The sequence below is a fragment of the Arthrobacter sp. 10N43 genome, from assembly GCF_056394525.1.
Window position 1 is genome coordinate 1 of the sequence record NZ_JBFTIA010000022.1, and the last position, 56,122, is coordinate 56,122.

General features: G+C 68.0%; 51 protein-coding genes, 1 tRNA gene and 2 pseudogenes (1 of these 54 cut by a window edge). 28 read left to right on the forward strand and 26 right to left on the reverse strand.

Annotated elements, in window-relative coordinates:
• The 3 genes from AC1DDO_RS22250 to AC1DDO_RS22260 all read left to right on the forward strand — a co-directional run.
• The coding region (locus AC1DDO_RS22250; protein WP_476972798.1) for an AMP-binding enzyme at positions 1–198 on the forward strand (198 nt) is incomplete at its 5' end.
• 193 nt (positions 199–391) lie between these two features.
• Positions 392–868: a type II 3-dehydroquinate dehydratase gene (aroQ, locus tag AC1DDO_RS22255; RefSeq protein ID WP_476869241.1), complete on the forward strand. Its 477-nt coding sequence runs from the start codon at positions 392–394 to the stop codon at positions 866–868.
• 2 nt (positions 869–870) lie between these two features.
• The gene (locus AC1DDO_RS22260; RefSeq protein WP_476972799.1) at positions 871–2,004 is read left to right on the forward strand and encodes a DUF2332 domain-containing protein; all 1,134 of its coding nucleotides are present in this window, start codon (positions 871–873) and stop codon (positions 2,002–2,004) included.
• 85 nt (positions 2,005–2,089) lie between these two features.
• Here the strand turns inward: AC1DDO_RS22260 and AC1DDO_RS22265 are convergent, their stop codons facing one another.
• Positions 2,090–3,274 carry a MarP family serine protease gene (locus AC1DDO_RS22265; protein WP_476972800.1) on the reverse strand — a complete coding sequence of 395 codons (1,185 nt, stop codon included), beginning with the start codon at positions 3,272–3,274 and terminating at the stop codon, positions 2,090–2,092.
• Positions 3,275–3,490: 216 nt separating this feature from the next.
• Between AC1DDO_RS22265 and AC1DDO_RS22270 the strand changes: the two genes are divergently transcribed.
• Entirely contained in the window at positions 3,491–4,168 is a 678-nt protein-coding gene (locus tag AC1DDO_RS22270; RefSeq protein WP_011693220.1) for a Crp/Fnr family transcriptional regulator, read from the forward strand.
• A 475-nt stretch (positions 4,169–4,643) separates the two neighbouring features.
• Here AC1DDO_RS22270 and AC1DDO_RS22275 read toward each other — a convergent pair whose 3' ends face one another.
• From AC1DDO_RS22275 to AC1DDO_RS22285, 3 genes are read right to left on the reverse strand one after another with little or no spacing between them, the layout of a single operon-like run.
• A complete protein-coding gene (locus AC1DDO_RS22275; RefSeq protein WP_476869238.1) occupies positions 4,644–5,555 on the reverse strand; it encodes an NUDIX hydrolase in 912 nt (303 codons plus the stop codon).
• A 16-nt stretch (positions 5,556–5,571) separates the two neighbouring features.
• Complete coding sequence (locus AC1DDO_RS22280) at positions 5,572–6,162, reverse strand: RidA family protein (RefSeq protein WP_476869237.1); 591 nt, start codon at positions 6,160–6,162, stop codon at positions 5,572–5,574.
• A gap of 2 nt (positions 6,163–6,164) precedes the next feature.
• A complete protein-coding gene (locus AC1DDO_RS22285; RefSeq protein WP_009359196.1) occupies positions 6,165–6,320 on the reverse strand; it encodes a DUF4177 domain-containing protein in 156 nt (51 codons plus the stop codon).
• Positions 6,321–6,357: 37 nt separating this feature from the next.
• On the opposite strand from AC1DDO_RS22285, the gene AC1DDO_RS22290 reads away from it, so the two are divergent.
• The 5 genes from AC1DDO_RS22290 to AC1DDO_RS22310 all read left to right on the forward strand — a co-directional run bounded on the left by AC1DDO_RS22290 (position 6,358) and on the right by AC1DDO_RS22310 (position 13,855).
• Entirely contained in the window at positions 6,358–8,634 is a 2,277-nt protein-coding gene (locus AC1DDO_RS22290; RefSeq protein ID WP_476869236.1) for a transglycosylase domain-containing protein, read from the forward strand.
• A gap of 3 nt (positions 8,635–8,637) precedes the next feature.
• Complete coding sequence (locus AC1DDO_RS22295; protein ID WP_476972801.1) at positions 8,638–9,585, forward strand: metallophosphoesterase; 948 nt, start codon at positions 8,638–8,640, stop codon at positions 9,583–9,585.
• Positions 9,586–9,955: 370 nt separating this feature from the next.
• Complete coding sequence (locus AC1DDO_RS22300) at positions 9,956–11,809, forward strand: ABC transporter ATP-binding protein (protein ID WP_476869234.1); 1,854 nt, start codon at positions 9,956–9,958, stop codon at positions 11,807–11,809.
• A complete protein-coding gene (locus tag AC1DDO_RS22305; RefSeq protein ID WP_476972802.1) occupies positions 11,806–13,671 on the forward strand; it encodes an ABC transporter ATP-binding protein in 1,866 nt (621 codons plus the stop codon). The genes AC1DDO_RS22300 and AC1DDO_RS22305 overlap by 4 nt, the downstream gene beginning before the upstream one ends.
• 107 nt (positions 13,672–13,778) lie before the next feature.
• Positions 13,779–13,855 (forward strand) — tRNA-Pro (locus AC1DDO_RS22310).
• Positions 13,856–14,043: 188 nt separating this feature from the next.
• Here the strand turns inward: AC1DDO_RS22310 and AC1DDO_RS22315 are convergent.
• Entirely contained in the window at positions 14,044–14,262 is a 219-nt protein-coding gene (locus AC1DDO_RS22315) for a hypothetical protein (protein WP_441411279.1), read from the reverse strand.
• A 130-nt stretch (positions 14,263–14,392) separates the two neighbouring features.
• Between AC1DDO_RS22315 and AC1DDO_RS22320 the strand changes: the two genes are divergently transcribed.
• Complete coding sequence (locus AC1DDO_RS22320; protein ID WP_441411278.1) at positions 14,393–15,658, forward strand: helix-turn-helix domain-containing protein; 1,266 nt, start codon at positions 14,393–14,395, stop codon at positions 15,656–15,658.
• Between the two features lie 83 nt (positions 15,659–15,741).
• On the opposite strand, the gene AC1DDO_RS22325 is transcribed toward AC1DDO_RS22320, so the two are convergent.
• Complete coding sequence (locus AC1DDO_RS22325; protein ID WP_476869232.1) at positions 15,742–16,701, reverse strand: phosphoribosylaminoimidazolesuccinocarboxamide synthase; 960 nt, start codon at positions 16,699–16,701, stop codon at positions 15,742–15,744.
• A gap of 2 nt (positions 16,702–16,703) precedes the next feature.
• Positions 16,704–18,014: a phosphoribosylamine--glycine ligase gene (purD, locus tag AC1DDO_RS22330; RefSeq protein WP_476869231.1), complete on the reverse strand. Its 1,311-nt coding sequence runs from the start codon at positions 18,012–18,014 to the stop codon at positions 16,704–16,706.
• Positions 18,015–18,424: 410 nt separating this feature from the next.
• Here purD and AC1DDO_RS22335 point away from each other — a divergent pair, with 410 nt between their 5' ends.
• From AC1DDO_RS22335 to AC1DDO_RS22345, 3 genes are read left to right on the forward strand one after another with little or no spacing between them, the layout of a single operon-like run.
• Entirely contained in the window at positions 18,425–20,017 is a 1,593-nt protein-coding gene (locus tag AC1DDO_RS22335) for a molybdopterin-dependent oxidoreductase (RefSeq protein WP_476972803.1), read from the forward strand.
• A 36-nt stretch (positions 20,018–20,053) separates the two neighbouring features.
• The gene (locus AC1DDO_RS22340) at positions 20,054–21,070 is read left to right on the forward strand and encodes an asparaginase (RefSeq protein ID WP_476869229.1); all 1,017 of its coding nucleotides are present in this window, start codon (positions 20,054–20,056) and stop codon (positions 21,068–21,070) included.
• Between the two features lie 17 nt (positions 21,071–21,087).
• On the forward strand, positions 21,088–21,483 hold the full coding sequence (locus AC1DDO_RS22345; protein WP_476869228.1) for a sterol carrier family protein: 396 nt from the start codon (positions 21,088–21,090) through the stop codon (positions 21,481–21,483).
• Between the two features lie 76 nt (positions 21,484–21,559).
• Here AC1DDO_RS22345 and AC1DDO_RS22350 read toward each other — a convergent pair whose 3' ends face one another.
• The 4 genes from AC1DDO_RS22350 to AC1DDO_RS22365 form a co-directional block, all read right to left on the reverse strand.
• Positions 21,560–22,321 carry an SDR family oxidoreductase gene (locus AC1DDO_RS22350; protein WP_476869227.1) on the reverse strand — a complete coding sequence of 254 codons (762 nt, stop codon included), beginning with the start codon at positions 22,319–22,321 and terminating at the stop codon, positions 21,560–21,562.
• A 160-nt stretch (positions 22,322–22,481) separates the two neighbouring features.
• The gene (locus AC1DDO_RS22355; RefSeq protein ID WP_476869226.1) at positions 22,482–22,799 is read right to left on the reverse strand and encodes a hypothetical protein; all 318 of its coding nucleotides are present in this window, start codon (positions 22,797–22,799) and stop codon (positions 22,482–22,484) included.
• A gap of 136 nt (positions 22,800–22,935) precedes the next feature.
• Positions 22,936–23,241, reverse strand: a complete 306-nt coding sequence (locus AC1DDO_RS22360) for a YegP family protein (RefSeq protein ID WP_476869225.1) — start codon at positions 23,239–23,241, stop codon at positions 22,936–22,938.
• Positions 23,242–23,374: 133 nt separating this feature from the next.
• Positions 23,375–25,168: a glycoside hydrolase family 15 protein gene (locus AC1DDO_RS22365; RefSeq protein ID WP_476869224.1), complete on the reverse strand. Its 1,794-nt coding sequence runs from the start codon at positions 25,166–25,168 to the stop codon at positions 23,375–23,377.
• Between the two features lie 216 nt (positions 25,169–25,384).
• Between AC1DDO_RS22365 and AC1DDO_RS22370 the strand changes: the two genes are divergently transcribed.
• Positions 25,385–26,452 (forward strand): App1 family protein, encoded by a 1,068-nt coding sequence (locus AC1DDO_RS22370; protein ID WP_476869223.1) that lies wholly within the window; start codon positions 25,385–25,387, stop codon positions 26,450–26,452.
• 7 nt (positions 26,453–26,459) lie between these two features.
• On the opposite strand, the gene AC1DDO_RS22375 is transcribed toward AC1DDO_RS22370, so the two are convergent.
• Positions 26,460–27,983 (reverse strand): GH1 family beta-glucosidase, encoded by a 1,524-nt coding sequence (locus AC1DDO_RS22375; protein WP_476869222.1) that lies wholly within the window; start codon positions 27,981–27,983, stop codon positions 26,460–26,462.
• Between the two features lie 115 nt (positions 27,984–28,098).
• On the opposite strand from AC1DDO_RS22375, the gene AC1DDO_RS22380 reads away from it, so the two are divergent.
• The gene (locus tag AC1DDO_RS22380; protein ID WP_476869221.1) at positions 28,099–28,656 is read left to right on the forward strand and encodes a TspO/MBR family protein; all 558 of its coding nucleotides are present in this window, start codon (positions 28,099–28,101) and stop codon (positions 28,654–28,656) included.
• A 37-nt stretch (positions 28,657–28,693) separates the two neighbouring features.
• On the opposite strand, the gene AC1DDO_RS22385 is transcribed toward AC1DDO_RS22380, so the two are convergent.
• Positions 28,694–29,476, reverse strand: a complete 783-nt coding sequence (locus AC1DDO_RS22385; RefSeq protein ID WP_476869220.1) for a phosphatase PAP2 family protein — start codon at positions 29,474–29,476, stop codon at positions 28,694–28,696.
• Positions 29,477–29,584: 108 nt separating this feature from the next.
• Between AC1DDO_RS22385 and AC1DDO_RS22390 the strand changes: the two genes are divergently transcribed.
• Positions 29,585–29,776: a hypothetical protein gene (locus AC1DDO_RS22390; protein WP_476972804.1), complete on the forward strand. Its 192-nt coding sequence runs from the start codon at positions 29,585–29,587 to the stop codon at positions 29,774–29,776.
• A 172-nt stretch (positions 29,777–29,948) separates the two neighbouring features.
• Positions 29,949–30,158 (forward strand): hypothetical protein, encoded by a 210-nt coding sequence (locus AC1DDO_RS22395; RefSeq protein WP_441411262.1) that lies wholly within the window; start codon positions 29,949–29,951, stop codon positions 30,156–30,158.
• 184 nt (positions 30,159–30,342) lie between these two features.
• Here AC1DDO_RS22395 and AC1DDO_RS22400 read toward each other — a convergent pair whose 3' ends face one another.
• On the reverse strand, positions 30,343–31,374 hold the full coding sequence (locus AC1DDO_RS22400) for an aldo/keto reductase (RefSeq protein ID WP_476869219.1): 1,032 nt from the start codon (positions 31,372–31,374) through the stop codon (positions 30,343–30,345).
• A 19-nt stretch (positions 31,375–31,393) separates the two neighbouring features.
• Entirely contained in the window at positions 31,394–32,266 is an 873-nt protein-coding gene (locus AC1DDO_RS22405) for an NAD-dependent epimerase/dehydratase family protein (RefSeq protein WP_476869218.1), read from the reverse strand.
• Between the two features lie 336 nt (positions 32,267–32,602).
• Here AC1DDO_RS22405 and AC1DDO_RS22410 point away from each other — a divergent pair, with 336 nt between their 5' ends.
• Positions 32,603–33,319: an SRPBCC family protein gene (locus AC1DDO_RS22410; protein ID WP_476869217.1), complete on the forward strand. Its 717-nt coding sequence runs from the start codon at positions 32,603–32,605 to the stop codon at positions 33,317–33,319.
• A 71-nt stretch (positions 33,320–33,390) separates the two neighbouring features.
• Here AC1DDO_RS22410 and AC1DDO_RS22415 read toward each other — a convergent pair whose 3' ends face one another.
• Both AC1DDO_RS22415 and mgtA read right to left on the reverse strand, forming a co-directional pair.
• Positions 33,391–34,755 carry a phosphoribosyltransferase family protein gene (locus AC1DDO_RS22415; RefSeq protein ID WP_476869216.1) on the reverse strand — a complete coding sequence of 455 codons (1,365 nt, stop codon included), beginning with the start codon at positions 34,753–34,755 and terminating at the stop codon, positions 33,391–33,393.
• A gap of 147 nt (positions 34,756–34,902) precedes the next feature.
• A complete protein-coding gene (gene mgtA, locus AC1DDO_RS22420; RefSeq protein ID WP_476972805.1) occupies positions 34,903–37,638 on the reverse strand; it encodes a magnesium-translocating P-type ATPase in 2,736 nt (911 codons plus the stop codon).
• Positions 37,639–37,882: 244 nt separating this feature from the next.
• Here mgtA and AC1DDO_RS22425 point away from each other — a divergent pair, with 244 nt between their 5' ends.
• Positions 37,883–38,617, forward strand: a complete 735-nt coding sequence (locus AC1DDO_RS22425; protein WP_476869214.1) for a GAF and ANTAR domain-containing protein — start codon at positions 37,883–37,885, stop codon at positions 38,615–38,617.
• 90 nt (positions 38,618–38,707) lie between these two features.
• On the opposite strand, the gene AC1DDO_RS22430 is transcribed toward AC1DDO_RS22425, so the two are convergent.
• The 3 genes and pseudogenes from AC1DDO_RS22430 to AC1DDO_RS22440 all read right to left on the reverse strand — a co-directional run.
• Entirely contained in the window at positions 38,708–38,917 is a 210-nt protein-coding gene (locus AC1DDO_RS22430) for a hypothetical protein (RefSeq protein WP_476869213.1), read from the reverse strand.
• Positions 38,918–39,022: 105 nt separating this feature from the next.
• Positions 39,023–39,436 carry a VOC family protein gene (locus AC1DDO_RS22435; protein WP_476869212.1) on the reverse strand — a complete coding sequence of 138 codons (414 nt, stop codon included), beginning with the start codon at positions 39,434–39,436 and terminating at the stop codon, positions 39,023–39,025.
• 206 nt (positions 39,437–39,642) lie between these two features.
• Positions 39,643–39,789, reverse strand: a pseudogene (locus tag AC1DDO_RS22440) (DJ-1/PfpI family protein); the annotation flags it as partial.
• Positions 39,790–39,830: 41 nt separating this feature from the next.
• Here AC1DDO_RS22440 and AC1DDO_RS22445 point away from each other — a divergent pair.
• The 8 genes and pseudogenes from AC1DDO_RS22445 to AC1DDO_RS22480 all read left to right on the forward strand — a co-directional run.
• On the forward strand, positions 39,831–41,705 hold the full coding sequence (locus tag AC1DDO_RS22445; protein ID WP_476972806.1) for a Na+/H+ antiporter: 1,875 nt from the start codon (positions 39,831–39,833) through the stop codon (positions 41,703–41,705).
• A 133-nt stretch (positions 41,706–41,838) separates the two neighbouring features.
• On the forward strand, positions 41,839–42,081 hold the full coding sequence (locus AC1DDO_RS22450; protein ID WP_476869210.1) for a DUF2630 family protein: 243 nt from the start codon (positions 41,839–41,841) through the stop codon (positions 42,079–42,081).
• 31 nt (positions 42,082–42,112) lie between these two features.
• Entirely contained in the window at positions 42,113–43,147 is a 1,035-nt protein-coding gene (locus AC1DDO_RS22455; protein ID WP_476869209.1) for a CapA family protein, read from the forward strand.
• Between the two features lie 396 nt (positions 43,148–43,543).
• Positions 43,544–44,890, forward strand: coding sequence for an ammonium transporter (locus tag AC1DDO_RS22460; RefSeq protein WP_476869243.1), 1,347 nt, complete (start codon positions 43,544–43,546; stop codon positions 44,888–44,890).
• Between the two features lie 408 nt (positions 44,891–45,298).
• The gene (locus AC1DDO_RS22465) at positions 45,299–46,582 is read left to right on the forward strand and encodes a S8 family serine peptidase (RefSeq protein WP_476869208.1); all 1,284 of its coding nucleotides are present in this window, start codon (positions 45,299–45,301) and stop codon (positions 46,580–46,582) included.
• Between the two features lie 103 nt (positions 46,583–46,685).
• Positions 46,686–48,101 carry an LssY C-terminal domain-containing protein gene (locus AC1DDO_RS22470; RefSeq protein ID WP_476869207.1) on the forward strand — a complete coding sequence of 472 codons (1,416 nt, stop codon included), beginning with the start codon at positions 46,686–46,688 and terminating at the stop codon, positions 48,099–48,101.
• Between the two features lie 100 nt (positions 48,102–48,201).
• Positions 48,202–48,351 (forward strand): hypothetical protein, encoded by a 150-nt coding sequence (locus tag AC1DDO_RS22475; protein ID WP_441411460.1) that lies wholly within the window; start codon positions 48,202–48,204, stop codon positions 48,349–48,351.
• A 118-nt stretch (positions 48,352–48,469) separates the two neighbouring features.
• Positions 48,470–49,144, forward strand: a pseudogene (locus tag AC1DDO_RS22480) (NADPH-dependent F420 reductase); the annotation flags it as partial.
• Positions 49,145–49,281: 137 nt separating this feature from the next.
• Here AC1DDO_RS22480 and AC1DDO_RS22485 read toward each other — a convergent pair.
• The 6 genes from AC1DDO_RS22485 to AC1DDO_RS22510 form a co-directional block, all read right to left on the reverse strand.
• Positions 49,282–50,145 carry a phosphogluconate dehydrogenase C-terminal domain-containing protein gene (locus AC1DDO_RS22485; protein WP_476869800.1) on the reverse strand — a complete coding sequence of 288 codons (864 nt, stop codon included), beginning with the start codon at positions 50,143–50,145 and terminating at the stop codon, positions 49,282–49,284.
• 1 nt (position 50,146) lies between these two features.
• Positions 50,147–50,965, reverse strand: coding sequence for a sugar phosphate isomerase/epimerase family protein (locus AC1DDO_RS22490; RefSeq protein WP_476869799.1), 819 nt, complete (start codon positions 50,963–50,965; stop codon positions 50,147–50,149).
• A complete protein-coding gene (locus AC1DDO_RS22495) occupies positions 50,962–51,846 on the reverse strand; it encodes a triose-phosphate isomerase family protein (protein WP_476869798.1) in 885 nt (294 codons plus the stop codon). Before AC1DDO_RS22495 ends, AC1DDO_RS22490 begins: the two co-directional genes overlap by 4 nt.
• The gene (locus AC1DDO_RS22500; protein ID WP_441411317.1) at positions 51,830–52,300 is read right to left on the reverse strand and encodes a ribose-5-phosphate isomerase; all 471 of its coding nucleotides are present in this window, start codon (positions 52,298–52,300) and stop codon (positions 51,830–51,832) included. Before AC1DDO_RS22500 ends, AC1DDO_RS22495 begins: the two co-directional genes overlap by 17 nt.
• Positions 52,297–54,054 (reverse strand): dihydroxyacetone kinase family protein, encoded by a 1,758-nt coding sequence (locus AC1DDO_RS22505; protein ID WP_476869797.1) that lies wholly within the window; start codon positions 54,052–54,054, stop codon positions 52,297–52,299. Before AC1DDO_RS22505 ends, AC1DDO_RS22500 begins: the two co-directional genes overlap by 4 nt.
• A 99-nt stretch (positions 54,055–54,153) precedes the next feature.
• A complete protein-coding gene (locus AC1DDO_RS22510; protein ID WP_476869796.1) occupies positions 54,154–55,527 on the reverse strand; it encodes an MFS transporter in 1,374 nt (457 codons plus the stop codon).
• 213 nt (positions 55,528–55,740) lie between these two features.
• Between AC1DDO_RS22510 and AC1DDO_RS22515 the strand changes: the two genes are divergently transcribed.
• Positions 55,741–56,122: the 5' portion of a FadR/GntR family transcriptional regulator gene (locus AC1DDO_RS22515; protein ID WP_476869795.1), read on the forward strand. Its footprint extends 374 nt past the window's final position; 382 of the gene's 756 nt are visible here — the first part of the coding sequence; its start codon is at positions 55,741–55,743; the stop codon falls past the right edge of the window.

Below are 56,122 nucleotides of genomic sequence, written 5' to 3' on the forward strand. Positions count from 1 at the left end.
AACCACGTCGGCAAGGAAATCGGCCCGATCGCCAAACCCAAAACCATCCTCATCGTCCCCGAACTGCCCAAAACCCGGTCCGGAAAAATCATGCGCCGCCTCCTCAAAGACGTCGCCGAAGGCCGCGACCCAGGCGACGCGACCACCCTCGCCGACACCACCGTCATGACCCAGATCGCCCAATCACTGAAAAAATAGCCAGCGCCCCCTTCGACACGGGTTGCCGACAGCGTTCGCCCGACGGCGGCGCCGCCCACCCTGGTGGGCCGCGCCGCCGCCGTCGTTGATCCTGCCGGCTGAAAGCCGCAGCAGCGGTCAACATCCCCGGGAACGGACAGTGGGCTGGTAACGAACAGCGGGCGCGGGCCCTCGGCGCGATAGATTTGCAGACATGACTGAAGCCACCCCCGCCAGCGGCGCAGGCCGCGGCACCATTCTGGTACTCAACGGACCCAATTTGAATCTGCTCGGCACCCGCGAGCCGGAGAAATACGGGACGGCGACGCTGGCCGACGTCGAACAGCTCGCCAAAGACGCCGGTGCGACACACGGACTGGACGTCGAGTGCTTCCAGTCCAACCACGAGGGTGCCCTGGTGGACGCCATTCACGCCGCCCGCGGGAAGGCGGTGGGAATCGTGATCAACGCCGGCGCCTACACGCACACGTCCGTGGCCATCCGGGACGCGATTTCCGCTGTTGCCCTGCCGACGGTCGAGGTGCACATCACCAATGTTCACGCCCGCGAGGCCTTCCGGCATCATTCCTACCTTTCGGATGTCAGCAAGGCAGTGATCGCCGGCGCCGGGATTCTGGGCTACCGCTTTGCGGTCGAATACCTCGCCGGGCTGCACGCGGACAAAGACTGAGCATGTCCCCCGCGGAGCCGGCAGCGGCGTCTGGGGAATCGGCCACGGGGTCAGACACAGGGTCGGCCACGGAGTCAGACACAGCACAGTGGTACCGGCACTTCGGCACGGTCGATGCGCCCGGTTCCTCCCCGTGCTATGCGGCGTGGACCGTGGGGATCGCCGGAGACGCCGAGCTGATCCGGCGGATCGACCGGTGGCCGCATAACAAGCGCCAGCCGCTGCTGATCCTGGCCGCGGCGAGATTCCTCGGCGCGCAGGTCAGCCCCTACCGCGACTTCCGGATTTTCCTGGAAGAGCACTGGGCCCAGGTCTCGGACATCGTCCTTTCGCGGGCCACCCAGACGAACGAGGCCGGACGCTGCGCCACCTTGTTGCCGTCGCTGGCGCAGATTTCGGCCGTGGAGGACCGGCCCTTGGCCCTCATCGAGGTGGGCGCCTCCGCCGGCCTGGCCCTGTTCCCTGACCGTTATGGATACGAGTTTGTCCGAGCGGGGGACGACGGCGACGCTGCGGAAGCAGGCACCGACCCGGCGGCGGCCGCAGAGGCGCGGACGACGCGGCTGCTTCCGGCCGGCGCCGCGCCCGGCACGTACCCCGTCCTGCGCTGCGTCACCTCGGGTCCGGTGCCGCTACCGGCGGAAGTCCCCCGCGTGGTGTGGCGCGCAGGGATCGATCTCAACCCGCTGGACGTGCGCAACCCGGACGACGTCGCCTGGCTCGAAGCGCTCGTCTGGCCGGAGCAGGAGTTCCGGCTCGAGCGGCTGCGCCAGGCGATCGCCATCGCCCAGGAACGGCCGCCCCTGCTGGTGGCCGGCGATCTCAACGAACAGCTCGTGGACCTGGCGGGGCGCGCCCCGGCGGATGCCGCCCTGGTGGTATTCCACAGCGCCGTCATGGCCTATCTCGATGCCGCGGGCCGCTCCCGGTTCCGGCTGACCATGGCCGATCTCGCGGCGGAGCGTGGTTGCCGCTGGCTCTCGAACGAAGGCCATACAGTTCTGGCCCAGGCGGACGGCTCCAACGTGGTCCCGGAAATGGATGACGCCCGGCTCCGCGGCCGGTTCCTGTTGCTGCAGGACGGCGAGCCGGCTGCCATCACCGGCCCGCACGGGCAGAGCCTGGAGTGGCTCTAACCGGAGGGCGTTTCTAAACCGACCGCGACCGTAACCGGAGGGCGGCAGTCCCGCTGTTTTTTGCCGATCCGTGCTTGCTGCAGCGTTATTTCTTAATGCACTGTCCGGACGAGACGGCACTGCCCAAACCGGGCGCCTGGGCCGCGACGGGGCCGAGGTCATTCATGGTGATCGCAAATCCGAGCGAGGACTCAGTGGTCGCCTTGGCAAAGACCACCCCGGCCACCTGCCCGTCCATTGTCAGGAGCGGGCCTCCGGAGTTGCCCGGCTGCACGTCGCCGGCGAGCCGGTAAACGTCCTCGGGCAAGGCATTTTTGCCGTAGATGTCCGGGACCAGGACGGTGGTGATGTCCTGCACCGTGGCAGGTTTGGACTGGAAGGGGCCACCATGCGGATAGCCGGCGAAGGCTGCGGCGCTGCCGGACGGCAGGTCAGCGGCCAGCGCCAGGGGTTCCGTGCGCAGGCCATCCACTGCCACGACGGCGAGGTCGTGCTGGGAGTCGAAGTACACAACGCGCCCAGGCAGCGCGCGGCCGCCGGGGGTCTCCACCACGGGCTCGTCGACGCCGGCGACCACATGGGCGTTGGTCACCACGCGGCCGGGGGCGACCACGAAGCCGGTTCCGGTCTGGTTCTGGCCGCACTGGTACGCGGTGCCGGCGATCTTGAGTACTGACGCGGCTGCCTTGTTCAGCGCCGGCGTGTCCGTGCTCGTGTCCGGGATGGCAACGGGCTGGCTCTGGCCGAAGCCGTCCAGCAGGGTGGGAATGCCCTCGCCGATCACCGCTGAGCGCAACTGGGCCATCGATGCCTTGACCGGCGTCGGCGTCACGCCGTCGATGAACCTGATGACTTTTGACTCCGCGAGCTGCTGGGACACGAACGGCACGCCCAGGGCCCCGATGCTGAACGCCAGCATCGACATCACGAGGGCGGACACCACCACGTTCACGCCTCCGCCGACGAGGCGGTCTGCGGCCCGCAGCGGGCTGAACGGGACCACGCTGCGGATGCGCCGTCCGATCATGGTGCCCAGGCCGTTTCCTACGATCATCAGCAGGACGGCGGTGGCAACGATTGCCGTCAGGCGCCAGCCGCTGTCCTCCACGAGCCCGCTCACTATGGGCACGGACACGAACGCGGCCACCGCGCCCGCCGCGAATCCGGCGATGCCTCCGAGCGTTACAAGGAAGCCGTTGCGAAGACCGTGGATCAGGTAGGACAAGAGCGCCACAATCAACGCCAGGTCCAAAATGGTCAAGCCAAACACCGGGGGCTCCTCACAGACAGTTCAGCGACGATTGTACCGGTGTAAGCTGAACGTTTGCCGACCGGCCGCCGGCCTGCACAGGGAACTGCGCGGACATCCCGGGCCGTGCGCTTTCGGCCCCTTCGGGCGTTTTGGTGCCAACTACGTCACAGAAGCGCCAAAATTCTGAAAGAATGGCTGAAGCGCCCCAGCCGACACAGCTAGTCAGGAGATTTCATGGATATCGAGGTATTGCGCCGCGCACCCCTTTTCGCCACGCTCGACGACGAGGCGTTCCGTCTGCTGACGGACGAACTTACCGAGGTGGACCTTTCACGCGGTGCCTCGGTATTCCGGGAAGGCGATCAGGGTGACCAGCTCTACTTCATCGTCTCCGGCAAGGTCAAGCTTGGCCGCACGTCCCCGGACGGCCGCGAATCACTGCTGGCCATCCTCGGCCCGGGCGAACTTTTCGGCGAAATGGCGCTGTTTGACCCCAGCCCGCGCACGGCCACGGCAACCGCCGTCTCCGAGACGCGTCTCGCCGGCCTGAAGAACGAGAGCCTCAACGCGCTGCTGCGCACCCGCCCCGAGGTTTCGGCCCAGCTGCTGCAGGCCCTGGCCCGCCGCCTGCGCCGCACCAACGACTCACTCTCCGACCTCGTTTTCTCCGACGTGCCGGGCCGTGTGGCCAAGGCGCTGCTGGACCTGGCCGACCGCTTCGGCCGGCCGGCGACCGACGGCGTGCTGGTCGCGCACGAACTGACCCAGGAAGAGCTGGCCCAGCTGGTCGGCGCCTCCCGCGAAACGGTCAACAAGGCTCTCGCTGAATTCGTGCAGCGCGGCTGGCTCCGCCTGGAAGCCCGCGCCGTCGTCATTCTCGACATGCAGCGCCTGCGCCAGCGTTCCCGGTAGGGATCCACAGCAACCACGAAGGCCGGCCCCGGAAACGGGACCGGCCTTCTGTTGTTAAACCCCGGCCTCGTCCGGGTGATTGTCCGCGGGACATGCCCAGCCTTGGTTGCGGGGACTGGACATAATGCCACTATGTCCACCGGCCAGAGCCACCCGTGGGCATGTCCCGGGCTCAGGCGGGCCAATGAGGGACATGTCCATTCGTGCCGAGCAGGGAAGGGCATGTCCCCCGCGGACACTGACTTCAACCCCCGCGGCCGCCTCCGCGGGACATGCCCAGCCTTGGTTGCGGGGACTGGGCATAATGCCACTATGTCCACCGGCCAGAGCCACCCGTGGGCATGTCCCGGGCTCAGGCGGGCCAAGGAGGGACATGTCCATTCGTGCCGAGCAGGGAAGGGCATGTCCCCCGCGGACACTGACTTCAACCCCCGGCCGCCGACTTCCGCGCCCGGACCTCCCGGACCTCCCGGACCTAGCGTTCCCTTTGGGGTTCGCCGGCGACGGTCGTGGCGGCCTCGACTTCGAGCACGAGCCGGCCGTCTTCCTCGACGAGCTTCGGCTGGTAGACGTGGGCCTTGCGTTTGTAGCTGAGGTAGGCGATGCAGCCGTTGGCCTTGGCCATCTTCTCGAGCATGATCTCCGAGCCCGGCACCAGGAGTTCGCCCAGGGTTCGCCCGACGGTGTTTTCCTGCCCTGCCTCGTCGCCGAGAGCCGTGGTGTCGCGCTCGAGCACAACCTTCCGGGCGCACACCCAGCGACCCCATACGCCCTTGCTGGCCAGCAGTGACGGCTGCTGGTTCACGGGCACGGTGGCAGCAAAGTAGCGGGTGTTGAACCGGCGGTGCGCGAAATCGGGGCTGAGCCAGTTCACCAGGGGCTTGAGCAGGTCCGTGCGCAGCGAGAGCCCCCGCTTGGCGAGCAGTTCAGTGAAGGACTTCTCCTGCTCCGCGACGGCTTCACGGGCACGCATCCAGTCCGCGCTGGAGGTCATCTCCACCGTGGTGGACAGGTCGGGGCCCGCCAGCAGGAGGCCGGTCTCCTCGAACAGCTCACGGATGGCGCCCACAACGTGACGTCGCGCCAGCCCGACGTCGTCCGTCCCCATCTGCTCGGCCCAATGCTGGGGCGACGGGCCAAGCCAGCCGACGGCGTCGTCGTCGGATGCCTCCAGCGATCCCCCGGGGAAGGCGAGGACACCGAGCGGGGAAGAGCCCGTCCGGTAGCCGAGCCAGGTCTCCAGGCCTGTGGGCGAATCCCGCAGAAGGATCACCGAGGAGGCCAGGCGGGGGGCGCGGGGGGTCCGCTCACCGTGTTCAATCCAGCTCCGGGCTGCTCCCTCGAGATCGGGGGGCAGAACGAACAAGCGACGTGCTAACTGAGGCAACGAAGTGACCGGCCTTCTAAGCGAATTCGGCGATCAGTTCGACTTCGACGGGCGAGTCGAGCGGCAGGACAGAGACCCCGACAGCGGAGCGTGCGTGCTGGCCGGCGTCGCCGAGGACCTGGCCCAGCAGCTCCGAGGCGCCGTTGATGACGCCGGGCTGGCCGGTAAAGGAAGGATCGGAGGAAACAAACCCGACAACCTTGACGATCCGCGTGATCCGGTCTAGGTCGCCGATCACGCTCTTGACGGCAGCAAGGGCGTTGACGGCGCAGACGGCGGCGTAGGCCTTCGCGTCTTCCGGGGAGACGGTGGATTCGTCGGAGGCGCCCTGGGAGCCGGAGGACACCTTGCCGGTGGCCTCGAGCTTGCCGTTGATGAACGGCAGCTGCCCGGAGGTGTAGACGTGGTTGCCGGAGATGACCGCGGGGACATAAGCAGCGACCGGGGCGGCGACCTCGGGAAGCGTGAGGCCCAGCTCGGCCAGGCGCTGTTCGACGGCGGATGACGCGCCCGCGCCGTTAACGTGGGCCGCTGCGCCTGCGGCGCTTTCGGAGGTGTTTCCCGCGGCGGCCGACGTGGCCGGAACGGTTTCTGAGGGGTTGCTCATGGCTACTGCTTCTCCCGCTTCAGGTAGGCAACCAGGCCGTTTCCGTCAGGCCCGGGAACGACCTGGACGAGCTCCCAGCCGTCCTCGCCCCACTGGTCCAGGATCTGCTTTGTGGCGTGAATAATGAGCGGAATCGTGGCGTACTCCCATTTGGTCATGACATAAAGCCTAGTCGTTGCCGGTAAAGTGGAAAACATGGCGACTGGCAAGAACCCTTTATTCGACACGGCCACCACCCTCGGAAAGATCTTTCTTTTCCTGGGCGTGAGCGCCATTTGCGGCGTCCTGGTGGCAGGCCTCCTGGTCCCCGCGGCAGCCGTTTCAGGCAGCGCGGCAAGCGGTTCCATCCAGTTTTTTGACACCCTTCCGGCGGAGCTGAAGGTCGATCCGCCGAGCCAGTCGACCACGATCCTGGCCTCCGACGGCAGCGTGATCGCCAACCTCTACGCGGAGAACCGGACCCGCGTTTCGCTTGACCAGATGTCTCCGCACATCAAGGACGCGATCATCGCCATCGAGGACAGCCGCTTCTACGAGCACGGCGGCGTGGACACCACCGGCATCCTGCGCGCCCTGGTGAGCACCGCCCGCGGCAACAAGCAGGGCGCGTCCACCATTACGCAGCAGTACGTGAACAACGTCATCAACTCCTCGCTGGAGGCCGAAGGCAAGGGCGACGAGGTCCTCCTCAACGGCGTCAACAAGGGCGTCGGGGACAAGCTCCGTGAGATGAAGCTGGCCATCGCGCTGGAAAAGAAGTTCACCAAGGAGCAGATCCTCGAGGGCTACCTGAACATCGTCTTCTTCAACCGGGACGCCTATGGCATCGAAGCCGCGTCCAAGTTCTTCTTCAGCACCACGGCCAAGGATCTGACCCTGCCGCAGGCGGCACTGCTAGCCGGCGTCGTGAACAGCCCCTCCTTCTATGACCCGATCACGAATCCGGAGAACGCCAAGGTCCGCCGCGACCTCGTGCTCAAGGCGATGCTCACCCAGGGGAAGATCAAGCAGGCCGACTACGATGCAGCAGTCGCGACGCCGGTCGAAACCAAGGTCACCCAGCCCCGCCAGGGCTGCGCCTATTCGCAGACGGCGCCGTATTTCTGTGACTACGTGCTCCACTTGCTCCTGAACAACCCGGCCTACGGGGCCGACGCCGCAGAGCGTGAGCGGAAGATCTTCCGCGGCGGCCTGACCATCAAGACCACACTGGATCCGAAGGCCCAGGCCGTCGCCCAGGCCCAGGTTGACGGTTCGGCCGGCGCGAACCCGGACAAGTGGGGCGCCGCCCTGGTGTCCGTCCAGCCGGGCTCCGGCAAGATCATCTCCATGGCCCAGAACACCGTCTGGTTCCCGGCCGACGGCAAGTTCGACCAGACCCAGAACTTCAACGTGGACGTCCAGGACGCCAAGGGCAATGACCTCAACGGCCTCGGCGGCTTCCAGCCCGGCTCCACCATGAAGCCGTTCACGTTTGCGGAATGGCTCAATGAGGGCAAGTCGATGAGCACGCAGCTCAACGGAGCCGTGCGCCGGTACTCGCCCGGCTTCCCGTGGAAGAACACGTGCCCAACACCGACGACCGACTCGTACGACAGCGCCGCCGGCACCCACGACCTGCAGAATGCCGACGAGAACCACTACAAGTACATGTCTGTCCTTGACGGGCTGGCGAACTCGATCAACACCATCACTTTCGCCTCTGCCGCCCAGGTGGACCTCTGCGGGATCCAGAAGGTCGTCGACGCCGTCGGGATCCACGGCGGTCTGCCCACCCCGGACAGCCCCAACCCCCAGGTCAACATGACCCGGCTCTCCAACCTCATTGGAGCCACCCAGACGGCGCCGCTGACCATGGCCAGCGCGTTCGCCACCTTCGCCAATGACGGCAAATACTGCGAGCCGATGGCCATCGATTCGGTGACGGATGCAACCGGCGCCCAACTGCCGGCCCAGACACAGAACTGCAAGGATGCGGTCAACCCCGACGTGGCCCACGGCGTCGCGTACGCCATGCAGGAAGTGCTCAACCGCGGCTCGGGCTCGCTGATCCAGCCCCGGATTTCGACCCGGACCAGCTTCCCGATCGCCGCCAAGACCGGAACCAATGACAACAACAGCTCCACCTGGGTGGCGGGCTACACCAAGGGCCTCGCGACCGCCACGTGGTTTGGCGATCCCCTGGGCGCCCAGGACCGCGCCGGGCAGAATGTCACGATCAACGGCAACTTCTACAAGGGCATCGACGGCTACATGATCGCCGGGCCGCAGTTCTCGAACTACATGTCCCAGGTCGCGCCGGCTTACGGCACCGATCCGTTCCCTGCTCCGCCGTCGAGCATGCTGTACTCCCCGGCGCCGGTGACAACGCCCCGGGCCACCACCCCGACGAGCGAGAGCACCGCGCCGGCCACGGAACCGTCCGCCAACCCGACGCCGGCACCTACACAGTCGTCCGGCAAAAAGAAGTAGCCGTTGATCCCGGGAAATGATCTGGCGAGCCGCGTTCGAAACATCGGACGCGGCTTTGCCGTGACCGCGGCGCTCGGGGCGGCGGCAGGGGCGGCGACCGCGGGGTACGGGCTGTGGGAGAAGAACCAGTTCGTTCTCAGGGAAGAAACCGTTCCCATCCTGCCGGCCGGGTTTGGCCCGTTCCGGATCCTCCACCTCTCCGATATCCACTTCGTTCCGGGCCAGCACCGGAAGGCCCAGTGGCTTTCCTCCCTCGCGGAGCTGCGGCCGGACCTCGTGGTCAACACGGGCGACAACCTCAGCCATGCCAAGGGCGTGGCACCCTTGCTGGCGGCCCTGCGCCCCCTGCTGGATTTCCCCGGCGTGTTTGTCCCCGGCTCGAACGACTACTTCGGCCCGAGCTTCAAGAACCCCGCCTCATATTTGCGCGGGCCCTCGGCGCAGCGCAAGGACCCGGAGAAACTCGATTGGCCGCGGCTGAGGTCCGAGTTCGGCATGTCCGGCTGGGTGGATCTGACCAACCGCTGCCAGTCCGTGGTGCTGAGGGGCATCCGCTTCGATTTCTCCGGCGTCGACGATCCCCATCTGCGCCTGGAACGGTACGCCGACTGGCCGCGCGGCACCAAGGGCCGGGCCGCCGACCCGCACCTGCGCGTCGCGCTGGCGCACGCGCCATACCAGCGCGTCCTGGACCACTTCACCGAAGCCGGGGCCGATCTCCTCCTGGCCGGGCACACCCACGGCGGACAGATCTGCGTTCCGGGATACGGGGCCCTGGTCACCAACTGCGACCTTCCCACCTGGCGGGCCAAGGGCCTGCACACCTGGGTAAGCAACGGCAGCACGACGCCGGTGAACGTCTCGGGTGGGATCGGCACCTCCCGCTTCGCCCCCGTCCGCATCGCCTGCCGCCCCGAAGCCGTACTGCTCACGCTGACCTCCCGCGCCTGAGCCTGTTCGCGCCCGGTCCTGCCCGCGTCTGCGGCCTGAGGGGTGGACATGCCCTCCCCGCGGCGCCATTCAGTCTGACGGGTGGACATGCCCTCCCCCGGTTGCGAGCACTGGACATATCGGCATCATGTCCACTCCATGCGGCCACCGCTGGACATGTCCCACCGGGGTCGGCGCCAAGACTGGGCATGTCCCAGGGGTCCGGCAACGCCACCCGCCCGCCCGGCAGGCACTGCGGACTGTGATGACTGGGCGAGATCCCGGGACCGCCGCGCAACGAGTGAATCCGGTCACGCGATGGCCTAGGGTAGTTGCTACAGGAAACTACATTCAATGTGCTATCTACGCACGGGCGTCTTAAGAAGCAGGCATGGCCAAGCAGAGTTCGTTCTTCACTTCCATCAGCCGTCTCTATCGGCACGTCAGGCCAATCATGCCGCGGCTGGTGATGGGCCTGCTGTGCGCCCTGCTGGCGAGTGTCATGGCGCTGGCGATCCCCCAGGTGCTGCGCGTGCTGGTCAACGAGTCCCTGCAGCCCGGCGGCAGCCCGGATGCCGTCTGGGGCGCCTCGCTCCTGATCCTCGTCCTGGGCATCGCCGAGGCCGGCCTCGTGGCCCTGCGCCGTCAGTTCGTGATCAATCCGGCCACCACAGTGGAAACCCGGATGCGCGTTTCGCTCTACGGGCACCTTCAGGAGCTCACGGTCTCCTTCCATGACCGCTGGGGTTCCGGGCAGCTGCTCTCCCGGGCCATGACGGACCTGAACTTCCTGCGCCGCTGGATGGCCTTCGGCGCCATCATGCTGGTGGTCACCACGCTCACCGTGGTGATCGGCGTCGTGGTGATGTTTTCCATGAGCTGGCAGCTGGCCCTGATCTTCCTGGCCGCCGCCGTGCCGATCATGATCTACGGGTTCCGCTTCCGGACCCGGTTCAGCAAGGTGGCACGCCGCAGCCAGGACCAGGCCGGGGACCTCGCCACGACGGTCGAGGAATCCGTCCACGGCATCCGCGTCCTGAAAGCCTTCGGCCGCAGCCGGGAAGCCCTGGAGAACTTCAACGAACAGGCCGAGGGACTCCGCCAGACCGAGATCGCCAAAGCCAAGCACCTGGCGACCTTCAGCCTGGTGGTGACGCTCCTGCCCGAGCTCGCGCTCGGCGCCGGGCTCGTCGTCGGCGTCCTGCTGGCCTCGACGGACCAGCTGTCCATCGGCTCGCTCGTGGCCTTCTTCGCCACCGCCGCCGTGGTTGCCGCGCCGGTGGAGTTCTGCGGCATGCTGCTGGCGATGGCCCTCACCGCGAAGTCCGCGGTGGACCGGCACTTCGAGGTCATGGACGCGCAGAACACGATCACCAGCCCGGACCAGCCCCGCCGGCCGTCCCGGCTCAAGGGCGCTCTCAGCTTCCGCGACGCCTCGTTCGCGTACGAGGACGCCCCGGACAAGCCGATCCTGAAAAACATCACCCTGGACATCCGCCCCGGCGAAACCATGGCCCTCGTCGGCATCACGGGCAGTGGCAAGAGCGCCCTGCTCCAGCTGGTCCCCCGCCTGTACGAGGTCACCGGTGGTTCCATCACCATCGACGGCGTGGACCTGCGCGAGTTCGGCGTGGAGGAGCTGCGCACGGTAGTCGCCGTCGCGTTCGAAGACACCACGTTGTTCTCCAGTTCCGTCCGGGACAACGTGCTGCTTGGCGCCCCCGACGGCGGTGCTCCCGACGGCGATGCGCCCGGCGCCGGCTCGGCGGAAGGCCGCGACGCGGCCCTGGAGGAAGCGCTCGACGTCGCGCAGGCCCACTTCGCCTATTCCCTGCCGGACGGGGTGGACACGCTGATCGGCGAGGAGGGCCTCAGCCTTTCAGGCGGCCAGCGGCAGCGCATCGCCCTGGCACGCGCCATCGCCGCGAAACCTGCCGTGCTGGTCCTGGACGACCCGCTCTCGGCGCTGGATGTGAACACCGAGGTACTCGTCGAGGCACGGCTGCGTGAGGTCCTCGCGGACACCACCACGCTGATCGTGGCCCACCGGCCCTCCACGGTGGCGCTGGCCGACCGCGTGGCCCTTCTCGAGGACGGCAGGATCGCCGCCGTCGGAACCCACACGGAACTGCTCGCCAAGAACAGCCACTACCGCTACGTGATCGCCAGCCTGGACACGGAACCGCGGGACCTGGATTCAGAATTGTCCGCCCTCGAGGACCAGTCCGAGGAGATTTCCCGATGAGCAGCGCAACGTTCGGCACCGCCAATGAGGACAACGCGCACCTCAGCAGGAATGAGAGCAAGGCCGTGCGGCGCCGCTCCCTGGCCCTGTTGGGCTCGCTGATCCGCCCCGTCCGGGCGCGCTTCTGGCTGACCATTGGCGCGGTCGTCCTGTCCCAGGCCGCCCGCGTGGCCGGACCCGCGCTGATAGCCTTCGGGATCGACCACGCCCTGCCGGCCGTGCGCGCCGGCAACAGCCTCCCCCTGATGCTCGCCGGCGTCGCCTACCTCGCCGCGGCCGCCGTGGCGGCCGGCCTGACAGCCCTGTACGTGACCTCGACGGCGCGGCTCAGCCAGGCCATGCTGCTGGACCTCCGCGTCCGGGTGTTCCGCCACACGCAGCGCCTGAGCCTGGAATTCCACGAGAAATACACCTCCGGCCGCATCATCGCCCGGCAGACCTCGGACCTGGAGGCCCTGCGCGAGCTCCTGGATTCGGGGGTAAGCTCGCTGGCCTCGGGAATGCTGTTCATGGCGTTCACGGCCGTGACGGTGTTCGTCCTGGACTGGCGCAGCGGGCTGCTGGTGCTGGCCGCCGGAGTGCCGATGTACTTCCTGGCCCGCTGGTACCAGAAGCACTCGCAGATCGCCTTCCGCGAATCCCGGGTGGTCTCGGCCCGGCTGATTGTGCACTTCGTGGAGACCATGACCGGCATCCGCGCGGTGAAGGCATTCCGGAAGGAAGGCGAGAACGCCGCGCGTTATGCCGGGCTTTCCGAGGACTACCGGCGCGCGACGGTCCGCTCCATCAATCTCAACGGCATCTTCCAGCCGGGGCTGGTGCTGATCGGGAACGTGTGTGTGGCCCTCGTGCTGCTCACCGGCGGTTTCCGGGTACTTAGCGGCGAGCTCGAGGTGGGTGTGCTCCTGGCCCTGATCCTGTCCACCAAGCGGTTCTTCCAGCCCGTGGACCAGATGGCGATGTTCTACAACTCCTTCCAGAGTGCCCAGGCGGCACTGGAAAAGGTCTCGGGCCTGCTCGAGGAGGTCCCCACGGTGCGGCCGCCGAAAAACCCGGTGGCCCTGGAGCACGCGCGGGGCGGCATCGATTTCAACGGCGTCGAATTCCGCTACGGCGACGGCCCGGTGGTGATCCCGCGGCTGGATCTGCACATCCCGGCCGGCCAGACGGTCGCCCTCGTCGGGCAGACCGGCGCCGGCAAGTCCACCCTCGCGAAGCTGATCGCCCGCTTCTACGACGTCTCGGCCGGGTCCCTCACCCTCGACGGCGTGGACCTGCGCCAGCTCACCACCGAGGACCTGCGCCGGAACGTCGTCATGGTCACCCAGGAGGCCTTCCTGTTCAGCGGCTCCGTGGCGGACAACATCGCCCTGGGCCGGCCGGGAGCCTCCCGCGAGGAGATCGAGGACGCGGCCCGGGCCGTGGGGGCGCACGCCTTCATCACGGAGCTTCCGGACGGCTACGACACGGACGTCAACAAGCGCGGCGGCCGCGTCTCCTCCGGACAGCGCCAGCTGATCAGCTTTGCCCGGGCGTTCCTGGCCCGCCCGCCCGTCCTGATCCTGGACGAGGCGACGTCCTCGCTGGACATCCCGTCGGAGCGCATGGTCCAGCAGGGCCTCGCGGGGCTGTTGCGCAGCACGCGGGAGGCGGACGCCGGTGAGGTATCGGGCCCCCAGGGATCCGGCGTCGGGCGGACAGCGCTGATCATTGCCCACCGGCTCTCCACCGTGGAGACGGCGGACCGGGTCTTGGTGGTGCACGACGGACGCGTCGTCGAAGACGGCACCCCAGAGCAGCTGATCGGCGACGGCGGCGCCTTCGCCAGGCTCCACGGCGCCTGGAAAGACTCGCTGGTCTGATCCCCCTGGGCCGTGACGACGGCGCAACACCGCCTCGCCACATCCCCGATTTCACATCCGGGGCCTTGATCGGATACTCTTGTGAAGTTGCTTTTGAAGCAGCGGATCGGGATGTGGCGCAGCTTGGTAGCGCGCGTCGTTCGGGACGACGAGGTCGCAGGTTCAAATCCTGTCATCCCGACCATAGATAAAAAGAGGGCCCTCCACACGGAGGGTCCTCTTTTTGTTTCCCTGCCTGTTCTGGCTTCCGGCGCAGGGAACCCCCGACGCGGTGATCCCCGGCGCAGTGATCCCCGGCGCAGGGACGATGCTCCGGACACAGCAGAGCCCCGGGAGAAGTCTCCCGGGGCTGTGCTGTTGGATCGGGGGCTGTTACATCGGATCGGGCCAGTTGCCGACGTTCAGCTTGTGGGTCATGGGGTCGGGCCAGTTGCCCACCGCCTGGGCCGCGCGCATGGGATCCGGCCAGTTGCCGACGGCGGCAACGTGTGAGACATCAGTAAGTGAAGCAGCGGACAGCACGGCCGGGGCCGCGGCGGAGAATGCCAGTGCGCCCGCCAAAACGGCGCCGGCTGCAATCTTCTTCAACATAGAGTTCCTCAATATGGGTTGGGGTCCTTAACCAAGTCAGCACTACCCTTGTTGACACACATTGTAAAATGGTTTCCACAGAGACTGTCAAGCATTTAGTACAAAGAATGTCCGGAATTAGGAGGTATCCGTGGGGAACGGATTTGGGGAGAAGCTCCGCGCGGAACGGCTCGAAAGGGGCCTGACGCAAGCGGAACTGGGCCGTGACCTGTACTCCCCCAGCTACATTTCTCTGCTGGAAACCGGACGCCGCGAGCCGACGGCCGATGTCATCGAAGAGCTTGCCCGCCGGCTCGAACTGGCCCCCAAGGCACTCGAAGCGTGGAGCCAGCCGGTATCGGTCAGCGACGCCGAATACGTCCTTGCGGGACTGTACGCCCGGCAGGCCTGGGACCTGCGGGATTACCCCGTGGCCGCCACCCACGCCGCCGCCGCCGCCAAAATCGCCCTGGAGGCCAAGAACACCAGCGCATGGTGGAACATGACCTACATGCAGGCCGAGTGCCTGATCAAGCAGGGCCTCTGGCAGGAGTGCAAGGACGTCGTGCAGAATCTGCTGGAACACCCCATGGCCGCGGAGTCCGCCGGACTCGGCGTCCGGGCCCAGCAGATGCTCGCCGCAGCCTCGCAGGGGCAGGGACAGCTGACTGCCGCCGTCGAGCACGCCCAGGAAGCCGTCCGGCTCTGTGCCGAGCTGCCCAAGGGCTCCACGATGATTATCGGCGCCCTCCGCGCCCTCATCGGCGCCCTGGCCGAGAGCGGCCGCCTGGACGAGGCCTGGGAATACTGCCAGGCCATGAACGAGCAGATGGATGACCACTCGATGTCCCAGCTCGCCGGCGAAGTGGCATGGGTGATCGGCAACGTGGCCTTCATGCGCCACGACTACCCGGAGGGGATCAAGTACCACGAGCGTGCCGGCAGGCTGCTCTCCCCGGCGAATGACATCGACCTCTGGGCCCGGTTCAACAAGGCCTCCGCCGCCGTCCGCCTGTCCTCGGGAATCGTTGAACCCGAAACCCTGTCATCGATCGAGCGCGCCGAACTGGCCCTCTCCATTGTTGGCGGCAACAAAACGGACCAGCTCGAGGTGGCCTTCATCCGGGCCCGCTGGCTCTACCTCACGGGCGACATCGTCGCAGCCGTCCAGAAGCTGCGCGAGATCCACGCCGAGCGCGAGGCGCTGGCCCGGCACACGGCGGGCGAGGTCTCGCTGCTGCTCGGCAAGGCCCTCAAGGCTGCCGGGGAGTCCGCCGAGGCCCTGGTGTACCTCGAGGAGGCCCAGAAGGAGTTCAGCGCGGCCGGCGCCTCGGACCGGGTCCAGCAGGCGCTCGATGCCGTGCTCGAGATCAAGCTGGCACAGCGGCGGGCCGAGGCCGCCTCCGCGGAGGCATAGGCCCGCGCGGCTCGCGCGCTCCCGGGGCGGTACTGCCGCCGCCGGAGCACTGCAGCCGCGGGAAACTGCCGCCGCGCCGCCCTCTAGGCGAACGTGCGGCCGGTGAGCTTCTCGTAGGCCTCCACGTAGCGGCTGCGCGTGCGCGCCACGACGTCGGCTGGAAGGACCGGCGGAGGGGTGTCGGAGGCCTTGTCCCAGCCGGATTCCGGCGAGGTCAGCCAGTCGCGCACGTACTGCTTGTCGTAGGAGGGCTGGGCCTGACCGGGCTGGTACGTGGCCGCATCCCAGAAGCGGGACGAATCCGGGGTCAGCACCTCGTCTCCCAGGGTGATCACGCCGGTCGCCGCGTCGAGGCCGAACTCCACCTTGGTGTCGGCCAGGATGATGCCGCGGCCGCGCGCGATTTCTTCGGCCTTGGTGTAAATCTCCAGGGTCAGCCGGCTCAACTCCGCCGCGACGTCCGCACCCACAAGGCCCACGACGGCGTCGTAGGTGATGTTCTCGTCGTGCTCGCCCACCTCGGCCTTCGCCGACGGAGTGAAGATGGCGTGCTCCAGCCGCGATCCGTCAACGAGGCCGGCGGGCAGCGGGATGCTGCACACGGTGCCCGACTCGCGGTACTCCAGGAGCCCCGAGCCGGTGAGGTAGCCGCGGGCGATGCATTCGACCGGGAACATGTCCAGCTTCTTGCAGATCATCGCCCGGCCCTCGACGGCGGCGGGGACACCGCCGTCGACCGTGGACGCGAGGACGTGGTGGGCGACGCCGAGCTGTTCGAACCACCACAGGCTCAGCTGGGTCAGGATGCGTCCCTTGTCCGGGATTTCGCTGGCCAGCACGTGGTCGTAGGCGCTGATGCGGTCGCTCGCCACCACCAGGACGCAGTCCTGGCCGAAGCGTTCCGCGGAAGCCGGGTCCGCCGGGACGTAGAGGTCGCGGACTTTTCCGGAGTAGACGTGCTGCCACCCGGGCAGGTCCAGCGTGGCGGTGTCGAGTCCGCCCTTGGGCTTGGTCTCGGGTGCCTGGGCTGCGGGTTCGCTCATGGTCACGCCTTCGCTTTCGACGCGGCCGGGGTTCCCGGCGCAGCAACCCGGATTTGGCCGCGGGCGGCCTTGCGGCCAATGTCGGTGCGGAACTGGCTGCCGTCGAGCTGGACGAGTTCGACGCCGTCGTACGCCCGTTCCCGGGCCTCCACAAGGTCCGTGCCGAGCGCGACGACGGCCAGGACGCGGCCGCCGGCGGAGACCACCCGGCCTTCGTCGTCCAGTTTCGTGCCGGCGTGGATGACGTGGACGCCGTCCAGCGCATCGACCTTCTTCAGGCCCCGGATGCGGTCGCCGGTGCGCGGTGTGTCGGGGTAGTTTTCCGCGGCCACGACGACGGCGACGGCAGTGTCCTTGGACCAGCGCAGCGGCTGCACCTTGTCCAGGTCGCCCTTGGCGGCGGCCATGAGCAGCCCGCCGAGGGGCGTCTTGAGCCGGGCGAGGACGGCCTGGGTTTCGGGGTCGCCGAAGCGGACGTTGAATTCGATGACCCGCGTGCCGCGCGACGTCAGGGCGAGGCCGACGAACAGGACGCCAACGAACGGAGTGCCGCGGTGGGCCATCTGGTTGACCGTGGGCTGGGCGACGCGGTCCAGCACCTCCTGGACCAGGCCTTCGGGGGCCCATTCCAGGGGCGTGTAGGCGCCCATGCCGCCGGTGTTGGGGCCCTCGTCGTTGTCGAAGATGCGCTTGAAGTCCTGCGCCGGGGACAGGGCCACCGTGTTGGTGCCGTCGCACAGGACGAACACGGAGACCTCGGGGCCGTCCAGGAACTCCTCGATAACCACGGTTCCGCCGGCGTCGAAGCAGGTCTGGGCGTGGGCCAGGGCCTCATCGCGGTTCCCGGTGACCACGACGCCCTTGCCGGCGGCGAGGCCGTCATCCTTGACGACGAAGGGGGCACCGAACGTGTCGAGGGCGTCGGCGGCTTCCTCGGCATTGGAGGCCACGCGGGCCATCGCCGTGGGGACGCCGGCCTCGGCCATGACTTCCTTGGCGAAGGCCTTGGACGCTTCGAGCTGGGCCGCTGCCTGGCTCGGACCGAACACCGGGATGCCGGCGGCGCGGACGGCGTCGGCCACTCCGGCGGCGAGGGGCGCCTCGGGGCCGACCACCACCAGGTCCACGCTGAGCTTGACGGCCAACGCGGCGACGGCGTCGGGGTCGTTCGCGTCGATCGCATATGTGGGGACCAGCGCGCTGATGCCGGCGTTGCCCGGGGCCGCGTGGACCTCGGAAACGTTGGGGTCGGCGAGCAAGGATCGGACAATGGCGTGTTCGCGGCCGCCGGGGCCGATGACAAGTACCTTCACAGTCTCCAAGGGTACGTGGTGCACCCCGCAGGCTCCTAAGCTGTGTCGGCCGCCGGACATGCTCAATCTTCATGGCGGGCCTCACTGTTGGCTTGACGGTGGGGCTTCGCTGTGCGGCCGACCCCGCCGCCGCAGCAAACCGCGGGACATGCCCAGTCCTGGCCGCGACCAGTGGGCACAATGCCATCATGTCCATGCCCGGACCCCAAGGCTGGACATGTCCCCCGGGCTCCGGAGCATGTCCACGTCGGGACCCCGAAGCTGGACATGTCCCCCGGGCCCGGGAGCATGTCCATGCCGGGACCCCAAGGCTGGACATGTCCCACCTCGGTCGGGGAGCATGTCCGTGACGCCGGGAGAATGACCGGGCGTCAGACAATCCGCGGGGCGCGCCGCTACGAATGGCCTGTATGAACCAGCCCAGCATGAAGCCCAGCAAGCGGTCCCGCGGCGCCACGGCCCTGGCCGCGGTGGCCGGTGTGGCCGCCGCCGCCGTCGTCCTGTCCGTCGCGGAACTGATCGGCGCGTTCTTCACCACGCGGGCGACGCCGCTGATCGCGCTGGGCTCGACGTTCATCGACTTCACCCCGCTATGGATGAAGAACTTTGCCGTGGAAACGTTTGGCACTAATGACAAAGCCGCGCTGTTCGTCGGGATGGCTGTCACCATCCTGCTTCTCGCGTGCGTGCTCGGCATCGTGGCGTACCGGAAATGGGCCCTGGGGGTGGCCGGTGTAGTGCTCATGGGCGCCGTCATCGTCGGCAGTGTGATCACCCGGGCCAGCGTCAAACCGGTCGACGCCATCCCTTCCCTGATCGGCACCGTGGCCGGGTTGGTGGTGCTCCGTCTCCTGATCACCCGGCTGTGGCGGATGCAGGAGTGGCCGGACAGCGCCGCCGACGTCGCCGCGAAGGATCCCGAGCGCCCGGCCACTACGCGGCGCGCTTTCTTCGCCGCCGCCGGCATCACCGCGGCCGCCTCGGGCATTGCCGCCACCGGCGGGCGCCTGCTGAGCGCCGCCCGCAGCAACGTGGCCGCGGCCCGCGAATCCCTGAAGCTGCCCGCACCCGCCAAGGCCGCCGCCGCGGTCCCGGCCGGTGTCCAGTCCAAGGTCCCCGGCGTCACGCCGTGGCTGACCCCGAACAAGGACTTCTACCGGATCGACACCGCCCTCAGCGTCCCGGAGATCAACGCCCAGGACTGGGAATTGCGCATCCACGGCCTCGTCGAGCAGGAAATCCGGCTCACCTTCCAGGACCTCCTCGACGCCCAGCTCATCGAATCCCATGTCTCGCTGACCTGTGTGTCCAACCCGGTCGGCGGCAACCTTGCCGGCAACGCCAAATGGCTGGGCATGCCCCTCCGCGATGTCCTGAAGATGGCCCGGCCTAAACAGGGTGCGGACATGGTGCTGTCCACTTCGATCGACGGTTTCAGTGCCTCCACCCCGCTGGAGGTCCTCCAGGACGACGGCCGCGACGCGATGCTGGCGATCGGCATGAACGGCGAGGCCCTGCCCCTGGAACACGGCTACCCGGTGCGGATGGTGGTACCCGGCCTGTACGGCTTCGTCTCTGCCACCAAGTGGGTGGTGGACCTGGAAGTGACCCGGTTCGCGGACAGCAAGGCGTACTGGACCCAGCGCGGTTGGTCCGAGCGCGGCCCGATCAAGACCATGGCGCGGGTGGAAGTGCCCAAGTCCTTCGCCAAAGTGCCCGCCGGAAAGGTCGCAGTCGGCGGCACCGCGTGGGCCCAGACCCGCGGCATCACCAAGGTCGAGCTGCAGATCGACAGCGGCCCCTGGACCGAGGCAGTGCTCTCCGACGAGGCCTCCCTCATCACGTGGAGGCAATGGTCCTTCGAGTGGGATGCCACGCCCGGACCGCACTACATCAAGGTCCGCGCCACGGACGGCACCGGCGAGCTCCAAACGGACAAACGCGCGGACCCGGTCCCGGACGGCGCCTCCGGCTGGCAGTCAGTCATGGTGACCGTGGAATAACCGGGGTATCGGCACCCGGCACCATAGACTTGCTGCATGGCTTTGAACCCGCATGCAACCTTCACAGTCGACTCCGCCGTCGAACTGGCAGTCATCGAACGCAGCGGCTTCGTTGAGTCCCGCCACATCGGCTCTGCCGTTGTGATGGCTGCGGACGGAACGGTCGTAATCGAGCTCGGCGATGTCACCGCCCCCATCTTTGCCAGGTCCACGCTCAAGCCCCTGCAGGCACTTGCCTCGATGCAGTCCGGGGTGCCCCTGCGCGGAGCCCAGGTGGCCATCGCATGCGGTAGCCACATCGGGTCCCTTGACCACATGGACGTGGTGGAGGGCATGCTGAAGGCGGCCGGGGCCAAGGAAGACCAGCTGCAGTGCCCGGCCGACTGGCCCCAGGATGAGACCGCCCGAAACTGGCTCGTCCAGACCGAGCGAGGCAAGTCCCGGCTGGCCTTCAACTGTTCGGGCAAACACGCCGCGTTCCTGTGGGCCTGCACGGAGAACGGCTGGGACAAGAACAGCTACCTCGAACCGAACCACCCGCTGCAGCAGCGCATCCGCTCGGTCATCGAGGAGTACTGCGGCGAACACATCGCCCATCTCGGCATCGACGGCTGCGGCGCGCCGGTGGCTGCCGTCTCCCTGACCGGCCTGGCCCGGGCCTACTCGAAGCTGGCCAAGGCCCCCGGCGACAAGAACTCCAACGCGCGGGCCGCCACGATTGCCACTTCCATGCTGGACTACCCTTGGGCGGTCCAGGGACGCGGACAGGCCAACACGATTGTCATGGACGAGCTCGGCATCCTGGCCAAGATCGGCGCCGAGGGAGTGCTGGTCATGGCCACCCGCCAGGGTGTCTCCGTTGCCATCAAGATGCTCGACGGCAACATCCGGGCCACCACGCTCGTGGGGCTGACCCTCCTCGCCGCTTCCGGCGCCGTCGAAATTCCCGAAGTGTCCAGCGTCCTGGACAAGGTGGTGGACCCGGTCCTGGGCGGTGGACGCCCGGTAGGCAAGATCCGGCTCGGGCGGGCCGTCGCGGCACTGCTGGACTAGGAACCGGAGGCAGGAACGTGGCTGTATCGCGCCGTCGAATCGCCGTGGACGAAGGCCGGGCGGCGCTTGCCGCCTGGCAGGCCGCCAACCCGGCTGCCGCGGCACCGGACACCGAAGGGACCAGCGCCGTCCCGCGCTCCACGATCGCGACGGCGGTGCGCTACTCACTGGAGGAAGTCACCGCCCGGGCGCCCGGCAACTCCGTCGAGGTCCGCGTCCCGCCGTTCGGCGTCACGCAGTGTGTGGAGGGCCCGCGGCACACCCGCGGCACCCCGCCGAACGTGATCGAGTGCGACGCCGCCACCTGGCTGGCGATGGTCAGCGGGCAGTTGGGCTGGGCAGACGCCGTCGCGGCCGGCAAAGTTGCCGCCTCAGGACTGCGCGCGGACCTCTCCGCCCTCCTGCCCCTGTAACCGCGACGCCCTGGGCGCTGGTCCCCTGGCCGGGCCCCGTTGCCGGCCCCTATGCCAGGGCACCTGCGGCCGGGACTCAGCCCCGCCCGATGAACGGCATGCCCGCGGCCGTGACCACGACGGATCCCACGTTGGCCGACGCCGGCATCCCGGCCATCAGCAGCACGGCCCGGGCGGCGTCCTGCACCGGAAATGTCGGCTCGGCCCGCAGGCTGCCGTCGGCCTGGACAGCCCCGGAGCCGACGCCGATCTCGTCCATGAGGTCTGTTGCCGCATTGCCGATATCGATTTGTCCGCAGCTGATGCCGAACCCGCGCCCGTCGAGGTCGATGCTTTTGGTCAGCCCCGTGATCGCGTGCTTGGTCACTGTGTAGGCGACAGTCCGCGGCCGGGGCGAATGCGCCGCGATCGAACCGTTGTTGATGATCCGTCCGCCCTGGGGCGACTGGGCCTTCATGGCCCGGACGGCGGCCGCGGCACAGAGGAGGGAGCCGGTGAGATTCACGGCGACGGTCGCGTCCCAGTCCTCCACGGTGATCTCGTCCACCGAGGCGCCGGGGCCGAACACGCCGGCGTTGTTGAAGAGGACGTCCACCCGTTCCCACTGCTGCAGCGCCGTGGCGAAGAGTCGCTCGACGTCGGCGGGAACGGTGACATCGCAAGGGACCGCGAGCGCCTGGCGGTGGCCGGCCGCGGTCTCGAGGAGGGGCTCCTCCCGCCGCCCGGCCAGCACCACGCGGTAGCCCTCGGCCAACATGAGCCGGGCCACGGCCCGGCCGATGCCGGAGCCGGCTCCGGTGACGACGGCGACCTTTCCGGGGGTATGGTGCTGGCTCATTCGGTCCTCCTCGACGATTTGCGCGGTCTGCGCGGCTGCCCGGCCAGCCTATCGCCGAGACGGCAGATCACGGCAGTGTTGCGCGGCCCGACCGCCGCGTACTGTCATCTCGACGGCGGATTTCGGCGGGGCAGCCGGGTGCATCCAGTGTGGGATTGACCTACCGGGCGTCGTCATCCCGCTCCCGGGTCTGCCGCCCCGTGTGGTAGCCGGACCAGAAGGCCAGCACCAGCAGCCCGACGCCGACCAGCGCGATACCGGTCCAGGTCTCGGCACCCATGAACATGAGCCCTTGGGGCAGGTCGGGCCTCGTGGCCAGCGGGGCATACGCGAACCAGCCAAAGTCCTCGGAGGACACCGGCTGGGCAAGTAGGACCAGGCCGGCGAGCAGCATGGCCGCGGCAACGAGCGGCACTGCCACCCGGCCGATTGCATTCTTCCGGGCACCGCCGGCTCTCCGGTTCCCCTGCTGGTCCATGGCCATACTGTAACCGCCCGGCACCGGGAACGCGCCAGCGGAAACGGCCCTCCCCGGCGGACCGGTGCCGGCGGCGGAGGGGTACCAGCGGAGGACCGGTGGCAGCGGCGGTCCAAGGTGGGCGATCGGTGGAGGATCAGTGGCGGGCCTGTGCCCGCTTTCCCGCCGCCAGCGGCCCGACCACTGCGGAGTGTGACCGCCCGCTGGCGCGCCGCCCCCTGATCACGCGCGCGGACGAGCCGGGCACGGCGGCCCGCCCATCAGCGCTGCGGTCCCTGATCAGGCCGGTTCCGGCGATCTCGCGCGCCTGGGCGATGCCGGCAACCGCCGCCTTCTTGGTGGGAAACGTGACCGAGACGGCCATCAGCTTTCCTGCCCCGTCCATCATCCGAATGCGGTAGCCGCCGTCGGGCGCGTCCACGAGCTCAAAATATCCCGCCATTGCAAAATCCTCATTCCCTCGTATCCCCCGCCTTGGTATTAGTAAGTGTACTTACTTTGCGGTGGAGGGAAAGTGCTGAAAGTCCCGCCGTCCCCAGGGAACCGCACGCTCCGTGCCCTTGGGGAAGCGCACGCTACCCGCGCGGCGGCGGGGTGTCGCTGCGGCGGACGCCGTCTTCATGCAGTTCCAGCGCGCTCATCACCAGGGCGAAGTGACTGAAGGCCTGCGGCGTGTTGCCCAGCTGCCGGCCGGCCTCGACCTCCCACTCCTCGCTGAGGAGCCCGACGTCGTTGCGCAGCGCCAGCAGGCGTTCGAACAGCTCCCGGGCCTCGTGGCGGCGGCCCGCGCCGATCAGGGCCTCCACCAGCCAGAACGAGCACGCCAGGAACACCCCTTCCTCGCCCGGCAGCCCGTCGTCGCTCTGCGCCGGAAGGTAGCGGCGCAGGAAACCGTCGTGCGTCAGCTCGCGCTGGACAGCGTCGATGGTTCCGATGATGCGCGGATCGTCCGGCGGGAGGAACCCCACCCGGGGCAGCAGCAGCAGGCTCGCATCCAGCTCGGGCCGCCCGTAGGACTGCACGAAGGTGTTGCGTTCGGCGTCGAAGCCGTTGGCCATGACCTCGTCGTGGATCCTGTCACGCAACTCCTCCCACCTGTCCGCCGGTCCGGTCAGGCCGAAGTCCCGGACACCCTTGACCATGCGGTCCGCCGCCACCCACGCCATCACCTTGGAGTGGGTGAAGTGGCGCTGCGGACCGCGCATTTCCCACAGCCCGTTATCCGGCTGGGTCCATGCAGTCTCGAGATGTTCCATGAGTGCCACCTGGACATCCCAGGCGTCGTCGGTGTGCTTGAGGAGCGAGTTCCGGGTCAGGGACAGGCAGTCCAGCACCTCTCCCCAGACGTCGAGCTGCAGCTGGCCGGCGGCGCCGTTTCCGGTGCGGACCGGAGCGGAATTCTCGTAGCCTTTCAGCCACGGCAGTTCGAGCTCCGGCAGCCGGCGTTCGCCATGGAGGCCGTACATGATCTGCAGATCCGCGGGATCACCGGCGACGGCGCGCAGCAGCCAGTCCCGCCACGCGCCGGCCTCCTCCGTGTAGCCCGCCGCCAGCAGCGCTTGCAGGGTGAGGGTGGCGTCGCGCAGCCAACAGAAGCGGTAGTCCCAGTTCCGCGTGCCGCCGATCTCCTCCGGCAGGGATGTCGTCACGGCGGCGACGATGCCCCCCGTGGGCGCGAAGGTCAAGGCTTTGAGGGTGATCAGCGAGCGCTGGACCGCGTCGCGGTGCGGCCCGGTGATCTTGCACTTCGCAGACCAGTCCTGCCAGAACTGCTCGGTGGAGGCAAGGACCGCTTCGGGGTTCACGGTCCGTGGCCGGCGGAGGTGGCTGGGGCTCCAAGTCAGCACGAAGGGCACGCGCTCACCCGCCGAGACCGTGAAGTCGCTGACTGTGTGCATCCGCTCGCCGCGCAGCGGTGCCCGGGTCACCAGATAGACGGCGTCGGGCCCGGCGACGGCGTGGATCCCGCGATCGTCGTGGCGGACCCACGGCACAATGTGGCCATAGTCGAACCGGAGCGCCAGTTCGCCGCGCATCCGCACCGTGCCACGGACTCCGACGACGATCCGCACGATGTCCGCCACTTCGTCGCGCGGTGGCATGAAGTCAATGATCCTGACCTTGCCCTCGGGCAGGTCCCACTCGGTTTCCAGGATAAGTGTGCCCTCGCGGTAGCGTCGCCGCGTGCATTCGCCGCCGCCTTCGGGGGCCAGCAGCCACCGGCCGGCTGCGGGGGTGTCCAGGAGGGCGCTGAAACACGCAGGCGAGTCGAATCGCGGCAGGCACAGCCAGTCGATGGAGCCTTCGGTGCTGATCAGGGCCGCCGTGTGCAGATCCCCGACCATTGCATAATCCTCGATGCGTGCCATGGGACTTACAGTGCCACACCGGGCCGCGGCAGACGAGAACCGGACCGCGGACTCCGACGGCGGCGGCGACGCCTCCGCAACGCCGCCACACTGCGCGGGCGGCCGGGCGAGCCGACACGCCGGTAATCCGGTGTCACGGGCGGCCCCTCCCGCAACGCCGCGGGCGCAGCCGGAGCCCGGCGCTGTGGGAGGGTAGCGCTGTGGGAGAGTGGAGGCATGGAATTGGCGTCACAACCAGCGCAGCACCTGCCCGTGTCCGGCAACAGGGCCCTCAGGCTCGCCCACTTCGTGTCGGACACCGTCAACGGGGTTCGCCTCAGGACGGCCCGGCGCTGGAAGTTCATCCCGCAGACGGTCGCTTACCAGGGGTACGGCTCCACGGAGTGGGTCAGGGTACTGGGCCGCGTGGTCCTCACCAGCAGGCCCGTGCCCGGCAGCAAGGCCGAGCGTGTTGCCCGGAACGGCAACCAGAACTTCCGCGGCTGGCGCGCCTTCACCAGCGTCCCGGTCCAGTTCACCGAGGTGGAAATCCAGATCGGCGGCATCACTACCCGCGTGCGCGCGGACCGCGGCGGCCTGGTGGACACGCTGGTCCACGTGGCCCTGACTCCGGGCTGGCACACGGCCGTGCTGCGGGCTGAAGGCACGGAACCGGTGGAGGCCAAGATTTTCGTGATCTCCCGGGACACCACGCTGGGCATTGTCTCGGACATTGACGACACGATCATGGTCACGGCCCTCCCCCGGCCTTTCCTGGCGCTGTGGAATACCTTCGTCCTAAACGAACGCGCCAGGATGGCGACTCCGGGCATGGCAGTCCTGATGGACCGGCTCAAGGTGGAGCACCCCGAGGCTCCCGTGATCTACCTGTCCACCGGGCCGTGGAACGCGGCGCCCACCCTGGGCCGCTTCATCGCCCGGAACCTCTATCCCTCGGGCGCGCTGCTGCTCACGGACTGGGGACTGACCCACGACCGGTGGTTCCGCAGCGGCCAGGAACACAAACGGCGGAACCTTGAGCTGCTGGCACAGGAGTTCCCGAACATGCGCTGGCTGCTGTTTGGAGACAACGGCCAGCATGATGAAGAGATTTACTCCGGCTTCGCGCAGGAGCACCCTGACCGGGTTGCCGCGATCGGCATCCGCCAGCTTTCGGCCAGCGAGGCCGTCTTCGCCGGCGGCCATTCGGACACCGGAGACCACTCGGAATCCTCGGTCCCGTGGATCTATTCGCCCGACGGCGCCGGACTCGCCAAGGGCCTGCAGGACCTGGACCTGCTCTAGGCCGGAACTACGGCAGTTCCGACGGCGGCGCCGGGCGGGACTGTCCGACGTCGTCGCCGTCCTTCTGCCCGGCGGCGGCGCCCGCCGCCGCGCTCCGGGCCGCGATCACTTCCTGGAGCCAGTAGTAGGAGGCCTTCGGAGTGCGGACCTGGGTGTCGAAATCGACGTGCACCAGACCGAACGGTTGCTTGTAGCCGGCGGACCACTCGAAGTTGTCCATCAGGGACCACACGTAGTAGCCGCGAAGGTCCACGGACTCGGCGGCACCGCCGGGTTGTGTCGCTTCCACGGCCGTGCCGATGTGGTCCGCGAGGTAGCGCAGGCGCCGCTCATCCGGAACCATCCGACCGTCAGCCCCGGACCCCTGGACCACGACGTCCTCGAAACTGGCCCCGCCCTCGGTGATGTAGACCGGCGGCAGGTCCGGATAGCGCTCGGCCATCTCGGCCAGCGCGACGGACATGTACTCGGGCTTGACGGGCCAGCCGTAGGCCGTGGTCTCGGTATCCGGGAACGACTCGATGTGCAACGGAGCGCCCGGGGTCCCGCTAAGGTCGTCCCCCATGGCCTCGGCCATGCCCGGCGGCACGGCTCCCTCACCCCTACCGGCCCCGACGCGGGTGGGCATGTAATAGTTCAGGCCGTAGAAATCCAAGGGCTGCGAGATCAGCTCCATGTCCTCGTCGGAGGGGCCGAAGGAGGATGAAAAGAACGTGGCGGCCCTGATGATGTCCGGATACTTGCCGAGCAGCACGGGATCCGCGTAGAGCCGGTTCTGCGCCACGTCCATGAGTCCGGCGCTGACCTTGTCCAGGGGGTTGGCGGTGGCCGGAACCATTGGCGAGTAGACGTTGGTGAGGCCGATTTCCCCGCGTACGTTGGCGGCACGCAGCGCCTGGAGCGCCAGGCCGTGGCCCAGCAGCTGGTGGTGCACACTGGGGAGCGCCTTGAGCATGAGTGCTTCGCCGGGCGCGTGCATGCCCAGGACGTAACCGTTGGTGGTGACCGTGGCGGGCTCGTTGACGGTCACCCAGCGGCTAACGCGGTCCCCGAAGGCAGCCGCGGCGATGGCGGCGAACTCCCCCAGCCGGTAAGCCGTGTCCCGGTTCATCCAGCCGCCGGCCTGCTCCAGGGGCAGTGGGGTGTCCCAGTGGTAGAGGGTGGCCATGGGGGAAATGCCGCTGGCGAGCAACAGGTCGATCAGCCTGTCGTAGAAGTCCAGTCCGGCACGGTTCACGGGCCCGCTGCCGCCGGGCTGGATCCTCGGCCAGGACAGCGAAAACCGGTAGGAATCGATCCCCAGTTCCTTCATCAGCGCCACATCCGCTGGCATCCGGTGATAGTGGTCGCAGGAGACGGCCGGGCTCTGGTCCTCCACGATCGAACCCGGTTTCGCGGCAAACACGTCCCACCCGGAGGGGCCACGGCCGTCTTCGTCGAGCGCGCCTTCGATCTGGAAGGCCGACGTTGCCACACCAAGGGTGAAGCCGGGCGGAAGGAGGGAAGCCAGATCCTTGGCGGAAGCGTTCATCGACGGGACCTCTATGTAGTTTCAGCAGTGGTGGACTGATCTTAGGCTTCCCCCGGGGCGGGCGCCACGACCCGGGCAGTTTGACGGACGCGACGCCGTTAGCCACTGTTGAGCGGTGCACCTGAAAACTCAACAAAGTGTCAGCCGCCGGCCGCTGCGGGCAGGAGCGCCCGGCGCGGCCCGCCAGGCGCTGGTCCTGATCTGCTTCCTGGCGGTTTCCCATGGCGTGTCCTACATGGCCTCGCGGGCCATCATCGGCAACGCCGGCGGCTGGTACGCGGCGGCGGACACGGCCCCCTGGACCCCGCCGGGCTGGGCGTTCGGAACGGTCTGGACGGTGCTTTATACAACCATGGCCGTGGCGGCGTGGCTCGTCTGGCGCCGGGGAACGGGACTTCTCTCCGCGTCCAGCCGGGGCGCAATGGCCCTCTACGGCATCGTGCTGCTCGTGAACCTGGCGTGGGCGCCCCTGTTCTTCGGCATGTACCCCATGATCGGCTCGGCGGCCCTCTGGCTGGCCCTGGTGGTTATCGCCGCCCACGCCGTGGCGGCTGGCGCCGCCGCTGTCCGCTTTGGCATCATCAGCCGGGCAGCGGGCCTGCTCATGATGCCGTACGTGTCGTGGGTTGTGTTCTCGTGCAGCCTGAACGTCTACGCCGCCGCCAGCAACTGACCGGGCCGGGCCCGAGCCGGCCAGCCCCCGTCGGCGCTTAGTCCTGGCCGGCGTCGGCGGCTGACAGCGTCCCGGTGACCTGTTCGCCCGGGATCCGGGCTGTCCGCCACGTATCCAGCGCAATGACACCGCCAAGGACCACGAGGGAGATCGAGAAGGCGCCCAGGGCATCGGTCAGCCAGTGGTAGCCCAGGTAGAGGCGGCTGACGGCGGCGAAGAACATGCCGATCCCCGCCACGATGAAAGCGACGACGGCGGCCATGGGGTTCTTCCGGCGCGAAAAGACCAGGTACGTGGTGACCAGCAGGAAATCGCAGGCGCCCAGGACGTGGCCGGAGGGAAAGGAGAAGGTGGTGTCGGCCCCAAAGAGCATCAGCTCTATGGGCGGACGTTGGCGTTCGACGATGTGGCCGATGACCTGCGCCAGGATCACCCCGGTCAGCATGGCGCCGGCCAGGAGCATCGGCCGCCAGGCATGCTTGGCAAGCAGGCCCCAGGCCACGGTCACTACGAGAACTATGATCGGCAGGCCGATGGGGCCGAAGATGATCGCCAGGATGATCATGATGGTGGTGGCAGGTTCCCCGCGCAGGGTCAGGAGCCAGGACCGCGTGGGCTCGTCCGCCGCCGAGAGGCCGCCGTGCTGGAGCACGCCGGCCAGGATGACCGCGAACAGCACAGCGCCCGTGATCATCAGGGCGACGGCGGTGCGGTAGAGATTGCGGCGTGCCGCCGGGCTCATGAACCGCTCCTCCACGACGAACTTTTCGTGGAAGGCCCGCCAGCGGCCTTGTGGTTTTCCTGTTTGAGCCTGTGCCATGTCGCCGTGCCGCCTTTGCTCCGTGTTGTGGATGGTCTCCGCTGACGATTATCCCCTCTATTCGCCGCGGAAGCAGGCAGGGGCGCCGCCGAAAGCATCCGAGCGTGAATGGAGTCCGGGCATCAGGCGGAGGGCAGTTCGGCCGTGTTTTCCCACCGGGTGGCCACGACCGTCCGAACGGACCGGTGCGGTGCCCGGGCGGCCAGCGACGAACGCGAAACCATCGTCTTCGCCCGGACTCCGGACGGCCGCATCCTCAGTGTCCATGAGCACCTCTCCGCCTGCCCGACGGAAGTTTAGGGCCGAAGGTCCCGGATCGACAGGAAGCGCAGGTCAGCAGCCCACATGCCGGCGGAACCGAATTTCCCCATCGAAAGTTGATCCTTTAACGATTTGACGCATGAATAAATATGACGTTACTGTTCCTGAATCCATTGGGGCCGACTAGAAGTACTCCAAGAAAGACAGAGCGATGACCACCATTACCGAGTCCATTGAGATCCAGGTCGACAGCCGGAACGTCCTCGACGAACGGCTTAACGACGCCGTCCGCGGCCTCCAGCAGATCGCCATGGCCACTGGAACCCACGGCATCCTGCTCACACGGCACAAGCCGGGCCACTACACGGCGGCCCTCTCCGAGCAGGTTCCCTTCGGCATGACCCGCGAGCTCGTTCACTGAGCCGGATCTTCCGCAACACCACAATGCGGGGTCACTTCCCGCCCGTCCACACCACCTGGACCGGCGCGATTGGCCCCGCGTTGTCTTGCTAACGCGTTGTCTTGCTAACGCGTTGTCTTGCTAACGCGTTGTCTTGCTAACGCGTTGTCTTGCTAACGCATTGTCTGGCTAGCGCATTGTCCGGTTAACGGCCGCCCTCGAGTTTCCGGCTGCGCTGCTCCTGGGCCATGGGCCCGTACGGATAGACGCCGACGCGCGGACGGCTGACCTCGGTCAGGCGCTCCGTCTCGCCCGCGGTGAGCGTGAGATCCGCTGCCGCGAGATTGTCCGCCAGCTGACCTGTGCTGCGGGCGCCCAGGATCACCGAGGTGACGGCGGGCCGGTCCGCGAGCCAGGCCAGCGCCACCTGGGCCGGGCTTACGCCGTGCCGCCCGGCGGTTTCCTCCACCTCGGCAATCACCTCCCAGGTGCGCGGATCGGCGTTCCGGGCCTCCCAGGCTTCCATCCCGCGCTTCGGATTTTCGCCAAGGCGGGTGGCCCCGGCGGGCGGTTCGTCGCGCTTGTACTTGCCGGAGAGCCACCCTCCGCCCAGCGGGGACCAGGGCAGCAGTCCGATTCCGGCGTCGAGCGAGGCCGGAACCACTTCCGATTCGATGTCGCGGACCAGCAGGCTGTACTGCGGCTGCAGGGTCACCGGGGCGCTCCAGCCATGGGCCTTGGCCACATGGACAGCCTTGGTCAACTGCCAGCCCAGGAAGTTGGAGAAGCCGTAGTAGGCGATCTTTCCGCCAGTGACGGCGTCGTGCAGGAACCGGAGGGTCTCTTCGAGGGGAGTTACGGGATCCCATGCGTGCAGCTGGTAGAGATCGATCTGCTCGACGCCGAGCCGGCGCAGCGAGTCATCCAGCGCCCGGACAAGGTGCCGGCGGGAGGTCCCGACGTCGTTGGGGGCCTGGCCCATCGGGAAGCGGCCCTTCGTGGCCACCACAGCCCGGTCCCGGACCTCTGCCCGGTCGGCCAGCCACCGGCCGATGATTTCCTCCGACACCCCGGAGCTGTAGACGTCGGCTGTGTCAATGAAGTTGCCTCCCGCCGCGAAGTAGTCATCCAGGATGGCCCGGGACTGCTCCTCGGTGGCCTCGGCGCCGAAGGTCATGGTGCCCAGCGCAAAGCTGGAGACGACGGCGCCGCTGTTGCCCAGGGTGCGGTATTGCATGGGACTCCTCAGGTTGGGGTCAGTCTTCCGTGGGCGTGGTGCGCAACGAGTGGTAGGTCCGCCAGCTGTGCTCGGGCGCGTAGCCCAGCAGCCGCTTGGCCTTGTCGATCGACAGCATGGTCTCGTGCTCGCCAAGGTCCTTGACCACCGTGACGTTGGGGAACACCTCGGCGGCGAGGCTGGCGCTGGAGCGGCTCATCACGGTGTCCTCGTTGGCGATGATGAACGCCTCGAAGCCCGGCTTGGCGTGCTCCAGGGCCCGGGCCACGGCCTGCGCGCCGTCCCGGCCATCAATGTAGCCCCAGAGGTTCCACTTGCGCATTGTGGCGTCGTGGTCGAAGGACGGGAACTCCTCATAGTCCTCCGGGTCCATCACATTGGAGAACCTCAGGCCGGTGATGCTCAGCTCCGGGTCCCAGCGCGTCAGCTGGATGGCCATCTGCTCCTCCAGGTGCTTGACCAGGGAGTAAGTGCTTTCCGGCCGTGCCGGGTAGTCCTCGTCCACCGGGATGTAAGGCGGGTCGACGTCGAACGGCAGCCCCAGCACAGTCTCACTGGAGGCGTAGACGATCTTCTTGATCCCGGCCCGACGGGCGGCCTGGAACACGTTGTAAGTGGAGAGCATGTTGTTCTCGAACGTGGCGGCGTCCGGGGCAATCCCCGGCGCCGGAATCGCGGCCAGATGCACCACGGCGTCAAAGCCGGCGTGGCGGTCGTCCAGGCCAAGGATCACATCCACCACTTGGCCATAGATGCGCAGGTCCACCTGCGTGAACGCGCGGCCACGCGCGCCCGTCCGGTCCAGGTTGGTCACGTCGTGCCCGTCGTCGCTGAGGCGCCGCACGACGCTTCGTCCCAGCTTTCCGCTTCCTCCGGTAACAGCAACTTTCATCAGGTACTCCTCGGGTGGCAGGCTCTGCTGACCGTCATGGTCCGGCAAATGGTCCGGCACCTGGTCCGGTGCCGGCAGTCACCGTTCCACCCTATGGGGAGGCGGGCGCGGTGCCCAGCCCCTCGCGTTCCATCTTCCGGCCAGCCCGGATCCGCCCGGCGGTCGACGGCGGTCGACAGCGGCCGGACGCCGTGCCGCCGTCGGGGGCCCGCGTGACTTTCGGCCCTAGGCAGTTCCCGGACCAGGCGGGAGGCTGGGGGCCATGAACGGTGACCAGCGCGATGTTGCCGGCGCGGACCGGCATCATCCCTGCCACCAGGTCCACCGGACCGCCGAATGAACCACCCCGGAACTCCGCCGGCAACCCGGCCGGCCAAGCACGCCCCCGGCCAGATGCGCGGACCGCTCGCGGCGCTTGTTGCCGCAGCTGCCGGGGCCGCTTACGTCCTGGCGCTGCGTCCACGGCTCCTGCGCTGGGGTGCCACCACCCAGGAGGCCGCCGGGCCGCTCGCCGGGGACGAGATGGTTCCGGGCCCGCGCATGCAGACCACCCGCGCGGTGACCATTGCGGCGCCGGCTTCAGAAGTGTGGCCCTGGCTGGTCCAGTTGGGCGCCGGGCGCGGCGGCTTCTACTCCTACGACTGGCTGGAAAACGCCGCGGGCCTGGGCATCCGGAGTGCCGACAGGATTCGCCCCGAGCTGCAGCACCTGGTGGTAGGCGACATCATTCCGTTGTCCCCCGACGGCGGCCTGCCGGTCAGGCTCCTCGAGGCCGAGGTTGTGCTGGGGCTGGGCGGATCCTTCGATTTGCGCACGGGGAAGATGTCGCCGGCCGGAATGCGTCCAACCGGGCCCCGGCTGGACGTCGGCTGGACGTTGGTGCTGCGGCCCGCAGGGCCCCGGGCCACCAGGCTCTTGTCCCGCACGCGGTACGACTATTCGCCCGTGGCCGAGGGAGTGGCCCTGCGCACGCTGCTGGAACCGGCGCAGTTCCTGATGGAGCGGCGGATGCTCCTGGGTATCCGCTCCAGGGCAGAGGGCCGCCGGCGTTAGGGCGCTGGGCTCGTAGGCGCCTGGGGTTGCCCTCCCCGGCTGCCCTCAGCGGTTGCCCTCCCCGGTTGCCCTCAGACACCCGCGGCCCGCGGGCTGGGAGTGCCCAGGGGCAGCAGGTAGTCGACAAACCAGTCCCGGGCCAGGATGGCCGCCGCCGCGAGCGTGCCAGGTTCTTCAAACAGGTGCGTGGCCCCCTGCACGACCGCGAGCTGGCTGGGGCAGCGCATCATGGCCTTCGCCCGCCGGTTGAGCTCCAGGACCTCGTGATCCAGGCTGCCCACGATCAGGAGCGTTGGCGCACTCACGGCGGACAAACGCGGGCCGGCGAGGTCGGGGCGTCCGCCGCGCGACACAACAGCCGAGATCCGCGCTGACGGCTCCGACGCCGCCCACAACGCGGCCCCGGCGCCCGTGCTCGCGCCGAAGTAGCCCACGGCGCACGCGGCAGTGTCTGCCCGGGTGGACAGCCAGTCCGTTGCCGAGGACAGCCTGCGGGCCAGGAGCTCGATGTCGAAGACGTTGGCGCGGTTGCGCTCCTCCGCGGTGGTCAGCAAGTCCAGCAGCAGCGTGCCGAGCCCGGCCTGCTGCAGGACACCGGCCACATACCGGTTCCGGGGGCTGTGGCGGCTGCTTCCGCTGCCGTGGGCGAACAGCACCACGGCCCGGGCCGGCACGGGAAGGTGCAGCTGGGCCTGGAGCCGCATCGCGCGGGACGGGATCTCCACTTCCTCGTCGACGTCGGCAGCGGCGTCGGCGCGGGCACCCGCCGCGGTCCGGAATGGCGACGGCGCGGTCTCGAGGCGTTTGGCCGCCAGGTCGAGCAGGCGGATCACTTCGTCGTCATCCGTCGGCGAGAAATCCCGGTAGTGGTAGCCGACGGCGGTGAACTGGCGCGGCGTGGCCAGGCACACGACTTCATCCGGCTCGCTCAGGTTGGCGAGGGTCTCCGCCGGGGCAACCGGAACGGCCAGGATCACCCGTGCCGCCCCCTGTTTGCGGGCGACCCGGCAGGCAGCCCGGGCGGTGGACCCGGTGGCGATCCCGTCGTCGACGATCACCGCCACGCGTCCGGTCAGGTCGTGCCGCGTCCGGCCCTTCCGGAACAGGACCACCCGGTTTTCCAGCGTGGCTCGTTCGTGCTCCTCGACGGCCTGCAGTTCCTGTGCGGTGACCCGCGAATGGGCCAGGACCTGCTCGTCCAAGACTTTCGCGCCGCCCTCACCGATCGCCCCCATGGCGAGCTCGGGCTGGTAGGGAAGCCCAAGTTTCCGCACCACGATCACATCCAGGGGAGCATCCAGGGCGGCGGCGACCTCAAAGGCGACCGGCACCCCGCCGCGCGGCAGGCCGAGGACCACGATGTCCTGGCCACGCAGTTCCGCAAGACGCCGGCCGAGCTGCCTGCCGGCGTCGACCCTGTCTTCAAAGATGCTCATGGGTTATGGCTTTCCAGTCGAGGCGTCGGCCATCGGCCATCAGTCGGGTGCTGAACTGGCGCGCTCCTGCAGGCTCCCCACGCCCGGAATGGACCAGATGGCCGCTCCCTCCAACTATCCGCCTGCCGCCGAAGCGCAGTGAGGGCCTTAATGCCCGATTTTGCGCCAGCGGCGCCTTCCCGGGCCGCGGTTGAGGCGCCAGCGGCGCCTTCCCGGGCCCCGGTTGACGAGCAGCGGCGTGGCCGCGGGGATGCTGAAGCGGGCGGCCCGCCGGGCAATGCGGTGGGTCCGGCCGCGGTGCCTGAGCGCGGCCGGCCGGGGTGGGCGCGGCTGCTGTGCGGCGCGCGTGTAGAACCAGACTTTCGCCAGTTCCACCAGCACCAGGTACACCACTGCCATCCCGAGCAACGCGAGGAAGAACGGGACCGGCAGCGGGTCGAAGCCCAGCACGCCGGCCAGGGGCGAGAACGGCAGGTACACCCCGATTGCCACCACGCCCACGGAGGCACATACGAGGCCCGCCGACGGCCTGCTCCGGAAAAAGGGTACGCGCCGGGTCCTGATGACGAAGATGATCAGCGTCTGCGTGACGATCGACTCGATGAACCAGCCGGCCCGGAATTCGCCGGGAACCGCGTCGAAGACGAAGAGCATGAGTGCGAAGGTCGCGAAGTCGAAGATGGAGCTGATGGGGCCGAACAGGAACATGAAACGGCGGATGAAGCCGATGTCCCAGTGCGACGGCGCCACCAACTGTTCCTTGTCCACCCGGTCGCCCGGAATGGCCAGCTGGCCGGCATCGTAGAGCAGGTTGTTGAGCAGGATCTGGCCCGGCAGCATGGGCAGGAAACTCAACAGCACGGAGGCCGTGGCCGCGCTGAACATGTTGCCGAAGTTGCTGGACGTGCCCATCAGAACGTATTTGATGGTGTTGGCGAAGATCCGCCGGCCTTCCATGACGCCCTCGGCCAGGACCCCCAGGTCCTTGTCGAGCAGCACGACGTCGGCGGCGTCCTTGGCGACGTCGGTGGCGCTGTCGACCGAGATGCCAATGTCTGCGGCGTGCAGGGCCAGGGCGTCGTTGACGCCGTCGCCCATGAACCCGACGGCACCGCCGCTTTGCCGCAGCAGCCTGATGACCCGGGCCTTCTGCTCGGGCGAAACGCGTGCAAAGATGCTGGCCTCCCGGGCCGCCGCGGCCAGCTCGGGATCGGACATGGCCTCCACCGCGGCGCCGCTGAGCGTACCGCCGGAGAGGACACCGAGTTCGTCGCAGACCTTTTCGGCGACCCTGGCGTTGTCTCCGGTGGCGATCTTGACCATGATGCCGAGCGCCTCAAGCTGGTCCAGGGAGGCCCGCGCGCTGACTTTGGGCCGGTCCAGGAAGATGAGGAATCCGGCCAGGACCAGGTCCTTCTCCTCTGACGGCGTCAGGTCCTCCAGCCCGTCCGCGGGCCGGGTTCCGACGGCCACCACCCGGGATCCGGCGTCGAATTGCTTGTCCAGCATCGCCTGCACGTCCGCCGGCGTGCCCACGCAGAGGGCCAGGACATCCTCCGGCGAGCCTTTCGTGATGATGCGGGCAGGGCCGCCGGCTTCGCGCACCAACACGCTGGTCCGGCGCCGCTGGTGGTCGAAGTCAAGGACGTCCAGGCGTTCGTACCGTTCCGGCCGGAAGGCCGCGGCGCCGGAGGACTCCCACAGGGCCGCATCCAGCGGGTTCAGGCCCACGGTGGAGAGCCTCGCCTCGGCGTAGTCCGCCTCCGTGGCCAGCAGCCCGAGCGTGAGCAGTTCGGCGGGCGGGACGCCGGGGCCGGCGGGCAGCGCGCCGCTGAAACTGATCCGGCCCTCGGTCAGCGTCCCCGTCTTGTCCGTGACCAGGATGTCCATGTCGCCCAAGTCCTCGATGCAGACCAGGCGCTTCACGAGGACCTTGCGCCGCGCCAGCTGCCGGGTGCCAGTGGCCAGGCTGGTGCTGACCACCGCGGGCAGCAGTTGCGGGGTGATGCCGACCGCGATCGCCAGGGAGAACAGCAGCGATTCGATCGGGGGCCGGTGCAGCAGCAGGTTCGCGACGAAGATCAGCGACGTCAGCCCGATGGCCACCTGCAACAGCAGAAAGGAGAAGCGTTTCAACCCCAGCTGGAACTCGGTCTGCGGCTGGCGCTCACCCAGGCCCAGTGCGATCCGGCCGAATTCCGCCCGGCCTCCGGTGGCGACCACCACCGCGGTGCAGCTGCCGGACTGGATCACGGTCCCCATGAAGAGGCAGCTGCTCAGCTCCGCCAGCGGCGCATCCTGCGGTACCGGCGCCGCGTCCTTGGCGACTGCCAGCGATTCCCCGGTCAGAATACTTTCATCGCACACGAGATCCTTCGCCGTCAGCACCCGCATGTCGGCCGGAATGATCGCGCCGATCCCGAGGCGGACGACGTCGCCGGGCACCAGCGCGGTGACGTTGATTTCACCTGGTCTTCCGTCGCGGACGACGACGGCGCGGTGCGTGACGCGCGAATGCAAGGCCTCCGCTGCGCGTTCGGCCCGAAATTCGTTGCTGAACCCCAGCCCCACGCTGACCAGCAGGATCACGCCGATGACGATCGCATTCGTGGCGTCCCCGAGGAACAGGGATAGCCCCGCGGTGATGAGCAGAAGGATCAGGATGGGGCTGGCCAACTGCCGGCCCAGCACCGACCACCCGCTGGCCATGTGGGTCCGCACCGCATTCGGCCCCAGTTCCGTGAGGCGCTTGGACGCTTCGGCACCGGTCAGTCCGTTCTCGCCCGAGCCCAGCTCTCCCAGTACGGTGGCAACTGGCCGGCCCGCGGCGCGGGAGATCGCCAGTGGGGCGGAGTGAGAGTCCTTGACATCGAGGTCTGGCATGCGGAATCCGTTCACGACATTTCGCCTAAGGCACAGCCTATGCCCGGGACGAACGGGTCAGCAGCCTCTGGATCCGGGCCCGGTATGTGGAACCGCATTTTCGGGATGTATATACTCTCTCGGTACGGTTTTGCAGCGAGCCGTTGGATTGTTCTTCGATCCGGCCGCTGCCGTATCCGCCCCTTGCCGCGGTGGGAAGCGCCGCCGGGTCGTCTTGACCTGAGTGAAACGGCACAACAGACAAGTGGTCAGCGAGTCAACCGCAAATTCAATAAACCAGCAGCTGCATGAACTGGTGCTCAGCAGCTCCGACGTCGAGGACTTCCTCGGCGGGCTCGCGCGGGTGTCCGCGCGCAGCCTCTCCGAGCCGGGAGACGAGATCCTCTGCGGCATCACGCTCCTGCGGCAGCGTAAGGCGGCCACCGTCGCCAGCAGCAGCCCCGCCGCGCAGGCAATGGACGAAATCCAGTACACCTTCGGCGACGGCCCATGCATGACGGCGTCCCGGGAACAGGAAACGGTCTACGTTGAGGACCTGGAGCTCGATGGTCGCTGGCCGCAGTACGCCGCGACGGTGCGTGGACACGGCTTCCGGTCCATCCTGGCGCTGCCGTTCCTGCTCGAAGGCGAAACCCGCGCCGCCTTGAACCTGTATTCGCACCGGCCGGGCCGATTCGATGACCGTGCCACGGAACTGGCCCGTGAGTTTGTCCACCAGACAACCATGGCCCTGCGGCTCGCGGTCCGGTTCGCGCACAGCAGCGAGACGGCCGCCAACCTCAAGGCCAGCCTGGAAACCCGAACCGCGATCGACGTTGCCGTCGGCATCATCATGGCGCAGAACCGCTGCAGCCAGGTGGAGGCGTTTGAGCTCCTGAAGTCGGCGTCAAGCGCCCGGAACATCAAGCTCCACGCCGTCGCGGCCGGAGTGGTCGAGTCGCTCGGCCAGGGCCCTACCCGGACCCACTTCGAGGTCTAGCCCGGTCCCGGACCAGCCAGTGCGGCCAGGACCGGGCTAGACACCCGATCCGCACGGGACCTTCCCGGCCAGGATCGGGTGTTCAGGTGTTCAGGTGTCCCGCTTGTCCCGCTCTTCGAACTCCTCATCGAGGTCATAGTGCCGGAATTCCGTCTCCGGATTCGGCTCCCCCTCCGATACGTACTCATAATCCAGCTGGCGCTGGACTTGGCTGTCGAGGACCTGAAGATCCTTGTCCGCAACCTTGGTGAGGTCCTCGGGGAATTCATCGTCCGGAGTGAGGTGCAGCTTCTCGGTCATTACATGCCTCTCTGGGCCAGGCGGACGGACTCGAGCCTGCACTGTCCTGGCTGGATTCAGGATAGCTCTAACCGGCGCGGGTCGGGCCTCCGGCGTCGGCCTTTCCTAGGCGGGCTCGGAACCGACGTTCACCAGCCAGTCCACGCCGAACTTGTCCTTGCACATGCCGAAGATGTCGCCCCAGGGTGCCTTCTCGAGCGGCATCGCGACGGTGCCGCCGTCGGCCAGCTTGTCGAAGTAGCCGCGGAGTTCGGCTTCGTCGGCCCCGCTGAGGGACACGGAGAAGTTGTTGCCTGGGGTGTAGTCCATGCTGTTGGGTGTGTCCGCTCCCATGAGCACCATGCCGCCGTCCGTCCTGAGCTGGGCGTGCATGATCTTTTCCTGCTCGGCCGGGTCTTCGCTGGCGTGGTACTCGGCGAAGGTACTCATGGTCAGTTCCCCGCCGAATACGGTCTGGTAGAAGGTCATGGCATCTTTCGCGGTGTCGCGGAACCCGAGGTAGGGATTGAGGGTGGTCATGTCCGAAATCTCCTTGCTGCTTGGGGGCGCCGGCCGGGCGGCAACGACGACGGTGCACGTACACGGCATATCCTGCCGCATAACCGGCAGCGTGGGTAGGTGCCCGGCGGAAGTTCAAAACAAAAGAAGACAAAGCAACAAATGAACCAGCCGGAGGCATCCGACGGCGGCCGGTACCGCCGTCGGATGCTTGCGTGGGGACGCGGCTACGCGGTCTGTCCCGCGTGATCGCCTCCGGCGATTTCCGCCACGAGTTTGGCGTTGAAGGCGGGGAGGTCGCGCGGGCTGCGGCTGGTCACCAGGCCCTGGTCCACCACCACTTGCTGGTCGGTCCAGATCGCGCCGGCGACGCGGGGGTCTCCGGCGACGGACCCGAAGCTGTCAGAATAGGCCAATGGAAGTCGCTTTCGGGCTGCTGGCCCTGGTCGCCGTTGTGTGCGCCTGCAGCGCGCTCGGGCACAAAATCAACGTGTCAGTCCCACTCCTGCTGGTGCTGGCCGGCGTCGGATGTTCCTTCCTCCCCTTCGTCCCGACCATCGAGCTGAACCCCGAGCTCGTGCTGGTCGGGCTGCTGCCGCCGCTGCTCTACGCGGCGGCCCTGCAGACCTCGCTGTTCGATTTCGGTTCCAACCGCCGCGCCATCGGCCTGCTGTCGGTGGGCTATGTCATCTTCGGCACCGTCTGCATCGGGTTGGTGGTCGCCTGGCTGTTCCCCGAGATCCCGCTGGCGGCGGCCATGGCCCTGGGCGCCGTCGTCGCACCGCCGGATGCCGTGGCTGCGACCGCCATCGCGCGAAAGGTGGGCATGCCCCGGCGGATTGTCACCATCCTGGAAGGCGAGTCGCTGGTCAACGACGCCACGGCGCTGGTCTGCCTGCGCGCTGCCATCGCGGCCATCGCCGGAACGGTGTCCGCCGCGGAGATCGCCGGCGGCTTCGTCCTGGCTGCCGGCGGCGGCCTGGTGGTGGGCATTGCAGCGGCCTTCGTGCTCACCGCGCTCCGCAAACGGATCCGCAACGTCTCCATCAACACCTCCATATCCCTGATCGCCCCGCTCGTGGCCTACCTTCCGGCGGAAGCGATCCACGCTTCAGGCGTACTGGCCGTCGTCGTCACCGGGCTGATCATGGGGACCAAGGCGCCGTCCATGCCGAACGGGGCCGCACGGCTGAGCCAGCGCAGCAACTGGCACACGGTCCAGTTCCTGCTGGAAAATTCTGTGTTCCTCCTGATCGGGCTGCAGGTCCGCACCATCATCGAGGGCGTCCGGGACGACTCGCTGGGCCCGGAACGGATCTGGCTCGGCTGCGCCGCGGTGCTGCTGGCCGTGCTGGTCCTGCGCCCGGTCTGGGTCTTCCCCGCAACGTACCTGCCGAGGCTCATTCCCGCGGTCGGGCGCAAGGATCCCCGGCCGTCCTGGAAAGTTCCGGTGATTGTCTCCTGGGCCGGCATGCGCGGCGTGGTGACCCTTGCCGCCGTCCTGGTCCTGCCGGCAGCGTTGGAGCACCGGTCCGTCCTGATCCTCATGGCCCTCGTGGTGGTGGCCGGCACGCTGATTCTGCAGGGCCTGACACTCCCGGCCCTGGTCCGGCTGCTGCGCCTGAAGGGACCGGACGCGCGCGAGGACGCGCTCAACGAGGCGTCGCTCATGCAGATGGCGACGGCGGCGGGCGTGCAGCGGCTCCAGGAACTGCGCTCGGACGCCGACCCCCCGGAGGTTGTGGCGATGCTGAAGCGGCGCACTCAGGAGCGCGGGCTTGCCGCGTGGGAGCGGCTGGGACGGCCCATCGCGGAATCGGTCACCCCCAGCCAGCGCTACGCCCAGCTGCGGCTGGCGATGCTGGACGCCGAGCGCGCCAAGGTCCTCGAGCTGCGGCGCGGCGGCGGATACGCGCACGAGGTCCTGCTTAACGTCCTTGACCGCCTCGATGTCGAAGAGTCCATGCTGGACGCCACACTGGAAGAACCAGACGCTGACGGCGGCAGCGGCGGCGAGGGGATCGCCCGCCCCCGCGGCGTGTGCCCGCACCTGGAATCGGCCCCGGCCCCGGCCGTTCCGGCCGATCCCTTCTGCGCCGCGTGCGTGCGGGAAGGGACGACGACGGTTCACCTGCGGATGTGCGCGCAGTGCGGCAACGTGGCCTGCTGCGATTCCTCGTCCGGAACCCATGCCTACAAACACTTCAAAGCCAGCGGCCACCCCGTCATGCGCAGCATCGAGCCGGACGAGGACTGGCGCTGGTGTTACCCGGACGAACTCCTTGGCTAGGCCAAGACCCTAGGCCAAGGTGTGCCGCAGGCGGGTGTGCCGCGGGAACCCCTGTTCAGGGCCCCTCCCCCTCCGTAGGCTGGGAAGGGACCTGCGGAGGGGGACCGCCGCCGTCGGACGAAAAGAGGACACCGTGGACAACCAGGACATCCTGGAGCGCATCAAGGAACTCGTGGCGGAAGAGCACAACCTCCGCGAAGGCTCCGCCCCGGCCGGGACGGGAGCCCCCAATGTCCTGAGGCTGCAGCAGGTGGAGGAACAGCTGGATCAGTGCTGGGACCTGCTCCGCCAGCGGCGCGCCAAAAAGGACTACGGAGAGAACCCCGACGAGGCGGAGGTGCGGCCGGTCAGCGAGGTCGAGGGCTACCAAAGCTAGCCCCGGCCATGACCTGACGGACCGGCTGGCCATGCGGATTGCGCTGCTGGGAGACGTCATGCTGGGCCGCCTGGTGAACATGCACCTGGCAACGGCCGGGCCGACCTACCCGTGGGGAGATACGCTGGAGGTCCTCCGGCAGGCGGACCTCCGCATCGCCAACCTCGAATGCGTCCTGGCGTCCGGCGGCGAGCCCGAGCCCGGCAAGGTCTTCACTTTCCGCTCCGACCCGAAGAATGTCGCCAGCCTCCTCGCGGCTGGGATCGACGTCGTCTCGCTCGCCAACAATCACGTCCTGGATTACGGCCAGGATGCGTTCCGGGAAATGCTCCCGGTACTGGATGGCCGCGGCATCCTGCATGCCGGAGCCGGCCTTGACTTGGACGCGGCCCGAAGGCCGGCCGTGCGGCGCGTGGGCACCACCGCCGTCGGCGTCATTGCCTTCACTGACAACGAGCCCGACTGGGAGGCCGGCCCCACGGCCCCGGGAGTCCACTACGTTCCCGTGGAGTATGTTCCACTGAAGGGCTTTCCCGCGAACGACGGCGGTGGCCGGGGCGGTGCCGCCCGATTGGACGATCTGCTGGACCTGGTCCGGCGGACCAAGTCCCGGGTCCAACTGCTGATCGTCTCGGCCCATTGGGGAGGCAATTGGGGTTACGACGTCCCGGCCCGGCACCGGGATCTCGCCCGGGACCTGATCGACGCCGGCGCCGACGTCGTCTTCGGCCACTCCCCGCATGTCTTCCGCGGCGTCGGGATCCACCGGAACCGGCCCATCATCTTCAGCGCCGGGGACTTCATAGACGACTACGCCGTGGACCCGGCAGAGCGCAATGACCAGTCCTTCGTGTTCGTGCTCGATACCGACGGCGGCGAACCCCGAATGCTGCGGCTGCATCCCACGGTCATCACCGGGTTCCAGGCCCGGCTGGCGCGCGGGGCGGGGCCCGATATTGCCGCCCGGATGCAGCGGCTGAGCCGGCACCTCGGCACGCCCACTGGCTGGAACGCGGCCGGCCGCTGCCTGGAGATTCCGCTCGAGCGGGCCAGCGGACCGGGCTGACCGCGGCCCCTGCCCGCCAGTGGGTGCACTCTCGCGCCAGCGGGAGGACCCTCCGCTAGCGCACAGTGACGCCAATATTCCTTCGCGGCGGCGCCTCACTGCCGTCCGGCACAGCATTCTCCTGCAGCCCCCGCCGTTCCGCCCTTCGCGGCGCCAGCGCCCAGTACGGGACAAGGCGTCCGCAAGAGACACCGTTTACATGCCTGAAACATGCCGGTCACGCGAACTTCACGCCGCCGCGATTCCTGTAACGTGCCTGCAACTTTCCGCCCCACTGCCGGAAACATGGCTCCGCGAGGATTAAATCCGGATCGGGGGGCCGGTGGCGACGTGTCCCGGCAAAGGAAGACTGACGAGAAGGGACCCCCGGTGGAACTCACTGCTGGAAGCGTCTGGATGATCATTTCGGCGGCGCTCGTTCTGCTGATGACCCCGGCTCTTGGCCTCTTTTACGGCGGCATGACCCGGGCCAAGGCCTCACTGAACATGATGATGATGAGCTTCGTCTCCGTCGGGATCGTCGGCGTGGTGTGGGTCCTCTGGGGTTACTCGATGACTACCGGGCAGGGCGTCCTGGGCGTCTTCGGCAACCCGTTCGCCAGTTTCGGCCTGAGCAACGTCATCGGCTCGCCCGACCTGATCAAGGCCGGCTACAGCGCCACCTTTGCCATCCTCACCGTGGCCCTCATCAGCGGCGCCATCGCGGACCGCGCGAAATTCACTTCCTGGGCCCTGTTCGTTCCCATCTGGATCACCCTCGTCTACTGCCCGCTGGCCTTCATGGTCTGGGGCGGCGGCCTCATGAGCGCCGGCGGTGCCGTGAGTGCCGTCTTCGGCCAGGTCATCGACTTCGCCGGCGGCACCGTCGTGGAAATCGCCTCCGGCACTGCGGCGCTGGTACTGGTCCTGATCCTGGGCAACCGGCACGGCTTCGGCAAGGACCCCGGCCACCGTCCGCACAACATCCCCTTCATCATGCTCGGTGCGGGCATCCTGTGGTTCGGCTGGTTCGGCTTCAACGCCGGCGCCGCCACCACCGTGGAACAGGCCGGCCTGATCTGGGTGAACACCCTGGCCGCTCCCGCCGCGGCCATGATCAGCTGGCTCGTGGTGGAAAAGGTCCGCCACGGCCACCCCACCTCCCTGGGTGCGGCGTCCGGCGCCGTTGCCGGCCTGGTGGCGATCACGCCGTCGTGCGCCAACATCAGCCCCCTCGCCGCGCTGGGCCTGGGCTTCGTGGCCGGTGCGGCCTGTGCGGTGTTCGTGGACCTGAAGTTCAAGTTCGGCTTCGATGACTCGCTCGACGTCGTCGGCGTCCACCTTGGCGGCGGCCTGATCGGAACCCTGGCGCTGGGCTTCATCGCCCTGCCGGTGGACGGCGCGGGCGGCGGCCTGCTCTACGGCGGCGGGCTCCACCAGGTCATTGCGCAGACCGTGGCCGTGCTCATCACGGTGGCGGTGTCCGGCCTCGGGACCGCCGTGATCGGTCTCGCCATCCACAAGACGCTCGGGTTCCGGGTCAGCCGCGAGGACGAACTCGCCGGAGTGGACCGGTCCGAGCACGCCGAGACCGCCTATGCCTTTGCTGAACTCGGTTTCAGCCGGTTCAACCCATTCGGCCACCACGTCAACACGTCACACGCCGGACACCCCGTGCGCGCCGCGGCGTCGGCCCACGCGGCTGGCCGGGGACCGACGAGCGCGCCGACCCCGGCACGCGTGAAGGAAGACAGCCTGGTCTGAGGCCGCGGGTTTCCCAACTGGCTCGCAGCAGGGGCCGCTTTGAGCGCTCATAACGGCCCCTGCTGCGAGTCAGTTGGGCAGGAGCCGCAGTCCTGAGGGCTTACGGGCCGCCGTGACCGCGGCCGGCTCGGACCGGGGGCTGCACAAGTTTTTTCAAAGGGCCCGGGTATAAGACACGGCCGGAGGCTTAAGATATGGGCGGGGGGCACTCGAATTAGCGAACTCGCTTAATGGGAGGCCACGATGTTCAGCCAAGCCAGCCGCAAGGCGTCAAACCCGCAGCTAACATCGGTGGCGCGGGTCCCGCGCAGACACCGGCGAAGCACCCTTCCCAGACGGGGCAGGCTCCCCCTTCGGCGTGCGCTGGCCTCGCTGAGTGTCCTTGCGCTGGTTTCCGGCTTTTCCCTGGTGGCGGCCGCCCCCTCGTCGGCGGCTGAAACGGGGCAAAGCTACATTGTGGTGCTCAAGGACGGCGTCGTGGACGCCGGGGCGGCGGCGGCCGCCCAGCAAAGCGCCTATGGATTCACGGCATCCAAGGTCTACCGCAACGCCGTGAACGGCTACTCTGCCACCCTGACGGCGGCGCAGGCGAAACGCCTTCAGGCCGACCCCAACGTCGATTTCGTCACTGCGGGCCGGACCTTCCAGCAGCCGCGGGATCTGGGATCCGCGGCCAGCCAGGAGACGCCGTTCTGGCGGGAGCGGATCGCCGGAACGGACTCAGACGTCCGGAAGGCGCTCGACAAGGGGCCTTCGCGGATCAACGTCAACGTCGCCGTGATCGATAGCGGCATCGATGCCACCCACCCGGACCTGAACGTCAAGGGCGGCGTTGACTGCCAGTCCGGCTCACCGGTGGACGTGACACCCATTGACGTACTGGGGCACGGAACATTTGTCGCGGGTGTCATCGGCGCCAAGAACAACCGTCTGGGCGTCATCGGGACAGCCCCCGGAACCCCGCTGTGGTCCGTACGGGTGGTTGACGACAACGGCCTGATCTCCGAGCAGAGCCTGATCTGCGCCATCGACTGGGTGACGTCCACACAGAAGGACGATGACCCGAACAACGACATCGCGGTGGCCAACATCAGCATCGCGGGCGGCGCCGCGGACACGCCTAACTGCGGCAAGGGCACGGACCCGATGCACTACGCCATCTGCCGCTCAGTCCGCGCCGGTGTCACCTACGCTGTCGCGGCCGGCAACGCCGGTGAGGACTTCGCGAACACAGTGCCCGCCACCTACGACCAGGTGCTGACCGCCACCGCCATGGGCGACTTCGACGGGAAGCCCGGCGGCCTCGCCGCCCCAACCTGCGGCACCACGGATTTTTCGAAGTACGGACAAAAGGATGACGATCCGGCATTCTTCTCTAACTTCGCCACCACGAGCGACGACAAGGCCCACACGGTCTCCGGCCCCGGCGAGTGCATCCTCTCCACCGTTCCCGGGGGCGGGTACGGCATCAACCACGGCACCAGCTTCGCCAGCCCGGCCGTGGCAGGGTCCGTGGCCCTGTGCATCAGCCAGAAGGCCTGCACGGGATCAGCCGAGCACGTCATGGAACAGTACTTGTCCCTGACGAAGGGATACACCAAGCGCCACCACGACTACGGATTCGAAGGCGATCCCGTCCACCCCATCAGCTCGAAGTACTACGGCTACCTGACCCAGACAACCAGCTTCTGAGGACCAGCAAGGACGACCCGGCCGCGAGAGACCTGCGGCCGGGTCAACCTTTGGGGCTTCATCTTTCGAGCCAACTGCCGCCGGTGCGCGTAACATGACGGCCATGACCAAGGCCGCGGTTGAGGTCACCGCCCCCGCCGACGCGGTGCCGTACTCCCTGCTGGACACCATCTTCTTCGTAGTGGGTGGCGTCGCGGCCGTGTGGCTGACCTCGCTGCTGTTAGAACTGAGCTTCCAATGGGGCTGGGGACAGGTCTGGTTCATCTTCGTCTTCTGGGCCCTGCTCGCCTATCTGGTGCTCCCCCGGCTGCACAGAATCCTGACCCGGCTCTACGTACCCGACTACTTCATCGGCCGGGCGCGCACCAGCGACGGGCTTCTCGGCGATCCCGTGAACGTGGCCCTGCTGGGATCCGGGCCGCAGGTGCACGGCGTCATGCAGGCCGCGGGCTGGACGCTGGCCGATGACGTGACACTGGCCAGCAGCCGGAGGATCGTCTCCTCCACGCTGCTGCACCGCAGCTACCTCGAGGCCCCGGTGAGTCCCCTGTTCCTGTTCGGCCGCCAACAGGATTTTGCCTATCAGCAGGAAGTTGATGGCACCCCGGGCAAGCGGCACCACGTCCGTTTCTGGCGCTGTCCGCCCGGCTGGCTGCTCCCCGGCGGTCTGGCCGTGGACTGGTTGGCTGCCGGCACGTATGACCGCAGCGTCGGGCTGTCCCTTTTTACCCTGCAGATCACCCACAAGATCGCTCAGAACACCGACGCCGAACGCGACCACGTGGTCGAAGCCATCACCCAGGCAGACCCCACGGCCGAACTCCGCGTGATCCGTGACTTTTCGACCGGCTATCACGCACGCAACGGCGGAGGCGACACCATCACCACCGACGGCGACCTCCCGATCGTGGATCTCAGGCAGACCGCCGCGGCTCCGGCGGCCTTACCTCCAACGGACACTTCTCCAAGCGACACTTCTCCAACTGAAACTTCTCCAACTGAAACTTCTCCGGGCGGCAGGCTTCCGGGCGACAGCCGGAACAGGCGCCCGGCGCCCACCATCATCGGGGCAATCTTCGTCGCCGCCCGCGCGGCGGCGGCAGTCCTGCTCGCCATCTCGACGGTGGCCTTCCGGGACGCGCACGTGGGATCCCTGGTGCGGCCCGCAACCGGCCCGGGAATCACGGAGGCCCAGGCTGAAGTGGCCGTCAGCATCGCAACGGTGCTGGTCCTGGTCTTTGCCCTGGCCTACGTCCTGCTGGCCTGGTTTGTGTTCCTCGGCCGGAACTGGGCCCGGACACTGGCCATGGCGCTCAGCACGGGCGCCATCTGCATCCAGGCCTTCGACGTCCTCCACGGCGGTCCCGACATCACGCTGGTGTCCAATCTGCCCGGCCTGACGCTGGACATCCTGCTGCTTCTGGCACTCTCCAGCAAACGGGCGCGCGACTATGCCCTGCGCCCCCGCAAGGAACCCAAAAGGGATTCCAGCCGCCCGGCCGGCCGGGCACCGCTCTGACACCGCACGGATCCGGAAGGCCTTGACAGCCCTGTGACTGCGGGAGCTAGATGATCAATAGTCGACAATCCACCGCAGGATTCGCAGCAGAGGAGCGGACATGAGCCAGGACTCACAGGCGCCGGAACGCGCCCACAGCGAGACCCCCGCCGAGGGCGACGCAACGGCTGAACCCTTTGACGACCGGGCCCATTCCCAGGATGCGGCAGAAGGCCCGGATATCGACGACGAACCGGGGACCACGGCCTAAAGCTTCGCCCACGCCCGAGTTCGCTGGAAACCTGCGAGTTCGCCGGAACTCGCAGGTTTCCGGCTACTAGGCAGGCCAGTGGGCTGACGGCCCCGGGCGCACACCCGGTAGCTGGCGAAATATCCGTGGGCGTCCGGGTGTTGGTCCGGACATGACAACAATCGGAATCATCGGTGCAGGACACATTGGCGGCCAGATCGCCCGCAAGGCCGTGGAACTCGGCTACGACGTCGTGATCAGCAACTCCCGGGGGCCGGAATCCCTGGCGGGGCTCGTTGCGGAGCTGGGGCCCAAAGCCCGGGCGGCAACGCCGGCCGAGGCCGCGGCGGCCGGCGACTTCGCCGTCGTGACCGTGCCGCTCAGAAGCCTCGCGGACGTGCCCGTGGAGCCGCTGGCGGGCAAGATCGTCCTCGACACCAACAATTACTACTGGGAACGCGACGGGCATTTCCCGGCCCTGGATGCCGGCGAGGCCACTACCTCCGGCTTGCTGCAGGAGCACCTTCCCCAGTCCAAGGTGGCCAAGGCCTTCAACCACATCTTGTTCTCCCAGATCACCACCGACGGCGCCCCGGGCGGCACACCCAACCGCCGGGCCCTGGCCACGGCAAGCGACTTCCCGGAAGCGGCGGAGCTTGTCACGCGGCTCTATGACGAATTCGGATTCGACACCGTCAACATGGGCCCGCTGTCCGAAAGCTGGCGCACGGAGCGGGACCGCCCGGCCTACGTGATCCGGCAGAACGCGGCCGAGCTGGCCGAGAACGTGGCCAAGGCCCCGCGGACCATCTGACGGTTCCTCCGGCCTGGCGCGCGAATTCGCCGGAAGCCTGCGAGGTCGCCGGAAATTTCCAGCGACCTCGCAGCTTTCCGGCGAATTCGCGCAGGGCACGGGACTACAGGGCACGGGCCCCGGAGTAGTGCGTCGGGTCAGGCCTGGACGGCGGGCTCGAGCTTGAGCATCTTGGCGATGACGTAGTCGAGCTCGGAGTCGTCGAAGATCTTCTTCCAGTCGTCCTTGATGATGGTGTCCTTGCCGTACTGGATGGCGATTTCGCAGGCCTCCGAGAACGGGTTGGAGCCGCGCAGGGCGTTGGTCAGGGCGATCTGGACGTGGCCGAACAGCATGGCCTTGGCGGCCTCTTCCGGGACACCGGCGGTGTGCACGGTCTCGTGCAGGGCTTCCTTGAGCAAGGTGCCGATCATGCAGGCGACGGTTTCCACGAGGGTGGGCTCGAGGATGGCGAGCTGCTTCACGGTGACCCAGTGGACGTCGATCACGGGGGCGTAGATGACTTTGATGGTGGCCTCGGCGGCGGCGCGGGCGGCCTCGGTGGCGTCCTCGTCGATCGCGGCAACCACGTTCTGCGGGGCGCCCTGGCCGCCGAAGGTGTCGGCCCATTCTTCCTTGGTGGTGCGCTCGAGGAAGACCGAGGGGTGGCAGGGGTGCGCCACGGCCTGGACGACGTCCTCGCGCTTGGCCAGCAGGCCGGCGTAGGCCGCGGCCGGGTCGAGGGTGAGCAGGATGGCGCCGGACTTCATCTGCGGGACCACGCCGTGGGACACGACGCCCAGGACGGTGTCCGGGACGGCGAGGATCACGACGTCGGCGTCCTTGATGGCGTCCTCGGTGGTGCTGATCGCCCGGCCCTCGGCGCGGACGCGTTCCTGGCCTGCCGGTGAGTTTTCGCTGTGGTAGACGGTGTGGGCGCTCTTCTGGAGGTTGGCTGAAACACGCAGCCCCATTTTGCCTCCGGCTCCGATGACGGCGACGGTCAATTGTTCTGCTGACATTTCAGTTACTCCTTAGGAAATCGAGGCTTTGCTGGGTCCACTGCTTTTCGAGGCGGATGGTCTCTTCTTCGGAGGCCTGCCACGGCAGCCAGTGCTCGATGATCTGGTTGATATTTCTTTCTTTGGGCTGCAGCTTCCCGGCCATGTAGGCATAATCCAGGAGGCCGTCGCCGAGGGGAGCGCCGGAGTACGTGAACCCGACCCACCCCTCCTTGCGGCTGAACGCAAAGTCTTTGATGTGCATGTTCAGGACATACGGCGCGACGGCGTCAATCACCTCGCGCGGGGATTCCAGCGCCGCCACGGTGTTCGCGGGGTCGCTGCAGATGCCCAGGTACGGGCTGCCCACGCGGGCGATGACGTCCAGGACGCGGGAGGTGGGGACTTGTTCGTAGGTTTCCACGGCGATCTTCACGCCGGCGGCCTCGAACTCGGGCAGGACCTCGGTGAAGGCGGCCACGGCCTGGTCCGCGTCCGGGGTGTGGCCCGGGACGTTGAACATGGTCCGCAGCAGCGGTGCACCCAGGACCCCGGCGATGTGCAGGAACTTCCGGAGATGGTCCGGCCGGATGCCCTTGGTGCCGAGCTCCAGGGCGATGCCCAGCGAGTCGGCCGTGGCCCGGACGGACACCAGGTCGGCGTCGGTCATGGCCTCCAGCGGGGCGTAGTCGCAGATCTGAAAGAGGTCCACGCCCAGGGCCGCGGTCTCGGCCAGTGCTTCGTCGAGGTCAAGCGGCGCGGAGACACGGTCCGAGAGCTGCCAGAAGAAGGCGTAACTGCTCAGGCCGATTTTTGAACCCTGGCCGGTCGTGGCGCTCATGCTGCCGCCGTTCCGGACAGGAGTCCCAGGCGTGCGGCGGTTTCGTCCAGGATGGTCCTGAGCGCCTGCGGGTCGTGGGCGAAGCGGCCCAGGAACAGCCCGGCGACGGCGGGATCGAGCCGGCTGATCAGGCCCGGGCCGGCGCTTCCGCCGTAAATGACCCGGCTGCCGGCCTGGCCGGGCAGTGAGCGCAAGTGCGCGTCCAGTCCGGCGATGACGGCGCTGATGTACTCCGGGGTGGCGGGTTCCGGGGCCCCGATGGCCCATTGCGGTTCGTAGGCCACGATGGTTCGGGCAGCCGGTCCGAGGGACCGTGCCCGGTTGAGCGCGGCGTCGATGTCCGCGGTGCAGTGCCGGATGGCTTCCTCCACCGAGCCGGGCTGCAGCTCCCCGACGCAGAGCACCGGGGTGAGCCGGTTGCGGTAGGCGGCGGCGGTCTTGAGCCCGATGGTCCGGTCATCCTCGCCGAAGATCCGGCGCCGCTCGGCGTGGCCCACTTCGGCGTAGCGTCCGCCGAGCTCGGACACGGTCCGGCCCGAAACCTCGCCGGTGTAGGCGCCCTCGTCCTCCCAGAAGATGTCCTGCGCGCCGGCGCCCGCCCCGGCCACGCCGAGGATCCGGGCTGCCTCCGGCAGCGCCGGCAGCGCGGGCAGGACAAACAGTTCAATCTCGCCGCTCTGCACGGCGGGGTGTGTCAGGGCGATCGCGGCGACCTCGCGGCAGTAGTCCAGCGTGCGCTGGTAGCCGAAGTACATTTTCAGGCTGACGCCGATGATGGCACCGGGCTGCGCTGTACCAGCGGCGCGGCCAGCGGCGCGGCCAGCGGCGCGGCCAGCGGCTGTGGCCGTTCCGCCTGCGGCGGTGTTAGCAGGAAGTGACACCCTCGTAGTCCTTAATCAGTGTGACTTTCTCGGCCGAGGCCGAGGTTTCGTCGAACGTGTAGGTCAGCCACTCGCGGGCCAGCCGGCGGGCCAGTTCCAGGCCGACGACGCGCTGGCCGAACGTGAGGACCTGGGCGTTGTTGCTCAGGACGGAGCGTTCGACCGAGAAGCTGTCGTGCGCGGTGACGGCGCGGACCCCGGGGACCTTGTTGGCGGCGATGGCCACGCCGAGGCCGGTGCCGCAGACCAGCAGGGCGCGGTCCGCCTCGCCGGCGGCGATGAGTTCGGCGGCAGCGATGGCCACGGAGGGGTAGGGGGTGTGGCTGGTGGCGTCGACGCCGACATCGCGGACGGACTCGACCAGCCCGTTGGCTTCAAGGTCCGCCTTCAGGGCTTCCTTGTATTCGAATCCGGCGTCATCGCATCCGATAACCAGGCGCAGTTTGGCGCTCATGCGTTCTCCTTGACTGTTTTTCCCTCGACTGTTTTTTCGAGGAGAGTGTTGTGGATTGCCCGGACGATCAGTGCCATGGACACCGCGCCCGCGTCCGGGGTGCCGAGGCTCTTCTCGGCGTGCGGGCGGGCCCGGCCCATGAGGGGCAGGAGCTGCGCGGTATCTTCCGCGGCCTGCTGCGCAACGGTGGCGGCGGCGCCCCAGGCCTGTGTGAGGGACTGCCCGGCGTCCACGCGGCCGGCGAGGGTGTCGCGGAACGGGACCAGGACGTCCACGAGGGTCTTGTCGCCCGGCGCGGCCTTGCCGAAGTCCATGATGGCGGCCGCGGCGCCGGCGACTCCGGCGGCGACAGCGCCGGCGTCGGGGGCGTTGGTGTTTCCGAGCGCATCCCCGACGGCCCGCAAGGCCATGCCCCAGAGGGCGCCGGAGGTGCCGCCGGCTTTGTCTGCCCAGGCGTCGCCGGCGAGGTGGAGGGTCGTGGCTGCCCCGGCTCCGCGGGCGACGGCGGCTGCCGCGGCGTCGACGGCGGCGCGGACGCCGCGTTCCATGCCGATGCCGTGGTCACCGTCGCCGGCCACCGCATCGATCCGGCCGAGCTCCTCGGCGTTGGCGTCCACCACGTTCTTCGCGGCGCCGAGAGCGGCCAGGACCCGTACGGCGCTGGCACGGGATTCGTCGGTAGCCTCCGGGATGGACGCTTCGATCTCGGACGGGTCGGTGAAGTCGGCGGCCTCGAGGGCGGCCGCGGTGACGGCGCCGCGGCGGAAGGCCGGGGCGTCGGCGGGCGCGTGCCAGAGGGTCTCGAGTTCCTCGTCGAGCCAGAACAGCGTGAGGGAGGTGCCGGCCATGTCGAAGCTCGTGACGAGTTCGCCCACCTGCGGGTCCACGGCGTCCAGGCCGGCCTCGGCGAGGAGCTGGGCGACGCGGCGGTAGACGACGAAGAGTTCCTCGTATTTGACACTGCCCAGGCCGTTGAGGATGGGAACCACGCGCGCACCCTTCACCTCGACGCCGTCTGGAACCTCCGCCAGGAGGCTGCTGACCAGCAGCTCGGCGAGTTCGTCCGCCGTCGGGATGCCCGTCTCGCCGATGCCGGGCTCGCCGTGGATGCCCATGCCGACGGCCATCCGGCCCTCGGGGACGGAGAACAGCGGGTGGTCGGCACCGGGCAGGGTGCAGCCGGTGAAGGCGACGCCGAAGGAACGGGTGCGGTGGTTGGCGCGCTCGGCGATCTCGAGGGTCTGGTCCAGGCTGTAGCCGGCCTCGGCAGCGGCGGCGGCCACCTTGAAGACGGTGAGGTCGCCGGCGATCCCGCGGCGCTTGGCCCGCTCGGTGAGCGGGGCGGAGGAGACGTCGTCGGTGACGGCGATGCTGCGGCAGTCGATGCCTTCGGCGCGGAGCCGGGCCTGGGCCTGGTTGAAGTGCAGGACATCGCCGGCGTAGTTGCCGTAGCCCAGGAGGACGCCGGCGCCGTTGTCGGCGGCCTTCGCCACGTCGTAGATCTGCTGCGCGGACGGGGAGGCAAAGAGGTTGCCCATTGCGGCGCCGTGGGCGAGGCCCTGGCCGACGAGTCCGGCGAAGGCGGGGTAGTGGCCGGAGCCGCCGCCGATCACGAGCGCCACGGTGCTGGGGGTGCTGCGCGTGTTGCGGGCTACGCCGCCGGAGACGCGCCTGACCCAGCGGCTGTGGGAGGCGACGAAGCCTTCGATCATTTCGTCAGCGAAGGCTGCGGGGTCATTGAACAGGCGGGTCATGGGGGTACTCCTGGAAGAGGGAAAGCTGCTTGGTGGGTGCCCGCCGCGGCCGTGTGGCACGCGGCGGGCACCGGTTTGGTGGGAGCGGGGCTGCGTCCGCTAGCGGGCGGCGGCTGACTCCGCGGCCTCGGGCTCCCCTGCTGTGGCTGAGAGGTCCGTGGCCGTCACGTTGGCAGTGCCCCTGCGGGCAAGCACCACCATGAGGATGGCCGAAAGGATCATGAAGCCACCCACCACGAACATGGGCACGTTGTAGCTGCCGGTCCAGTCCTTGAGCCAGCCGGTGACGTAGCCGGCGCTGAATCCTGCGAGGTTGCCCACGGTGTTGATCAGGGCGATCCCGGCGGCGGCCGCGGCTCCGGTGAGGAACTGGGTGGGGACCGTCCAGAAGTTCGGCAGGGCGGCGAAGATGGACATCGCCGTGAGGGTGATGACCGCGATCGTCGCTGCCGGCGATCCCGCGAAGAGGGCCAGCGGAATGCTCAGGCCGCCGATGAGGGCCGGGACGGCGATGTGCCAGGTCTTCACACCGCGCTTGGTGGCGTCCTTGGACCAGAAGTACAGGGCAAAGGCTGCCGGCAGGTACGGGATGGCCGTGATCAGGCCCTTCTGGAAGATGTCGAACTTGGCGCCGTACAGACCCTCGAAGCCGGAGATGATGGTCGGCAGGAAGAATCCGAGCGCATACAGGCCGTAGATGAAGCCGAAGTAGATCAGGGCGAGCATCCAGACGCGGCCGTTGCCGAAGACCGTGCGGACACTGACGTGCTTGTTGCCCGCGGCGGTTGCGTTCTTTTCCTGCTCCAGCGCTCCGGTCAACCAGGTCTTCTCTTCGGCGGTCAGCCACTTGGCCTTGGCCGGGGAATCCGCGAGGTAGAACCAGGCGGCGACGCCGATCAGGATGGCGGGGATGGCGACACCGAAGTACATGACGCGCCAGCCTTCGAGGCCGAAGAGGCCATGCTGCTGGATCAGGAGGGCGGCCAGCGGGGCTCCGATGACAGTGGTCAGCGGCTGGGCCAGGTAGAACAGGGCAAGGATCTTGCTGCGGTGCCGCGACGGGACCCACAGGCTGAGGAAGAGGATGGCGCCGGGGAAGAATCCGGCCTCGGCTACGCCCAGGATGAAGCGCAGGACGTAGAGCTGCTCCACGTTGCCCACCCAGGTGAAGAGCAGCGAGACAATGCCCCAGCTGACCATGATGCGGGCCAGCCAGCGGCGGGCGCCGAACTTGTGCAGGGCGAGGTTGCTGGGGACTTCCAGCAGGATGTAGCCAATGAAGAAGACGCCGGAGGCGAAGCCGAACTGGGCCGCTGAGAGGGCGAGGTCGGTATTCATGCCGTTGGGGCCGGCGAAGGAGATGGCCGTGCGGTCCAGATAGTTGATGAAGAACATGAGGGCGACAAACGGCACCAGCCGCACTGCCACCTTCTTGATTGCAGATCTTTCGACCACTGATTGCGTGGTGTCCACATTGACTCCTAGATGTTGATGTCCCGGCCGCCTCCTGCGCTGGAAGCATGGGGATTGGTCTCATCGCGTAGTTCTGGAGAGCTGGCCAGGCCCAACTAAGCGTGTGATAAAAACCATACGGCGTCCATCCTAAATTGGTCAACCGGTTGACATGTTTATTTCACAGACGGAAGTCTGCATGGCGCGGCTGGTCCGGGTTGTTACGCTTTGAAGGTGTCCGTAAATTCCGCCGCTTCAACGGCCAAAATAAGTGCCGCACTCGGTTCCATGGAGCAAGGCTCGGTTGTCTCCGAGGTCGCGGAACGCCTGCTTGGGTACTTCACGAGCGGCGAGATCGCCGTCGGGACCCGCCTGCCGGCCGAGCGCCAGCTCGCCGCCTCGCTGGGGGTCGGACGCTCGGCGGTCCGTGAAGCCCTCGCGGCGTTGGAGATCCTGGGGATTGTCATTGTCCGGCCGGGTTCCGGAACCTACCTTCGCGACGGCATCTCCGAGCTCCTCCCCCGCACGCTGAGCTGGGGCCTCATGCTGGGCGCCCCGCGCACCCGCGAACTCGTGGAGCTGCGCAGCGGACTCGAGGTTCAGGCCTGCCAGCTCG

Excerpts from the sequence above, each read along its gene's own strand:
- AC1DDO_RS22410 (WP_476869217.1), top strand. The coding sequence starts at position 32,603 with ATGAACCACCCCGGAACTCCGCCGGCAACCCGGCCGGCCAAGCACGCC.
- AC1DDO_RS22370 (WP_476869223.1), top strand. The coding sequence starts at position 25,385 with ATGGAATTGGCGTCACAACCAGCGCAGCACCTGCCCGTGTCCGGCAAC.
- AC1DDO_RS22290 (WP_476869236.1), top strand. The coding sequence starts at position 6,358 with ATGGCGACTGGCAAGAACCCTTTATTCGACACGGCCACCACCCTCGGA.
- AC1DDO_RS22390 (WP_476972804.1), top strand. The coding sequence starts at position 29,585 with ATGGAGTCCGGGCATCAGGCGGAGGGCAGTTCGGCCGTGTTTTCCCAC.
- AC1DDO_RS22435 (WP_476869212.1), bottom strand. The coding sequence starts at position 39,436 with ATGACCACCCTCAATCCCTACCTCGGGTTCCGCGACACCGCGAAAGAT.
- aroQ (WP_476869241.1), top strand. The coding sequence starts at position 392 with ATGACTGAAGCCACCCCCGCCAGCGGCGCAGGCCGCGGCACCATTCTG.
- AC1DDO_RS22460 (WP_476869243.1), top strand. The coding sequence starts at position 43,544 with ATGATCATTTCGGCGGCGCTCGTTCTGCTGATGACCCCGGCTCTTGGC.
- AC1DDO_RS22375 (WP_476869222.1), bottom strand. The coding sequence starts at position 27,983 with ATGAACGCTTCCGCCAAGGATCTGGCTTCCCTCCTTCCGCCCGGCTTC.
- AC1DDO_RS22490 (WP_476869799.1), bottom strand. The coding sequence starts at position 50,965 with ATGAGCGCCACGACCGGCCAGGGTTCAAAAATCGGCCTGAGCAGTTAC.
- AC1DDO_RS22325 (WP_476869232.1), bottom strand. The coding sequence starts at position 16,701 with ATGAGCGAACCCGCAGCCCAGGCACCCGAGACCAAGCCCAAGGGCGGA.
- AC1DDO_RS22400 (WP_476869219.1), bottom strand. The coding sequence starts at position 31,374 with ATGCAATACCGCACCCTGGGCAACAGCGGCGCCGTCGTCTCCAGCTTT.
- AC1DDO_RS22280 (WP_476869237.1), bottom strand. The coding sequence starts at position 6,162 with ATGAGCAACCCCTCAGAAACCGTTCCGGCCACGTCGGCCGCCGCGGGA.
- AC1DDO_RS22505 (WP_476869797.1), bottom strand. The coding sequence starts at position 54,054 with ATGACCCGCCTGTTCAATGACCCCGCAGCCTTCGCTGACGAAATGATC.
- AC1DDO_RS22270 (WP_011693220.1), top strand. The coding sequence starts at position 3,491 with ATGGATATCGAGGTATTGCGCCGCGCACCCCTTTTCGCCACGCTCGAC.
- mgtA (WP_476972805.1), bottom strand. The coding sequence starts at position 37,638 with ATGCCAGACCTCGATGTCAAGGACTCTCACTCCGCCCCACTGGCGATC.
- AC1DDO_RS22355 (WP_476869226.1), bottom strand. The coding sequence starts at position 22,799 with ATGGACCAGCAGGGGAACCGGAGAGCCGGCGGTGCCCGGAAGAATGCA.
- AC1DDO_RS22385 (WP_476869220.1), bottom strand. The coding sequence starts at position 29,476 with ATGGCACAGGCTCAAACAGGAAAACCACAAGGCCGCTGGCGGGCCTTC.
- AC1DDO_RS22350 (WP_476869227.1), bottom strand. The coding sequence starts at position 22,321 with ATGAGCCAGCACCATACCCCCGGAAAGGTCGCCGTCGTCACCGGAGCC.
- AC1DDO_RS22485 (WP_476869800.1), bottom strand. The coding sequence starts at position 50,145 with ATGTCAGCAGAACAATTGACCGTCGCCGTCATCGGAGCCGGAGGCAAA.
- AC1DDO_RS22500 (WP_441411317.1), bottom strand. The coding sequence starts at position 52,300 with ATGAGCGCCAAACTGCGCCTGGTTATCGGATGCGATGACGCCGGATTC.
- AC1DDO_RS22360 (WP_476869225.1), bottom strand. The coding sequence starts at position 23,241 with ATGGCGGGATATTTTGAGCTCGTGGACGCGCCCGACGGCGGCTACCGC.
- AC1DDO_RS22260 (WP_476972799.1), top strand. The coding sequence starts at position 871 with ATGTCCCCCGCGGAGCCGGCAGCGGCGTCTGGGGAATCGGCCACGGGG.
- AC1DDO_RS22315 (WP_441411279.1), bottom strand. The coding sequence starts at position 14,262 with ATGTTGAAGAAGATTGCAGCCGGCGCCGTTTTGGCGGGCGCACTGGCA.
- AC1DDO_RS22430 (WP_476869213.1), bottom strand. The coding sequence starts at position 38,917 with ATGACCGAGAAGCTGCACCTCACTCCGGACGATGAATTCCCCGAGGAC.
- AC1DDO_RS22395 (WP_441411262.1), top strand. The coding sequence starts at position 29,949 with ATGACCACCATTACCGAGTCCATTGAGATCCAGGTCGACAGCCGGAAC.
- AC1DDO_RS22305 (WP_476972802.1), top strand. The coding sequence starts at position 11,806 with ATGAGCAGCGCAACGTTCGGCACCGCCAATGAGGACAACGCGCACCTC.
- AC1DDO_RS22475 (WP_441411460.1), top strand. The coding sequence starts at position 48,202 with ATGAGCCAGGACTCACAGGCGCCGGAACGCGCCCACAGCGAGACCCCC.
- AC1DDO_RS22415 (WP_476869216.1), bottom strand. The coding sequence starts at position 34,755 with ATGAGCATCTTTGAAGACAGGGTCGACGCCGGCAGGCAGCTCGGCCGG.
- AC1DDO_RS22285 (WP_009359196.1), bottom strand. The coding sequence starts at position 6,320 with ATGACCAAATGGGAGTACGCCACGATTCCGCTCATTATTCACGCCACA.
- AC1DDO_RS22470 (WP_476869207.1), top strand. The coding sequence starts at position 46,686 with ATGACCAAGGCCGCGGTTGAGGTCACCGCCCCCGCCGACGCGGTGCCG.
- AC1DDO_RS22300 (WP_476869234.1), top strand. The coding sequence starts at position 9,956 with ATGGCCAAGCAGAGTTCGTTCTTCACTTCCATCAGCCGTCTCTATCGG.
- AC1DDO_RS22445 (WP_476972806.1), top strand. The coding sequence starts at position 39,831 with ATGGAAGTCGCTTTCGGGCTGCTGGCCCTGGTCGCCGTTGTGTGCGCC.
- AC1DDO_RS22455 (WP_476869209.1), top strand. The coding sequence starts at position 42,113 with ATGCGGATTGCGCTGCTGGGAGACGTCATGCTGGGCCGCCTGGTGAAC.
- AC1DDO_RS22340 (WP_476869229.1), top strand. The coding sequence starts at position 20,054 with ATGGCTTTGAACCCGCATGCAACCTTCACAGTCGACTCCGCCGTCGAA.
- AC1DDO_RS22365 (WP_476869224.1), bottom strand. The coding sequence starts at position 25,168 with ATGGCACGCATCGAGGATTATGCAATGGTCGGGGATCTGCACACGGCG.
- AC1DDO_RS22335 (WP_476972803.1), top strand. The coding sequence starts at position 18,425 with ATGAACCAGCCCAGCATGAAGCCCAGCAAGCGGTCCCGCGGCGCCACG.
- AC1DDO_RS22405 (WP_476869218.1), bottom strand. The coding sequence starts at position 32,266 with ATGAAAGTTGCTGTTACCGGAGGAAGCGGAAAGCTGGGACGAAGCGTC.